General features: G+C 60.5%; 65 protein-coding genes and 1 pseudogene (1 of these 66 only partly in view). 46 read left to right on the top strand and 20 right to left on the bottom strand.

Translation table 11 applies throughout. The features are described 5' to 3' along the window. From rplB to rplQ, 23 genes are all read left to right on the top strand, one after another. Window positions 1–767 carry the 3' portion of a 50S ribosomal protein L2 gene (rplB, locus tag RTCK_RS06130; RefSeq protein WP_142520907.1) on the top strand. The gene continues 70 nt to the left of window position 1, outside the view, so the window shows 767 of its 837 coding nt (coding positions 71–837); its start codon lies off the left edge, out of view; its stop codon occupies window positions 765–767. Window positions 768–782: 15 nt separating this feature from the next. After that, window positions 783–1061, top strand: coding sequence for a 30S ribosomal protein S19 (gene rpsS, locus RTCK_RS06125; RefSeq protein ID WP_028735901.1), 279 nt, complete (start codon window positions 783–785; stop codon window positions 1059–1061). Window positions 1062–1063: 2 nt separating this feature from the next. Beyond that, on the top strand, window positions 1064–1453 hold the full coding sequence (gene rplV / locus RTCK_RS06120; RefSeq protein WP_037151099.1) for a 50S ribosomal protein L22: 390 nt from the start codon (window positions 1064–1066) through the stop codon (window positions 1451–1453). Next, window positions 1453–2190 carry a 30S ribosomal protein S3 gene (rpsC, locus tag RTCK_RS06115; protein WP_142520906.1) on the top strand — a complete coding sequence of 246 codons (738 nt, stop codon included), beginning with the start codon at window positions 1453–1455 and terminating at the stop codon, window positions 2188–2190. The genes rplV and rpsC overlap by 1 nt, the downstream gene beginning before the upstream one ends. Window positions 2191–2228: 38 nt before the next feature. Beyond that, a complete protein-coding gene (rplP, locus tag RTCK_RS06110) occupies window positions 2229–2642 on the top strand; it encodes a 50S ribosomal protein L16 (RefSeq protein WP_142520905.1) in 414 nt (137 codons plus the stop codon). A gap of 12 nt (window positions 2643–2654) precedes the next feature. Next, window positions 2655–2855: a 50S ribosomal protein L29 gene (gene rpmC, locus RTCK_RS06105; RefSeq protein ID WP_142592157.1), complete on the top strand. Its 201-nt coding sequence runs from the start codon at window positions 2655–2657 to the stop codon at window positions 2853–2855. A 12-nt stretch (window positions 2856–2867) separates the two neighbouring features. Continuing rightward, complete coding sequence (gene rpsQ / locus RTCK_RS06100; protein WP_142520903.1) at window positions 2868–3104, top strand: 30S ribosomal protein S17; 237 nt, start codon at window positions 2868–2870, stop codon at window positions 3102–3104. 233 nt (window positions 3105–3337) lie between these two features. Further along, entirely contained in the window at window positions 3338–3706 is a 369-nt protein-coding gene (rplN, locus tag RTCK_RS06095) for a 50S ribosomal protein L14 (protein WP_052638136.1), read from the top strand. A gap of 12 nt (window positions 3707–3718) precedes the next feature. Then, on the top strand, window positions 3719–4027 hold the full coding sequence (gene rplX / locus RTCK_RS06090) for a 50S ribosomal protein L24 (RefSeq protein ID WP_142520902.1): 309 nt from the start codon (window positions 3719–3721) through the stop codon (window positions 4025–4027). Continuing rightward, window positions 4020–4577: a 50S ribosomal protein L5 gene (gene rplE / locus RTCK_RS06085; protein WP_142592156.1), complete on the top strand. Its 558-nt coding sequence runs from the start codon at window positions 4020–4022 to the stop codon at window positions 4575–4577. The genes rplX and rplE overlap by 8 nt, the downstream gene beginning before the upstream one ends. A gap of 33 nt (window positions 4578–4610) precedes the next feature. Further along, complete coding sequence (rpsN, locus tag RTCK_RS06080; protein ID WP_142520900.1) at window positions 4611–4916, top strand: 30S ribosomal protein S14; 306 nt, start codon at window positions 4611–4613, stop codon at window positions 4914–4916. 12 nt (window positions 4917–4928) lie between these two features. Then, on the top strand, window positions 4929–5327 hold the full coding sequence (rpsH, locus tag RTCK_RS06075; protein WP_142520899.1) for a 30S ribosomal protein S8: 399 nt from the start codon (window positions 4929–4931) through the stop codon (window positions 5325–5327). A gap of 42 nt (window positions 5328–5369) precedes the next feature. After that, window positions 5370–5903, top strand: coding sequence for a 50S ribosomal protein L6 (rplF, locus tag RTCK_RS06070; protein WP_142520898.1), 534 nt, complete (start codon window positions 5370–5372; stop codon window positions 5901–5903). Window positions 5904–5915: 12 nt separating this feature from the next. After that, window positions 5916–6278: a 50S ribosomal protein L18 gene (rplR, locus tag RTCK_RS06065; protein WP_142520897.1), complete on the top strand. Its 363-nt coding sequence runs from the start codon at window positions 5916–5918 to the stop codon at window positions 6276–6278. A gap of 123 nt (window positions 6279–6401) precedes the next feature. Next, window positions 6402–6971, top strand: a complete 570-nt coding sequence (gene rpsE / locus RTCK_RS06060) for a 30S ribosomal protein S5 (protein WP_142520896.1) — start codon at window positions 6402–6404, stop codon at window positions 6969–6971. A gap of 11 nt (window positions 6972–6982) precedes the next feature. Further along, window positions 6983–7195: a 50S ribosomal protein L30 gene (gene rpmD, locus RTCK_RS06055; protein WP_142520895.1), complete on the top strand. Its 213-nt coding sequence runs from the start codon at window positions 6983–6985 to the stop codon at window positions 7193–7195. 16 nt (window positions 7196–7211) lie between these two features. After that, complete coding sequence (rplO, locus tag RTCK_RS06050; protein WP_142592155.1) at window positions 7212–7685, top strand: 50S ribosomal protein L15; 474 nt, start codon at window positions 7212–7214, stop codon at window positions 7683–7685. 229 nt (window positions 7686–7914) lie between these two features. Further along, the gene (secY, locus tag RTCK_RS06045; RefSeq protein ID WP_142520893.1) at window positions 7915–9255 is read left to right on the top strand and encodes a preprotein translocase subunit SecY; all 1341 of its coding nucleotides are present in this window, start codon (window positions 7915–7917) and stop codon (window positions 9253–9255) included. After that, window positions 9252–9902: an adenylate kinase gene (locus RTCK_RS06040; protein WP_142592154.1), complete on the top strand. Its 651-nt coding sequence runs from the start codon at window positions 9252–9254 to the stop codon at window positions 9900–9902. Before secY ends, RTCK_RS06040 begins: the two co-directional genes overlap by 4 nt. 239 nt (window positions 9903–10141) lie before the next feature. Beyond that, window positions 10142–10510, top strand: coding sequence for a 30S ribosomal protein S13 (gene rpsM / locus RTCK_RS06035; protein ID WP_052638152.1), 369 nt, complete (start codon window positions 10142–10144; stop codon window positions 10508–10510). A 133-nt stretch (window positions 10511–10643) separates the two neighbouring features. Beyond that, a complete protein-coding gene (gene rpsK / locus RTCK_RS06030; RefSeq protein ID WP_007766864.1) occupies window positions 10644–11033 on the top strand; it encodes a 30S ribosomal protein S11 in 390 nt (129 codons plus the stop codon). Between the two features lie 172 nt (window positions 11034–11205). Further along, entirely contained in the window at window positions 11206–12216 is a 1011-nt protein-coding gene (locus RTCK_RS06025) for a DNA-directed RNA polymerase subunit alpha (RefSeq protein WP_142520891.1), read from the top strand. A gap of 45 nt (window positions 12217–12261) precedes the next feature. Next, window positions 12262–12687: a 50S ribosomal protein L17 gene (gene rplQ / locus RTCK_RS06020; protein ID WP_052638154.1), complete on the top strand. Its 426-nt coding sequence runs from the start codon at window positions 12262–12264 to the stop codon at window positions 12685–12687. Between the two features lie 59 nt (window positions 12688–12746). On the opposite strand, the gene msrQ is transcribed toward rplQ, so the two are convergent. Together msrQ and msrP are read right to left on the bottom strand one after the other, a co-directional pair. Continuing rightward, window positions 12747–13388 carry a protein-methionine-sulfoxide reductase heme-binding subunit MsrQ gene (gene msrQ / locus RTCK_RS06015; protein WP_142592153.1) on the bottom strand — a complete coding sequence of 214 codons (642 nt, stop codon included), beginning with the start codon at window positions 13386–13388 and terminating at the stop codon, window positions 12747–12749. Beyond that, window positions 13388–14329: a protein-methionine-sulfoxide reductase catalytic subunit MsrP gene (gene msrP / locus RTCK_RS06010; RefSeq protein ID WP_142592152.1), complete on the bottom strand. Its 942-nt coding sequence runs from the start codon at window positions 14327–14329 to the stop codon at window positions 13388–13390. The genes msrQ and msrP overlap by 1 nt, the downstream gene beginning before the upstream one ends. A gap of 229 nt (window positions 14330–14558) precedes the next feature. Here msrP and ilvD point away from each other — a divergent pair, with 229 nt between their 5' ends. From ilvD to RTCK_RS05985, 5 genes are all read left to right on the top strand, one after another. Next, entirely contained in the window at window positions 14559–16394 is a 1836-nt protein-coding gene (gene ilvD / locus RTCK_RS06005) for a dihydroxy-acid dehydratase (RefSeq protein ID WP_142520888.1), read from the top strand. Between the two features lie 60 nt (window positions 16395–16454). Further along, window positions 16455–16676 (top strand): type II toxin-antitoxin system PrlF family antitoxin, encoded by a 222-nt coding sequence (locus tag RTCK_RS06000; RefSeq protein ID WP_142592151.1) that lies wholly within the window; start codon window positions 16455–16457, stop codon window positions 16674–16676. Next, entirely contained in the window at window positions 16663–17004 is a 342-nt protein-coding gene (locus tag RTCK_RS05995; RefSeq protein ID WP_142520886.1) for a type II toxin-antitoxin system PemK/MazF family toxin, read from the top strand. Before RTCK_RS06000 ends, RTCK_RS05995 begins: the two co-directional genes overlap by 14 nt. A 108-nt stretch (window positions 17005–17112) precedes the next feature. After that, window positions 17113–18513, top strand: a complete 1401-nt coding sequence (locus RTCK_RS05990) for a DegQ family serine endoprotease (RefSeq protein ID WP_142592150.1) — start codon at window positions 17113–17115, stop codon at window positions 18511–18513. Beyond that, a complete protein-coding gene (locus RTCK_RS05985; RefSeq protein ID WP_142592149.1) occupies window positions 18510–19826 on the top strand; it encodes a replication-associated recombination protein A in 1317 nt (438 codons plus the stop codon). The genes RTCK_RS05990 and RTCK_RS05985 overlap by 4 nt, the downstream gene beginning before the upstream one ends. Here the strand turns inward: RTCK_RS05985 and RTCK_RS05980 are convergent. Then, a complete protein-coding gene (locus RTCK_RS05980; protein ID WP_142592148.1) occupies window positions 19823–20131 on the bottom strand; it encodes a DUF1883 domain-containing protein in 309 nt (102 codons plus the stop codon). The two genes, RTCK_RS05985 and RTCK_RS05980, sit on opposite strands and share 4 nt — an antisense overlap. 117 nt (window positions 20132–20248) lie before the next feature. Between RTCK_RS05980 and RTCK_RS05975 the strand changes: the two genes are divergently transcribed. From RTCK_RS05975 to RTCK_RS05940, 8 genes are all read left to right on the top strand, one after another. Next, entirely contained in the window at window positions 20249–20497 is a 249-nt protein-coding gene (locus RTCK_RS05975) for a hypothetical protein (protein ID WP_185927932.1), read from the top strand. Between the two features lie 274 nt (window positions 20498–20771). Continuing rightward, a complete protein-coding gene (gene ftsZ, locus RTCK_RS05970) occupies window positions 20772–21809 on the top strand; it encodes a cell division protein FtsZ (RefSeq protein WP_142520882.1) in 1038 nt (345 codons plus the stop codon). 244 nt (window positions 21810–22053) lie between these two features. Beyond that, window positions 22054–22683, top strand: coding sequence for an outer membrane protein (locus tag RTCK_RS05965; protein WP_142592147.1), 630 nt, complete (start codon window positions 22054–22056; stop codon window positions 22681–22683). Between the two features lie 253 nt (window positions 22684–22936). After that, the gene (locus RTCK_RS05960; protein ID WP_142592146.1) at window positions 22937–23269 is read left to right on the top strand and encodes a four-helix bundle copper-binding protein; all 333 of its coding nucleotides are present in this window, start codon (window positions 22937–22939) and stop codon (window positions 23267–23269) included. A 99-nt stretch (window positions 23270–23368) separates the two neighbouring features. After that, window positions 23369–24379, top strand: a complete 1011-nt coding sequence (locus tag RTCK_RS05955) for an SDR family oxidoreductase (protein ID WP_142592145.1) — start codon at window positions 23369–23371, stop codon at window positions 24377–24379. A gap of 101 nt (window positions 24380–24480) precedes the next feature. Then, window positions 24481–24816, top strand: coding sequence for a hypothetical protein (locus RTCK_RS05950; RefSeq protein ID WP_142592144.1), 336 nt, complete (start codon window positions 24481–24483; stop codon window positions 24814–24816). A gap of 398 nt (window positions 24817–25214) precedes the next feature. Continuing rightward, window positions 25215–25688: a hypothetical protein gene (locus RTCK_RS05945; protein WP_142592143.1), complete on the top strand. Its 474-nt coding sequence runs from the start codon at window positions 25215–25217 to the stop codon at window positions 25686–25688. Between the two features lie 438 nt (window positions 25689–26126). After that, entirely contained in the window at window positions 26127–27539 is a 1413-nt protein-coding gene (locus RTCK_RS05940; RefSeq protein ID WP_142592142.1) for a phospholipase D-like domain-containing protein, read from the top strand. A 243-nt stretch (window positions 27540–27782) separates the two neighbouring features. Here RTCK_RS05940 and RTCK_RS05935 read toward each other — a convergent pair whose 3' ends face one another. After that, the gene (locus tag RTCK_RS05935) at window positions 27783–28718 is read right to left on the bottom strand and encodes an SDR family oxidoreductase (protein ID WP_142592141.1); all 936 of its coding nucleotides are present in this window, start codon (window positions 28716–28718) and stop codon (window positions 27783–27785) included. A 485-nt stretch (window positions 28719–29203) separates the two neighbouring features. Here RTCK_RS05935 and RTCK_RS05930 point away from each other — a divergent pair, with 485 nt between their 5' ends. Continuing rightward, window positions 29204–30400 carry an IS256 family transposase gene (locus RTCK_RS05930; RefSeq protein ID WP_092938864.1) on the top strand — a complete coding sequence of 399 codons (1197 nt, stop codon included), beginning with the start codon at window positions 29204–29206 and terminating at the stop codon, window positions 30398–30400. Between the two features lie 98 nt (window positions 30401–30498). Here RTCK_RS05930 and RTCK_RS05925 read toward each other — a convergent pair whose 3' ends face one another. From RTCK_RS05925 to RTCK_RS05900, 6 genes are read right to left on the bottom strand one after another with little or no spacing between them, the layout of a single operon-like run. Next, window positions 30499–31302 (bottom strand): IclR family transcriptional regulator, encoded by an 804-nt coding sequence (locus tag RTCK_RS05925; RefSeq protein WP_142592140.1) that lies wholly within the window; start codon window positions 31300–31302, stop codon window positions 30499–30501. A gap of 53 nt (window positions 31303–31355) precedes the next feature. Further along, window positions 31356–31745, bottom strand: coding sequence for a RidA family protein (locus tag RTCK_RS05920; RefSeq protein WP_142592139.1), 390 nt, complete (start codon window positions 31743–31745; stop codon window positions 31356–31358). 16 nt (window positions 31746–31761) lie between these two features. Continuing rightward, window positions 31762–32532 (bottom strand): amino acid ABC transporter ATP-binding protein, encoded by a 771-nt coding sequence (locus tag RTCK_RS05915; RefSeq protein ID WP_142592138.1) that lies wholly within the window; start codon window positions 32530–32532, stop codon window positions 31762–31764. A 14-nt stretch (window positions 32533–32546) separates the two neighbouring features. Next, window positions 32547–33209: an amino acid ABC transporter permease gene (locus RTCK_RS05910; RefSeq protein WP_142592416.1), complete on the bottom strand. Its 663-nt coding sequence runs from the start codon at window positions 33207–33209 to the stop codon at window positions 32547–32549. A gap of 7 nt (window positions 33210–33216) precedes the next feature. After that, window positions 33217–33879, bottom strand: a complete 663-nt coding sequence (locus RTCK_RS05905; RefSeq protein WP_142592137.1) for an amino acid ABC transporter permease — start codon at window positions 33877–33879, stop codon at window positions 33217–33219. Between the two features lie 58 nt (window positions 33880–33937). Beyond that, complete coding sequence (locus RTCK_RS05900) at window positions 33938–34783, bottom strand: transporter substrate-binding domain-containing protein (RefSeq protein WP_142592136.1); 846 nt, start codon at window positions 34781–34783, stop codon at window positions 33938–33940. A gap of 259 nt (window positions 34784–35042) precedes the next feature. Here RTCK_RS05900 and RTCK_RS05895 point away from each other — a divergent pair, with 259 nt between their 5' ends. Then, on the top strand, window positions 35043–36044 hold the full coding sequence (locus RTCK_RS05895) for an alanine racemase (RefSeq protein WP_142592135.1): 1002 nt from the start codon (window positions 35043–35045) through the stop codon (window positions 36042–36044). Between the two features lie 299 nt (window positions 36045–36343). On the opposite strand, the gene RTCK_RS05890 is transcribed toward RTCK_RS05895, so the two are convergent. From RTCK_RS05890 to RTCK_RS05860, 7 genes are all read right to left on the bottom strand, one after another. Further along, window positions 36344–36838, bottom strand: coding sequence for a GNAT family N-acetyltransferase (locus RTCK_RS05890; RefSeq protein ID WP_211181439.1), 495 nt, complete (start codon window positions 36836–36838; stop codon window positions 36344–36346). After that, window positions 36838–37134 (bottom strand): type II toxin-antitoxin system TacA family antitoxin, encoded by a 297-nt coding sequence (locus RTCK_RS05885; RefSeq protein WP_142523071.1) that lies wholly within the window; start codon window positions 37132–37134, stop codon window positions 36838–36840. The genes RTCK_RS05890 and RTCK_RS05885 overlap by 1 nt, the downstream gene beginning before the upstream one ends. Window positions 37135–37534: 400 nt before the next feature. Beyond that, window positions 37535–38461, bottom strand: a complete 927-nt coding sequence (locus RTCK_RS05880) for a 2-hydroxyacid dehydrogenase (protein WP_142523070.1) — start codon at window positions 38459–38461, stop codon at window positions 37535–37537. A 7-nt stretch (window positions 38462–38468) separates the two neighbouring features. Then, entirely contained in the window at window positions 38469–39344 is an 876-nt protein-coding gene (locus RTCK_RS05875) for an ABC transporter permease (RefSeq protein ID WP_142523069.1), read from the bottom strand. A gap of 35 nt (window positions 39345–39379) precedes the next feature. Next, entirely contained in the window at window positions 39380–40330 is a 951-nt protein-coding gene (locus RTCK_RS05870) for an ABC transporter permease (RefSeq protein WP_142523068.1), read from the bottom strand. Window positions 40331–40404: 74 nt separating this feature from the next. Further along, on the bottom strand, window positions 40405–42072 hold the full coding sequence (locus tag RTCK_RS05865; RefSeq protein ID WP_142523067.1) for a peptide ABC transporter substrate-binding protein: 1668 nt from the start codon (window positions 42070–42072) through the stop codon (window positions 40405–40407). 53 nt (window positions 42073–42125) lie between these two features. Continuing rightward, entirely contained in the window at window positions 42126–43763 is a 1638-nt protein-coding gene (locus tag RTCK_RS05860; protein ID WP_142523066.1) for an ABC transporter ATP-binding protein, read from the bottom strand. A 281-nt stretch (window positions 43764–44044) separates the two neighbouring features. Here RTCK_RS05860 and RTCK_RS05855 point away from each other — a divergent pair, with 281 nt between their 5' ends. The 5 genes from RTCK_RS05855 (at window position 44045) to RTCK_RS05835 (ending at window position 48654) form a co-directional block, all read left to right on the top strand. Then, window positions 44045–44608 (top strand): helix-turn-helix domain-containing protein, encoded by a 564-nt coding sequence (locus RTCK_RS05855; RefSeq protein ID WP_211181435.1) that lies wholly within the window; start codon window positions 44045–44047, stop codon window positions 44606–44608. 35 nt (window positions 44609–44643) lie between these two features. Beyond that, window positions 44644–45960 (top strand): NAD(P)/FAD-dependent oxidoreductase, encoded by a 1317-nt coding sequence (locus RTCK_RS05850; protein WP_142592133.1) that lies wholly within the window; start codon window positions 44644–44646, stop codon window positions 45958–45960. 67 nt (window positions 45961–46027) lie between these two features. Continuing rightward, window positions 46028–47158 (top strand): DSD1 family PLP-dependent enzyme, encoded by a 1131-nt coding sequence (locus RTCK_RS05845; RefSeq protein ID WP_142592132.1) that lies wholly within the window; start codon window positions 46028–46030, stop codon window positions 47156–47158. A gap of 742 nt (window positions 47159–47900) precedes the next feature. After that, a complete protein-coding gene (locus RTCK_RS05840) occupies window positions 47901–48143 on the top strand; it encodes a hypothetical protein (RefSeq protein ID WP_142592131.1) in 243 nt (80 codons plus the stop codon). Next, the gene (locus tag RTCK_RS05835) at window positions 48136–48654 is read left to right on the top strand and encodes a PRC-barrel domain-containing protein (RefSeq protein WP_142592130.1); all 519 of its coding nucleotides are present in this window, start codon (window positions 48136–48138) and stop codon (window positions 48652–48654) included. Before RTCK_RS05840 ends, RTCK_RS05835 begins: the two co-directional genes overlap by 8 nt. A 382-nt stretch (window positions 48655–49036) precedes the next feature. Here RTCK_RS05835 and RTCK_RS05830 read toward each other — a convergent pair whose 3' ends face one another. Next, window positions 49037–49801, bottom strand: coding sequence for a TetR/AcrR family transcriptional regulator (locus tag RTCK_RS05830; RefSeq protein WP_235988599.1), 765 nt, complete (start codon window positions 49799–49801; stop codon window positions 49037–49039). Here RTCK_RS05830 and RTCK_RS05825 point away from each other — a divergent pair. Beyond that, on the top strand, window positions 49800–51014 hold the full coding sequence (locus tag RTCK_RS05825) for an MFS transporter (RefSeq protein ID WP_142592129.1): 1215 nt from the start codon (window positions 49800–49802) through the stop codon (window positions 51012–51014). The genes RTCK_RS05830 and RTCK_RS05825 overlap by 2 nt on opposite strands. Window positions 51015–51178: 164 nt before the next feature. Here the strand turns inward: RTCK_RS05825 and RTCK_RS05820 are convergent, their stop codons facing one another. Both RTCK_RS05820 and RTCK_RS05815 read right to left on the bottom strand, forming a co-directional pair. Next, window positions 51179–51598: a dihydroxy-acid dehydratase domain-containing protein gene (locus RTCK_RS05820; protein WP_235988598.1), complete on the bottom strand. Its 420-nt coding sequence runs from the start codon at window positions 51596–51598 to the stop codon at window positions 51179–51181. 44 nt (window positions 51599–51642) lie between these two features. Then, window positions 51643–52398, bottom strand: a pseudogene (locus tag RTCK_RS05815) (Glu/Leu/Phe/Val dehydrogenase dimerization domain-containing protein); the annotation flags it as partial. Between the two features lie 140 nt (window positions 52399–52538). Between RTCK_RS05815 and RTCK_RS20775 the strand changes: the two are divergent. Together RTCK_RS20775 and RTCK_RS05805 are read left to right on the top strand one after the other, a co-directional pair. Further along, window positions 52539–52823 carry a DUF6522 family protein gene (locus RTCK_RS20775; RefSeq protein ID WP_235988597.1) on the top strand — a complete coding sequence of 95 codons (285 nt, stop codon included), beginning with the start codon at window positions 52539–52541 and terminating at the stop codon, window positions 52821–52823. 31 nt (window positions 52824–52854) lie between these two features. Beyond that, window positions 52855–53322: a hemerythrin domain-containing protein gene (locus tag RTCK_RS05805; protein WP_185927930.1), complete on the top strand. Its 468-nt coding sequence runs from the start codon at window positions 52855–52857 to the stop codon at window positions 53320–53322. Window positions 53323–53433 lie beyond the last annotated feature (111 nt).

The raw sequence follows: 53433 nt of genomic DNA, 5'->3' as shown, positions 1-53433 counted from the left end.
TTCACAAGGGCAAGCCGGTCAAGGCGCTGACGGAAGGTCTTTCCAAGAGCGGTGGCCGTAACAACCTCGGCCGCATTACCGCCCGCTTCATCGGCGGCGGTCACAAGCGTACCTATCGCCTGGTCGACTTCAAGCGTCGCAAGTTCGACGTCGAAGGCACGGTCGAGCGTCTGGAATACGACCCCAACCGCACCGCGTTCATCGCTCTCGTCAAGTACGAGGACGGCGAACTGGCCTACATCCTCGCTCCGCAGCGCCTTGCTGCCGGCGACAAGGTCATTGCTTCCGACAAGGCTGTGGACGTAAAGCCCGGCAACACCATGCCGCTCCAGTACATCCCGGTCGGCTCGATCGTTCACAACGTCGAGATGAAGCCGGGCAAGGGCGGCCAGATTGCTCGCTCCGCCGGCACCTACGTACAGCTCGTCGGCCGCGACCAGGGCATGGCTATCCTGCGCCTGAACTCCGGCGAACAGCGCCTCGTTCCGGGATCCTGCCTCGCCACCGTTGGCGCCGTATCCAACCCGGACCACGGCAACATCAACGACGGCAAGGCCGGTCGTACCCGCTGGCGCGGCAAGACCCCGCATAACCGCGGTGTCGTCATGAACCCGGTCGACCACCCGCACGGTGGTGGTGAAGGCCGCACCTCCGGTGGTCGCCACCCGGTGACCCCGTGGGGCAAGCCCACCAAGGGCAAGCGTACGCGCTCGAACAAGTCGACCGACAAGTTCATCATGCGTTCGCGCCATCAGCGCAAGAAGTAAGAGAGGTAGTCAGGAATGGCTCGTTCAGTATGGAAAGGCCCGTTTGTTGACGGCTATCTTCTCAAGAAGGCTGAGAAGGTTCGTGAAGGCGGCCGCAGTGAAGTAATCAAGATCTGGAGCCGTCGCTCCACGATCCTGCCCCAGTTCGTCGGTCTGACGTTCGGCGTCTACAACGGCAGCAAGCACGTGCCCGTTAGCGTCAACGAAGACATGGTTGGTCACAAGTTCGGGGAATTCTCCCCGACGCGGACCTACTACGGTCATGGCGCAGACAAGAAGGCGAAGAGGAAGTAACGATGGCGAAGGCAAAGACCGAACGCCGGCTGAAGGACAACGAGGCGCAAGCCGTTGCCCGTACGCTTCGCGTCAGCCCACAGAAGCTGAACCTCGTTGCCGCCATGATCCGCGGCAAGAAGGTCGACCGCGCGCTTGCTGAGCTGGAATTTTCCCGCAAGCGCATCGCAGGCACGGTGAAGAAGACCCTCGAGTCCGCAATCGCCAATGCCGAGAACAACCATGACCTCGACGTCGACAGCCTGATCGTATCGGAAGCATACGTCGGCAAGTCGATCGTCATGAAGCGTTTCCACGCTCGCGGTCGCGGCCGCGCTTCCCGTATCGAGAAGCCCTTCGCGCACCTGACGATCGTGGTTCGTGAAGTCGAGGAAAAAGGGGAGGCCGCATAATGGGCCAGAAAATCAATCCGATCGGCTTCCGCCTCGGCATTAACCGCACCTGGGATAGCCGCTGGTTCGCGGACAATGCCGAGTACGGCCAGCTGCTGCACGAGGATCTGAAGATCCGTGCGTACCTGATGTCCGAACTGAAGCAGGCAGGCATTGCCAAGGTGGTCATCGAACGTCCGCACAAGAAGTGCCGCGTCACGATTCACTCGGCACGTCCGGGCCTGATCATCGGCAAGAAGGGCGCCGACATCGAGAAGCTCCGCAAGAAGCTTTCCGAGATGACCTCTTCGGAAACGCACCTCAACATCGTTGAAGTGCGCAAGCCGGAAGTTGACGCGACGCTGGTTGCCCAGTCGATCGCTCAGCAGCTCGAGCGCCGCGTGGCGTTTCGTCGTGCCATGAAGCGTGCCGTTCAGTCGGCCATGCGTCTTGGCGCCGAAGGCATCAGGATCACCTGCGCCGGCCGTCTCGGCGGGGCGGAAATCGCTCGTACCGAGTGGTACCGCGAAGGCCGCGTGCCGCTTCATACGCTCCGCGCCGACATCGACTACGGGACGGCTGAAGCCGAGACCGCATTCGGCATCTGCGGGATCAAGGTCTGGATCTTCAAGGGTGAAATCCTTGAGCACGATCCGATGGCATCCGAACGCCGCGCCCTGGAAGGCGACGCCCAGGGTCCGGCAAGCCGTGAACGTGGCGATCGTGGCGACCGTCGCCGCGAACGCGAAAACGCTTGATTAGCGCTGGCGAAAGATAAGCTCGGAGAAGTAAGAAAATGTTGCAGCCAAAGCGTACCAAGTACCGCAAGCAGTTCAAGGGCCGCATCAAGGGTGTGGCCAAGGGCGGCTACGACCTGGCATTCGGCGAATTCGGCCTGAAGGCTCAGGAACCGAACCGCGTGAACGCTCGCGAGATCGAAGCGGCTCGCCGCGCGATCACCCGTTACATGAAGCGCGCGGGTCGCGTATGGATCCGCGTCTTCCCTGACGTCCCGGTTACTGCAAAGCCCACAGAAGTTCGTATGGGTAAGGGTAAGGGTTCGGTCGAATACTGGGCTTGCAAGGTCAAGCCTGGTCGTATCATGTTCGAGATCGACGGCGTTTCGGAAGAAATCGCACGCGAGGCTCTTCGCCTCGGTTCTGCCAAGCTCTCGGTCACGACGCGCTTCGTTCAGCGCATCGCAGAGTAAGGAGAAGGCACGATGAAAGCCGAAGACGTACGCGGCCTCAGCGCCGACCAGCTCAAGGACAAGCTCGCCGAGCTCAAGAAGGAGCAGTTCAACCTGCGCTTCCAGAAGGCTACCGGCCAGCTCGAGAAGTCCTCGCGCATCAACGAAGTCCGCAAGGACATCGCCCGCGTGAAAACCATTGCCCGCCAGAAGGCGGCAGAAGCCAAGGCCTAAAGGAAGAATAATATGCCGAAACGCATTCTGCAGGGCGTAGTCGTTTCCGACAAGAACGAGAAGACCGTTGTTGTCCGTGTCGAGCGCCGATTCGCGCACCCGCTGCTTCAGAAGACGGTCCGCCGTTCCAAGAAGTACAAGGCGCATGACGAAAACAACCAGTACAAGGTAGGTGACGTCGTTTCCATCCAGGAATGCGCGCCGATCTCCAAGGATAAGCGCTGGACGGTGGTTGCCGCCCAGGCTTGATTGCAGAGAATTGCGCCGGGGCCTTGCTTCTGGCGCAGATTCCTGTATGAAGCACGCCATCGGCGCAGGACGCTCGGCAACGAGCGTTCTTTTGCTTTGAGCGCAGGGAAGGTCCCTTTCAGGGAAACCACCTTGGCAAGATCCATCCCGCGCACAATGAAATTCTGTCCATAAGCCGGATCGGGGCGTTCTCGCGCCCGGTCGGTCCGGTCATTAGAAAAAGGCGACCTGACATGATTCAGATGCAAACAAACCTCGACGTGGCGGATAATTCCGGCGCACGTCGTGTCATGTGCATCAAGGTGCTGGGCGGCTCCAAGCGCAAGTATGCTTCGATCGGCGACGTGATCGTCGTTTCGATCAAGGAAGCCATCCCGCGCGGCCGCGTGAAGAAGGGCGACGTGATGAAGGCGGTTGTTGTGCGTACCGCCAAGGACATCCGCCGCGCCGACGGCAGCGTCATCCGCTTCGACAACAACGCGGCGGTCCTCATCGACAACAAGAAAGAGCCGATCGGCACCCGTATCTTCGGACCGGTTCCGCGCGAACTTCGCGCCAAGAACCACATGAAGATCATCTCGCTGGCTCCAGAAGTACTGTAAGGAGCGGGATCCATGCAGAAGATCAAGAAGGGCGACAACGTCGTCGTACTCACTGGCAAGGACAAGGGCCGTACCGGTGAAGTTCTCCAGGTTCTGCCGAAGGAAGACCGTGCGGTCGTTCGCGGCGTCAACATGGTGAAGCGCCACCAGCGTCAGACTCAGACGCAGGAGGCCGGCATCATCAACAAGGAAGCATCCATCCACCTGTCGAACATCGCGATCGTCGCGAAGGACGGCAAGCCGACCCGCGTCGGCTTCTCCGTCGTCGATGGAAAGAAGGTGCGAGTCGCCAAGCGTACGGGAGATGTGATCGATGGCTGAGGCAAAGTACGAGCCGCGGCTCAAGCAGGAATACGTTTCCCGTATCCGCGCGGCTCTCAAGGAGCAGTTCTCCTATTCCAACGAGATGATGATCCCGAAGATCGACAAGATCGTCATCAACATGGGTGTCGGCGAAGCGACGGCTGATTCGAAGAAGCCGACGGTTGCTGCCGCCGACCTCGCTGCGATCGCCGGCCAGAAGCCGGTCATCACCCGCGCCCGTAACTCCATCGCCGGCTTCAAGGTCCGCGAAGGCATGCCGATCGGTGCGAAGGTGACCCTGCGCGGCGCCCGCATGTATGAATTCCTCGACCGCCTGATCAACATCGCGCTTCCGCGCGTTCGCGACTTCCGCGGCCTGAACCCGAAGAGCTTTGACGGCCGTGGCAACTTCGCCATGGGCATCAAGGAACACATCGTGTTCCCTGAGATCAACTACGACAAGGTTGATCAGATGTGGGGCATGGACATCATCGTTTGCACGACGGCCAAGACCGACGACGAAGCCCGGGCTCTTCTGAAAGAGTTCAACTTCCCGTTCCGTCAGTAACCGTAACGACGAGCGTAGAAAAGGAACTCCGATATGGCGAAGACCAGCGCAGTTGAAAAGAACAAGCGCCGCCGCAAGACCGTTGCCAACCAGGCTGCCAAGCGCGCAGCTCTAAAGGCGACCATCATGAACCAGGAACTGCCGATCGAAGAGCGGTTCCAGGCAACCCTGAAGCTCGCCGCGCTGCCGCGCGATGGATCGAAGACGCGTATCCGCAACCGTTGCGAAGTCACCGGCCGCCCGCGCGCTTTCTACCGTAAGCTCAAGATGTCGCGTATCGCGCTTCGCGAGTTGGGCAACCTCGGCAAGGTGCCGGGCGTCGTCAAGTCGAGCTGGTAAGGAGACGGTTAGATGACCATGACTGATCCGTTGGGCGATATGCTCACCCGCATCCGCAATGGTGCCGCTCGCCGCAAGTCGACCGTGACCACGCCCGCTTCCAAGCTGCGTGCGCGCGTTCTCGACGTTCTGCAGGCCGAAGGCTACATTCGCGGCTATTCCCAGACCGATTACGGTAACGGCAAGTCCGAGATCGAGATCGAGCTGAAGTACTACGAAGGCGCATCCGTTATCCGGGAAATCGGCCGCGTGTCGAAGCCTGGCCGCCGGGTATATGTCTCCGTGAAGTCGATTCCGCAGGTCGCGAACGGCCTCGGCATCACCATCCTTTCGACTCCGAAGGGCGTGATGGCCGATCACCAGGCTCGCGAACAGAACGTTGGTGGCGAGGTTCTCTGCTCGGTCTTCTAAGACAGGGCAGGGATCTCCAGAACGAACAGACAGGATAAAACAATGTCTCGTATCGGTAAAAGGCCCGTTCAGGTTCCTGCAGGTGTTACGGCTAGCGTTGATGGCCAGAAGGTAACTGCCAAGGGCCCGAAGGGCGAGCTCTTCTTCGTCGCCAATGACGAAGTGAAGCTGGAAATGAACGACAACGCGGTTTCGGTGACCCCGATCAACGACAGCAAGGACGCCCGCTCCAAGTGGGGCATGTCGCGCACGATGATCGAGAACATCTTCCGCGGCGTCAAGGACGGCTACGAGCGCAAGCTCGAGATCAACGGCGTCGGCTACCGTGCCGCCATGCAGGGCAAGAACCTGCAGCTGCAGCTCGGTTTCAGCCACGATGTGGTCTATGAGCCGCCGCAGGGCATCACCATTGCCGTTCCGAAGCCGACGGAAATCGTCGTGACCGGCATCAACAAGCAGCAGGTCGGTCAGGTTGCCGCGGAAATCCGCGAATACCGTGGTCCCGAGCCCTACAAGGGCAAAGGCGTCAAGTACGCCGAGGAACGGATCGTCCGCAAGGAAGGCAAGAAGAAGTAAGGACGAGCGATCATGGCTACCAGAAAAGAAGCACTCAGCAAGCGTGCGAGCCGTGTTCGCCGCCAGGTCAAGAAGGTCGCAAACGGCCGTCCGCGTCTGTCGGTTCACCGCTCCTCCAAGAACATCTACGTCCAGGTTATCGACGACGTGGCCGGCCGCACGCTTGCTGCCGCCTCCACGCTCGACGCCGACCTGCGCAAGTCGCTCAAGACTGGCGCCGACACTGCGGCAGCTGCCGCCGTCGGCAAGCTGGTTGCCGAGCGTGCGACGAAGGCCGGTGTGAAGGAAGTCGTGTTCGATCGCGGCGCCTTCATCTACCACGGCCGTATCAAGGCCTTGGCCGAAGCTGCCCGCGAAGGCGGTCTGAGCTTCTAAGGAATTTTCGCCCGGTACCGTTCGCGGAGCCGGGCGAAATGCGGTTCTGCCGCACCCCGGATCCATCTTCGGATCACGTTGTAATCTGCCGATTGCACCCGGAAAAGAAAAAGGAAAAGGACAATGGCACAGGAAAGAAGAGGTTCTCGCGAAGACCGCCAGAACCGCGAAGAGCGCGATAGCGAGTTCGTCGACAAGCTGGTCGCGATCAACCGCGTCGCGAAGGTCGTCAAGGGTGGCCGTCGCTTCGGCTTCGCTGCTCTCGTCGTCGTCGGCGACCAGAAGGGCCGCGTAGGCTTCGGCCACGGCAAGGCACGCGAAGTGCCGGAAGCCATCCGCAAGGCAACCGAATCCGCCAAGCGCGACCTGATTTTCGTACCGCTGCGCGACGGTCGTACGCTGCATCACGACGTCAATGGCCGCCACGGCGCCGGCAAGGTTCTGCTGCGCTCGGCCAAGGCCGGTACCGGTATCATCGCCGGCGGTCCTATGCGCGCCGTCTTCGAAACGCTCGGCGTCCATGACGTCGTTGCGAAGTCGACCGGCTCGTCGAACCCCTACAACATGGTTCGCGCCACCTTCGACGCCCTGAAGCATCAGGTGCATCCGAAGGACGTCGCAGCCCAGCGCGGCCTCAAGTACGCAACGCTGCAGGCTCGCCGCGCCGCTTCCGGCAATGCATCGGAAGAATAAGGAGAGCGATCATGGCCAAGAAAGCCACCCAGGCAGACGCCAAGAAGACGGTTACGGTCGAGCAGATCGGTAGCCCCATCCGCCGCCCGGCTGTGCAGCGCCAGACGCTGATCGGTCTCGGCCTCAACAAGATGCATCGGGTTCGCACCCTGGAGGATACTCCGGCGGTTCGCGGCATGATCCGTGCTGTCCAGCATCTCGTTCGCGTCGTCGACGAGAAGTGAGACGGGGGAAATCATCATGAAACTGAACGAAATCAGAGATAACGAAGGCGCCGTAAAGGATCGCAAGCGCGTTGGTCGCGGTATCGGTTCCGGCAAGGGCAAGACCGGCGGGCGCGGCGTCAAGGGCCAGAAGGCTCGTTCGGGCGTCGCCATCAACGGCTTCGAGGGCGGCCAGATGCCGATCTATCGTCGCCTGCCGAAGCGCGGCTTCAACAACATCTTCGCGTCGGAGTATGTGACCGTTTCGCTCGGCCGCATCCAGACCGCGATTGATGCCAAGAAGCTCGACCCCAAGGCTACGATCGATGCAGCGGCGCTCAAGGCTGCCGGTGTCATCCGTCGCCCGAAGGATGGCATCCGGATCCTGTCCGACGGCGAACTGAAGGCCAAGGTTACGATCGAAGCGGCTGGCGCCTCCAAGGCTGCTGTCGAGAAGATCGAGAAGGCCGGCGGCTCCATCAAGCTTCCGGAAGTCGCCTCGGCGGAATAAACCGTTTAAGATCGCCCGGAGTGCTTCACACCGGGCGATTTTGCTCCCATATGTGAGCCTCACGATTCCGGGGCCGATCACCACGGTCGCGCTTTCCGGAACCATACGGAAAACTGGGTGAGGCACCGATTGCATCCGCGATCCCCGCCCGTTTTTTGAAACTGAATTTGGACTGCTTTCCGGGCCCGGCATCACCTCCGCCGGCGGAATTGGTCAGGCGGAGAAATGCATGGCGTCTGCAGCGGAACAACTTGCCTCCAATCTCAATTTTTCGACTTTTGCGAAGGCGGAAGACCTCAAGAAGCGGCTGTGGTTCACGCTTGCAGCGCTTCTCGTCTATCGGCTTGGCACCCATATCCCGCTCCCGGGCCTCAATCCGGAGGCCTATGCGCAGGCCTTCCGCGGCCAGGCCGGCGGCATTCTTGGCCTTTTCAACATGTTTGCGGGCGGCGCCGTCGAGCGGATGGCGATCTTCGCGCTCGGCATCATGCCCTATATCTCCGCGTCGATCATCGTGCAGCTGATGACCTCCGTGGTCCCGTCGCTCGAAGCCCTCAAGAAGGAAGGCGAGCAGGGCCGCAAGGTCATCAACCAGTACACGCGCTACGGCACCGTTCTTCTCGGCACGCTGCAGGCCTATGGCATCGCGGTGGGTCTCGAAAGCGGCAATGGCCTCGTGGTCGATCCGGGCTGGTTCTTCCGCATCTCCACCGTCGTGACGCTGCTCGGTGGCACGATGTTCCTGATGTGGCTCGGCGAGCAGATCACCGCGCGCGGCATCGGTAACGGGATTTCCCTGATCATCTTCGCCGGCATCGTGGCTGCGCTTCCGTCTGCCCTGGCCGGTACCCTGGAACTCGGTCGTACGGGCGCATTGTCGACGGCGCTCATCCTCACGGTCATTGTCGTGGCCATCGCGGTCATCATGCTGATCGTCTTCGTGGAACGGGCCCAGCGGCGGCTGCTCATCCAGTATCCGAAGCGTCAGGTCGGCAACCGGATGTTCCAGGGCGATACCTCGCACCTGCCGTTGAAGCTCAACACCTCCGGCGTCATTCCTGCGATTTTCGCGTCTTCGCTTCTCCTTCTGCCGGCGACGGCTGCAGGTTTCGCGGGGAATTCGGAGATGCCTGGCTGGGCCACCACCATCATCTCGGCGCTCGGTCACGGCCAGCCCGCCTTCATGGTGCTCTATGGCCTGCTGATCGCCTTCTTCGCCTTCTTCTATACGGCCATCGTCTTCAATCCGAAGGACACGGCCGATAACCTGAAGAAACATGGCGGTTTCATCCCGGGTATCCGTCCCGGCGAGCGGACCGCCGAGTATATCGACTATGTCCTCACGCGCATCACCGTTGTCGGCGCAGCATATCTGGTCTTCGTCTGCGTTCTGCCGGAGCTGCTGATCGCCCGCACGGGCGTTCCATTGGCCCTTGGTGGTACTTCGCTTTTGATCGTGGTCAGTGTAACCCTCGATACGGTTGCCCAGATCCAGGGTCATCTTATTGCCCAGCAATATGAGGGCCTGATCAAGAAGTCGAAATTGCGTGGAGGAAAGAGGGGACGATGAGACTGATTCTTTTGGGACCGCCGGGCGCGGGGAAGGGGACCCAGGCCCAGCGGATCGTGGAGAAGTACGGGATCCCGCAGCTCTCCACCGGCGACATGCTGCGTGCGGCCGTCGCCGCTCAGACGGATGTCGGCAGGCGCGCCAAGGAAGTCATGGATGCCGGCAAGCTGGTATCCGACGACATCGTCATCGCGATCGTCTCCGAACGGATCGATCAGCCCGACTGTGCCAGCGGTTTCATCCTCGATGGCTTTCCCCGCACGCTCGTGCAGGCGGATGCGACGGAGAAGATGCTGCGGGACAAGGGTCTGGCACTTTCCGCCGTCATCGAGCTCAAGGTCGATGACAAGGAACTGGTCCGACGCGTGTCGGGCCGCTATTCCTGCGCCCAGTGCGGCACTGTCTACCATGACACCGACAAGACACCTTCGAAGGAAGGCGTCTGCGACAAGTGCGGTTCGACTCACTTCAAGCGCCGTCCGGATGATAATGCCGAGACCATGACCCAGCGCCTCGAGGTCTACTACAAGGAAACCTCGCCGCTGATCGGCTACTACTATGCCAAGGGCAGGTTGGAGACGGTTGATGGCATGGCAGAGATGGATACCGTGACGGCGGATATCGAGAAGATCCTGTCGGCGCTTTGAGCGGATGGCGATCTGTTAAAGAATCTTGGCGGGGCCGGTTGCATTTTTTTACCGATTCCGCTAAACACCGCGCCAACTCGCGACAGCATATGCGATCGGCGCGGATAGCCCGTAAGGGTTTCCGGATCCGATCGCTTTGACCTGTTCCGGATGGATTTGAACTGGCGGCCTTAGATCGGCTGCTCTCATGGAAGAAGTACCACTTGCCGGACGGCAACTGGAACGCAAGGAGAATAGGCGTGGCACGTATCGCTGGCGTCAACATCCCGACTGCGAAGCGCGTCGTTATCGCGTTGACGTATATTCACGGGATCGGCCCGAAATTCGCACAGGAAATTGTCGAGAAGGTTGGTATCCCGGCCGATCGTCGCGTCCATCAGCTGACGGATGCAGAAGTCCTGCAGATCCGCGAAACCATCGACCGTGACTATCAGGTCGAGGGTGATCTTCGTCGTGAAACCTCGATGAACATCAAGCGTCTGATGGACCTCGGCTGCTACCGTGGCCTGCGCCATCGTCGTGGCCTTCCGGTTCGCGGTCAGCGCACGCACACCAATGCCCGCACCCGCAAGGGTCCTGCGAAGGCGATCGCCGGCAAGAAGAAGTAATCTCCCGGTTCTCCGGGTGAGGGAGGCTGGCGTTCGGTCGCTGGCCTCTTTTTGAGTTTGGAGCAGGATTTCAGTTCTGTTCCGGTGGAGCCGCTGGAACTACGGCGGTGACGAGATCAACGAAAGGAAGACCATGGCCAAGGAAGCCACCCGCGTCCGCCGTCGCGAACGCAAGAACATCACGTCGGGCGTTGCCCACGTAAACTCGACCTTCAACAACACGATGATCACCATCACCGACGCGCAGGGCAACGCGATTGCCTGGTCGTCTGCTGGTGCAAAGGGCTTCAAGGGTTCGCGCAAGTCGACCCCGTTCGCTGCTCAGATTGCTGCCGAAGACTGCGCCAAGAAGGCTCAGGAGCACGGCATGAAGTCGCTGGAAGTGGAAGTCTGCGGTCCGGGTTCGGGTCGTGAGTCCGCTCTGCGCGCCCTCCAGGCTGCGGGCTTCATGATCACCTCGATCCGTGACGTGACGCCGATCCCGCACAACGGCTGCCGTCCGCGCAAGAAGCGCCGCGTCTAAGTCGGATGCGGTGGCCTCTTGGCCGATCGCATTGAACTTGCGTAATGCCGCCTTACTTCGCTCGTCGAAGTCTGGCGGTTTTGCCGTACCGCCGAATGGCAATGCCTCACTCGGTGCTTCTCATGCTCGGTTGCCACGATTGGATGGTGGCAACGAACGGAAGGTTTAAAACATGATCCAGAAGAACTGGCAGGAACTGATCAAGCCGAACAAGGTGGAGTTCACCTCGTCCGGCCGTACCAAGGCAACGCTGGTTGCGGAGCCGCTTGAGCGGGGCTTCGGCCTGACGCTCGGCAACGCCCTGCGCCGCGTGCTTCTGTCTTCGCTGCGCGGTGCTGCTGTTACCGCCGTTCAGATCGACGGCGTTCTGCACGAGTTCTCCTCCATCCCCGGCGTTCGGGAAGATGTGACGGACATCGTGCTCAACATCAAGGAAATCGCCATCAAGATGGATGGCGACGATGCCAAGCGCATGGTTGTGCGCAAGCAGGGGCCTGGTTCGGTCACCGCCGGCGACATCCAGACGGTTGGCGACATCGAGATCCTCAATCCGGACCACGTCATCTGCACCCTCGACGAGGGCGCCGAGATCCGCATGGAATTCACGGTCAACAACGGCAAGGGCTATGTCCCGGCCGAGCGTAACCGTGCAGAAGATGCGCCGATCGGCCTCATCCCCGTCGACAGCCTCTATTCGCCGGTCAAGAAGGTGTCCTACAAGGTGGAAAACACCCGTGAAGGACAGGTTCTCGACTACGATAAGCTGACCATGACGATCGAGACCGATGGTTCGGTCACCGGTGAAGATGCAGTGGCCTTTGCGGCTCGCATCCTCCAGGACCAGCTCGGCGTATTCGTCAACTTCGATGAGCCGCAGAAGGATGTCGAGGAAGAGGCCGTCACCGAACTGGCGTTCAACCCGGCGCTCCTCAAGAAGGTCGACGAACTGGAGCTTTCCGTCCGTTCGGCCAACTGCCTGAAGAACGACAACATCGTCTATATCGGCGATCTCATCCAGAAGACCGAGGCGGAAATGCTGCGCACTCCGAATTTCGGTCGCAAGTCGCTGAACGAGATCAAGGAAGTTCTGGCATCCATGGGCCTCCATCTCGGCATGGAAGTTCCCGCCTGGCCGCCGGAGAACATCGAAGACCTCGCCAAGCGTTACGAAGACCAATACTAACAAGTCAGACTGCAGGCGAATGCCTGCAAGTGAAGGAGACCAGACATGCGCCACGCAAAAGCAGGCCGCAAGCTCAACCGCACCGCAAGCCACCGCAAGGCGATGTTCGCCAACATGGCGGCTTCGCTCATCACCCATGAGCAGATCGTCACCACCTTGCCGAAGGCAAAGGAAATCCGTCCGATCGTCGAGAAGCTCGTCACGCTCGGTAAGCGCGGCGACCTGCACGCTCGCCGCCAGGCGATCTCGCAGATCCAGGACCAGGACGCCGTCCGCAAGCTGTTCGACGCGATCGCCTCGCGTTACGCAACCCGCAATGGCGGCTACCTGCGCATCATGAAGGCCGGCTTCCGTCAGGGCGACAACGCTCCGCTCGCCGTCATCGAGTTCGTTGAGCGCGATGTCGATGCCAAGGGCAAGGCCGACAAGGCTCGCGTTGCCGCTGAAGCTGAAGCAGCAGAAGCTGCATAATCAGCAGTTTCGTATCGCGGATAGTTCGAAGGCCGGGCAGAAGTGCCCGGCCTTTTTCGTCATCTGCTGGCGCGCGCCAGGCGCGGACCGCCTCGCTTCCAGTTCAGGAACGGCTTGCGCAGCGGTCGATAGAGAAGCAGTAGGGCAACGAGGGCAATGTGAACGAAGGGTGTCAGCGTCACGGATTTGACCGCCAGGAAGTAGTGCAGCGCACCACCCAGTGCGACCGGGTAGATCAGCCGGTGCAGTCCGTTCCACCTCTGCCCCAACTTTCGTATCGACCAGTTGTTGGAGGTCAGTGCCAATGGCAGGAGGCAGGCCACGCAGACCATGCCGATCGTGATGTAGGGGCGCTTCGCGATGTCCGCGCCGATCGAGCCGAAGTCGAGGCCGCGGTCAAGGATGAGCCAGACGCTGAAGTGCATAAGGACATAGTAGAAGGCAAGCAGCCCCAGCGCGCGTCTGTAGCGAAGCCAGTTGATGCCGACGATGTCCCGCAGGGGTGTGATCGCGAGCGTGGCGATGAGGAAGCGTAGGGCCCAGATGCCTAGCAGGTGTTCGAACGTCTTGACCGGATTGACGCCCAGTCCACCGGTTGCGCCGAGATAGAAATTCCAGGCGGCCGGGACGAGGCCCACGGCATAGAGCGCCCAGATGCTGGGCCCGTGCAGGCGGCGGGGCAGGGCGGGAATGCCCACCATCAGTAATTCGCCTTGAGGTCCATCCCCTCGTAGAGGCTGGCGACCTCCTCGCCATAGCCGTTGAACATGAGGGTGGGACGGATGGCGACCTTGAAGAAGCCACCTTCGCCGATCCGCTGCTCAGTCGCCTGGCTCCAGCGCGGGTGATCGACCTCCGGGTTCACGTTCGAGTAAAAGCCGTATTCGCGCGCGTTGGAGTTCTTCCAGGTGGTCTCTGGCTGCTCCTCGACAAGCGAGAGCCTGACGATCGACTTGATGCTCTTGAAGCCGTACTTCCATGGCACGACCAGCCGGATCGGAGCGCCATTCTGGTTGGGCAGCGTCTCTCCGTAGAGGCCGACAGCGAGGATGGTCAGCGGGTGGCGGGCCTCGTCGAGCCTCAGCCCTTCGACATATGGCCATTCAAGCGGCTGGAAGAGGCCGGTCTGTCCCGGCATTTCCTCCGGCCGCACGAGTGTCTCGAAGGAGACGTACTTGGCGCTGCCGAGCGGCTCCACCTGGTCGAGGAGCGCCGAAAGCGGGAAGCCGATCCATGGTATCACCATCGACCAGCCTTCGACGCAGCGCAGGCGATAGACGCGCTCCTCGAGTTGCATCTTCATCAACTCCTCGATGCCGAATTCCTTCGGCTTGCCGACCATGCCGTCGACCTTCACCGACCACGGCAGCGGCTTGAAATGCTGCGACTTCTCGGATGGGTCGCCCTTGCCGGTGCCGAACTCATAGAAGTTGTTGTAGGTGGTGACCGCTTCCTTCGGCGTGAGCTTTTCGTCGGTGGAGAATTGACTTGGTGATGCCGCCAAGGGGGCCGCGATTGCCGATCCGGCCCCGAACATTGCTACACCGGCCGCGGCGGTGCCGATGAACTTCCGGCGCGACATGTAGATCTCGCGGGGCGTGATCTCCGAGGCGCTGAAGCGGGGCGGGCGATAGGCAGGCATGACGGTCTCCCTGGGAGCTATTTTCTTCTTATACGTAGCGCGCCGACGATTGGTTTCACAGCGTCCGTCAACAGAACGAGAGGCACATTCGCGTGAGGCGTACCGCAGAGTACCGTTTTCCGCTCCCCTGATAGTGACACTATACGGGTGTTGGAGTAGGAAACTGGCAAAGCTGCCGGGTGCTGCCCGTGCCAGATGCGCTCCACGAACAAGTCCGAGGAAGAAACCCATGCCCGCCTACCGTTCCAGAACCACGACCCACGGCCGCAACATGGCTGGTGCGCGCGGCCTGTGGCGCGCGACCGGCATGAAGGACGGTGATTTCGGCAAGCCGATCATCGCGGTGGTCAACTCGTTCACCCAGTTCGTGCCGGGCCACGTCCACCTCAAGGATCTCGGCCAACTCGTTGCCCGCGAGATCGAGGCGGCCGGTGGGGTTGCCAAGGAGTTCAACACGATCGCCGTCGATGACGGCATCGCCATGGGCCATGACGGGATGCTGTATTCGCTGCCATCGCGCGAGATCATCGCCGACTCCGTCGAGTACATGGTCAACGCCCACTGCGCGGATGCCATGGTCTGCATCTCCAACTGCGACAAGATCACGCCTGGCATGCTGAACGCTGCCATGCGCCTCAATATTCCTGCCGTCTTCGTGTCAGGCGGACCGATGGAGGCGGGCAAGGTCGTTCTGCAGGGCAAGACGGTTGCGCTCGATCTCGTGGACGCAATGGTCGCCGCTGCCGACGACGCGATCTCCGATGCCGATGTCCAGGCCATCGAGCAGGCCGCCTGTCCGACCTGCGGCTCGTGCTCGGGCATGTTCACCGCCAACTCGATGAACTGCCTGACGGAAGCGCTCGGCCTGTCGCTGCCCGGCAACGGCTCGACGCTCGCCACCCATTCGGACCGCAGGCGCCTGTTCGTCGAGGCCGGCCACCTGATCGTCGATCTCGCCCGTCGCTATTATGAGCAGGAGGACGAAAGCGTCCTGCCGCGCTCGATTGCGACCAAGCAGGCCTTCGAAAACGCCATGGCTCTCGATATCGCGATGGGCGGCTCCACCAATACGGTGCTGCATATTCTCGCGGCCGCCCACGAAGGTGGTGTCGACTTCACCATGGACGACATCGATCGCTTGTCGCGGAAGGTTCCCTGCCTTTCCAAGGTGGCGCCGGCCAAGAGCGATGTTCACATGGAGGATGTCCACCGCGCCGGCGGCATCATGCGTATCCTCGGGGAGCTTGATCGCGGCAGCCTCATCAATCGCGAGTGCTACACCGTCCATGAAACGACGCTCGGCGATGCCATTGATCGCTGGGACATCACGCGCACCAACAGCGAGACCGTCCGCACCTTCTTCAAGGCGGCTCCCGGCGGCGTGCCGACACAGGTTGCCTTTTCACAGTCGTCGCGTTGGGATGAACTCGATACCGACAGCGACAACGGCGTCATCCGCTCGGTCAAGAACCCGTTCTCCAAGGATGGTGGGCTGGCGGTGCTCTACGGCAACATCGCTCTGAACGGCTGCATCGTGAAGACGGCAGGCGTGGATGAGTCCATTCTGAAATTCACCGGCCCGGCCCGTGTTTTCGAAAGCCAGGACGCTTCCGTCAAGGCGATCCTCAACAACGAAGTTGTTGCCGGCGACGTCGTCGTCATCCGCTACGAAGGCCCGAAGGGCGGCCCCGGCATGCAGGAAATGCTCTATCCGACGAGCTACCTCAAGTCGAAAGGCCTCGGCAAGGCCTGCGCCCTCGTCACCGATGGTCGCTTTTCGGGTGGCACGTCCGGTCTGTCCATCGGCCATTGCTCGCCCGAGGCAGCCCAGGGCGGAGCGATCGGCCTCGTGCGCGAAGGCGACATGATCGAGATCGACATTCCTGGCCGCACCATCAACTTGCTGGTCTCGGACGCCGAGCTGGCGCATCGGCGGGCGGAGCAGGATAAGGCGGGCTGGAAGCCGGTCGCGCCCCGCAAGCGCAACGTCACCACGGCGCTCAAGGCGTATGCCGCCTTCGCCGCAAGTGCCGACAAGGGCGCCGTGCGGATCCTGCCCGAGTAGACGGAGTTCCTCTTGTCCAATGTAAGGAACTTCCTTACATTGGAGGCGAGAGGAAATCCTATGATCACGAGCAAGATCACCAGCAAGGCCCAGACGACCATTCCGCAGCCGGTGCGCCACGCGCTCAGCCTGCAGGAAGGCGATCAGATCCGCTATATGATCGAACCCGATGGCCGTGTAGTGATCTCCAGGGTTCCGACGGCAGAACTCGCCGACGATCCGTTTGCCACCTTCGGGGAGTGGGACGGTGACGCCGATAGGAAAGCTTATGCTCGGCTTTAGGCGCGGCGACGTCATTCGGGTTCCGTTCCCATACACGGATCGCGATACGCGCCAGCGCCGACCGGCTCTTGTGGTTTCCGACGGAGGACTAGGAGAGGGTGGAAACCTGCTTTGGGTGGTCATGATCACCTCGGCCGAGAACCGACCTTGGGCGGCTGATGTTGCCGTTCCGAATCGCGCTGAAGTAGGCCTGCCGGCTCCGTCCGTAGTGAGGCCGGTAAAGATCGCAACTGTCGAAGGTCGCCACGTTGAACGCATCGGAAGCCTTCCTGAGACAGTTCTTCGTGAGGTGATGAAGCGCGTTGAGGCCATCGTCGGTATGGCTTAGAGAAGCTGACGCAGGTTCTAGAGCCTTTCCAGAATACTTGTTCAGCCACCTTACCTTTCCAGCCTGCCGCGCTACAAAACGGATCGCCGTTTTAGGATGAGGATAAACATGTCGAGCATTCGCAGCCGCCTGATGATTGGGTTTGTCGCCCTTGCCTTCTTCGTCCCGTCGCCGCTTCTGGCGCAGGCCGAAAAGTCGGTGCCGCAGAGCCAGGCGGAGATCCAGCTCTCCTTCGCCCCGCTGGTGAAGCAGACGGCGGGCGCTGTCGTCAACGTCTATGCAGAGCGCGTCGTGCAGCGGTTGAACCCGTTCGCAGGCGACCCCTTCTTCGAGCAGTTCTTCGGCCAGCGCATGCCGAACCGGACGGAGAAGCAGTCTTCGCTGGGCTCCGGCGTGATCGTGTCCGCCGGTGGTCTGGTCGTCACCAACAACCACGTCATCCAGGGGGCGGACGACATAAGGATCGCGCTTGCCGATGGCCGGGAATTCGCGTCCGAGGTGCTGCTGAAGGACGAGAGCCTCGATCTTGCCGTGCTGAAGGTGGCGGCAGATGAGAGCTTCCCCCTCTTGCCGATCGGAAATTCCGATGCGGTCGAAGTGGGAGATCTGGTACTGGCGGTCGGCAACCCCTTCGGAGTGGGGCAAACGGTGACGAGCGGCATCGTGTCCGGCCTTGCCCGCAACCAGGTAACGCCCGGAGATTTCGGCTTCTTCATCCAAACCGACGCCTCCATCAACCCCGGCAATTCTGGCGGGGCGCTGATGAACATGGACGGCGAGCTGATCGGCATCAACACGGCAATCTTCTCCCGCGGCGGCGGGTCGAACGGCATCGGCTTTGCGATTCCCGCCAACTTGGTGAAGGTCTTCCTGGCCGCCGCCGAAAAGGGTGAGGAGACGTTCGAGCGGCCTTATATCGGTGCGAGCTTCGAGCCGGTGACCTCCGATGTCGCCGAGGCACTTGGGCTGAAGGCGGCAAGGGGAGCGCTCGTCGTCCGCGTCGTTGAAGGCGGGCCTGCCGACAAGGCCGGACTGAAGCCGGGTGAGGTCATTGCAGCCGTCAATGGCATCGAGGTGGAACATCCCGACGCCCTCGGTTACCGTTTGACGACGGCCGGCCTCGGTAAGGAGGCGGCACTGACGGTACAGTCGAACGGCACGCGCGAAATCACCATAGCCCTCAACACGGCTCCTGAGACGCCGGCTCGGGATGAGCGCCTGCTGGAGGGACGCAATCCATTCGCGGGCCTACGCATTGCGAACCTTTCGCCAAGGCTCGCCCAGGAGCTTCGCATGCCGGCGGACAAGGCGGGCGTCGTGGTAGTCGATGTCGCCCGAGGCTCGCCTGGAAGCCGCCTCGGCTTTCAGCCCAAGGATCTGGTGATCTCGCTGAACGGCGTGGCCGTGGCTTCTACGCGTGCGATGGAAGACATGCTGGACGAGGATCCGGGTTTCTGGCGCGTCGAGATCGAGCGCGATGGCCAACGGATACGGCAATTCTTCCGATGAGCGGCGATCTCTTTGCGCCGAAGGTTCCGGAGGAGATCGCCAATCGTCGGCCGCTCGCCGATCGTCTTCGTCCGAAGACGCTGGCAGAGGTTGCGGGGCAAGAGCATCTGACGGGCGAGGACGGCGTGCTGCGACGGATGATCGCCTCCGGCTCGCTTGGGTCGATGATCTTCTGGGGACCGCCCGGTACCGGCAAGACAACGGTAGCACGGCTGCTGTCCGGTGAGGCGGGGCTGGCCTTCGAGCAGATTTCGGCCATCTTTTCCGGCGTCGCCGATCTGAAGAAGGTCTTCGAGGCGGCGCGCATGCGCCGGATGGAAGGCCGTCAGACATTGCTCTTTGTCGACGAGATCCACCGCTTCAACCGCGCCCAGCAGGACAGCTTCCTGCCCGTTATGGAGGATGGAACGGTCATTCTCGTCGGTGCCACGACGGAAAACCCGAGCTTCGAACTGAATGCGGCTCTTCTGTCTCGCGCCCGGGTCCTGACCTTCCGGCCGCATGACGAGGAGAGTCTGGAGGAGCTTCTGAAACGGGCGGAACAGGCGGAGGAAAGACCGCTGCCGCTCGATGCCGGGGCGCGTGCCAGCCTGGTCCGCATGGCCGATGGCGATGGGCGGGCCGTGCTGACGCTGGCGGAGGAGGTCTGGCGGGCGGCGCGGGTAGGGGAAGCCTTCGATATCGAGGGCCTGGCGCTGATCGTCCAGCGCCGCGCGCCGGTCTACGACAAGGGGCAGGACGGCCACTACAACCTGATCTCCGCCCTTCACAAGTCTATCCGAGGCTCCGATCCCGACGCCGCACTTTACTACCTGGCGCGCATGTTCGATGCCGGGGAAGACCCGCTCTATCTCGGGCGGAGATTGGTGCGCATGGCGGTGGAAGATATCGGGCTTGCCGATCCGCAGGCGCTCGTCGTCTGCAATGCCGCCAAGGATGCCTATGACTATCTGGGTTCCCCGGAGGGGGAGCTGGCTCTGGCAGAGGCCTGTGTCTACCTCGCGACGGCTCCCAAATCCAATGCCGTCTATACGGCCTTCAAGGCTGCGATGCGCGCGGCGAAGGAAAACGGCTCGCTGCTGCCGCCTAAGCATATCCTCAACGCGCCGACCAAGCTGATGAAGGGCGAAGGTTACGGCCAAGGCTACCGCTACGACCACGATGAGCCGGATGCTTTTTCCGGCCAGAACTATTTCCCGGAGAAGATGGGCCGGCAGGTGTATTACGATCCGCCGGAACGGGGCTTCGAGCGCGAGGTCCGCAAGCGGCTCGACTGGTGGGCGAGGCTGCGCAAGGAGCGCGGAGAGCCTTAGCCAGCCTTTCGCTGTGCGGCGGCAGCCGGCGGCGTCACCTTGACCGAGCAGTCGGCAAGTCCGCGATGGCCTTCCATGTCGACGACAAGGTGCCAATGCCCGTCTTCCGGGATCACCAGCCGGATCGGCGACTTCTTGGCGACACCCCCGACATATTTGAAGTCCAGCAGTTCCTTGAAGCGCTGAAAGTTACCAGCCGTCATCAGCCGCACATTGTTGATGGCGTTGAGGGTGATCTCGACGGCGGTGCCGGCCCGCTGGCCCTTGAGGTCGAAATGTTTGAAACGGAAGGACGGTGCTGCCACGTCTGCCTCGCATATGCGATGCGTTTTGTCCAGTATGAGTGGTCGAGCGTTAAGGAACGGTGGAACCGGATCGCTTTTCGAGGGTTTTCCGATCGTAAGAATTGAAAAGGCCCGGCCATGGAACCGATCAGGACAAACACCTATCTCACCGTCATAGCGTCGATGATGGTCAACGCGGTGGTCTTCGGCTTCGGAGCGATTGCCATCCTCTCGATACCGGCACTGGCGGGATATGCGAAGTTCCTGCTGCCTGCATGGATCGTCCTTTCGTTCGTCGTGGCGCCGTTCATTGCAAGAAGGATCGCGCCGCGGATGCGGCTGCGTTACTGGCGCCGGCGCGAGGAGCGGAACGCTCACGGTCTCTGAGTTACAACGAGGCGGCGTTCTCCCCTGTCGCCGCCGACAACAACCTGAATGACCTCCAGTCGACTTGCCCTGCCTTTCCCCGGAGGCAGGGCTTTTTCTCGTCTGCCGCTTCCGCGGCAGGTGCCCGGGACGACGTGGGCTCTGAATGCAGCAAATGCGGCCGTACCTTGTCCTTTTGCCGCGCCTCTGCCTTGTTGGCGGCCTAATCTCGCAATCGATTCGCCGGTGCCCGTTGCTGGGCTGGCCGCGGAATATTGGCGCAAAGGACTAAGCGATGTCGGACGACAAGAAGCACATGATCACGGAAATGCGGCCCAAGATCACCGTGATCGGTGTGGGCGGTGGCGGCGGCAACGCCATCAACAACATGATTGCAGAGAACTTGGAGGGCGTGGAATTCATTGCCGCCAATACCGACGCACAGGTGCTGGCGACTTCGAAAGCCTCACGTCGCATCCAGCTCGGCACGGCCGTGACGGAGGGCCTGGGAGCGGGATCCCTTCCGGAAATCGGCCGGGCCGCGGCTGAGGAATCCATCGACGAGATCATGGACCATCTCTCCGGCTGCCACATGTGCTTCGTGACGGCCGGCATGGGCGGCGGGACCGGCACCGGAGCCGCGCCGGTTATCGCCCAGGCCGCGCGCAATGCCGGTATCCTCACGGTCGGCGTGGTGACCAAGCCATTCACCTTCGAGGGCAACCGCCGCATGAAGACGGCGGAAGCCGGCATTGAGGAACTGCGTCGGGCCGCTGACACCGTGATTGTCATCCCCAACCAGAACCTTTTCCGCATCGCTGACGCCAAGACGACCTTTGCCGATGCCTTTATGACGGCCGACAAGGTCTTGTTCTCCGGCGTCGGTTGCATCACCGATCTGATCGTCAAGGAGGGCTTGATCAATCTCGACTTCGCCGACGTCAAATCGGTGATGAAGGGCATGGGGCGGGCGATGATGGGCACTGGTGAGGCGTCGGGCGACGGCCGCGCCCTCGTCGCTGCGGAGGCAGCGATTGCCAATCCGCTGTTGGACGAGATTTCCATGAAGGGCGCCAAGGGCGTGCTGATCTCGATTTCCGGCGGCTCCGACATGACGCTGTTTGAGGTGGACGAGGCTGCGAGCCGAATCCGTGACGAGGTCATGGACGATGCCGACATCGTCGTTGGCGCGATCTTCGACCGTGAGCTGGACGGCAAGTTCCGCGTCTCGGTCGTCGCCACGGGGCTGGATGGAGGGCAGGGCAGTGTCGCCGAGCCTCTCAATGGCGTTGCTGTCGATGCTGCGGCGCCGGTGCCGCGTTTCCTGCAGTAAGCGGGCCTCCGGGATGCGGCGTCTCCCCGGCGGCATCGCCTCCCGGTCTTGTTACACTTGTTGATCGGCGCGTTGGGCGGGCCGGTACGAACGTTAAGAGACCGTTTATGAATTCGTGAAATTCAGAACGGACTTGCCGGTGGTCGGCCTGACGGGGCTCTATGGAGGTCGCGACCGCCGCAGGATGTGTAACTGAGTAAAGCCCGTATCTCTCTCGGCATACGGGCGCTGTACGGAGTAGACCATGACCAACAAGCCCTATGTTCTGGCGATCGTCGCCGCATTCGCCGCAAGCCCCGCCTGGGCAGCGGATCTCACCTATTCGGAACCTGCGCCCGCTTACGAGGAGCCCACCGCTTCGACGGGCGGCTGGAGCGGCGCCTATGTCGGTCTCCATGCCGGCACGAGCTCGGACCACGGCATGCCGCTGTCCGGCGAGAGCGAGTTCATGGGCGGCATCCAGGGCGGCTATAATGTCGAGATGGGCGGCGCTGTCGTCGGCGGCGAGCTGGAGCTGTCCCATATGGGCGACACGGAGGTCGATGTTCCCGGCGGCGAACTGAAGGAGCGTTACCGGGTCGCCGCGAAGGCGAAGGTGGGCGCGCCGCTCGGCGATACCCTCGTCTACGGAACGGCCGGAGCCACAATGACCAGCCTGCGCGATACGTCCACGGCCGAAGGCCCGGATGGCTGGAAGCCCGGCTGGCTTCTCGGCGCTGGCGTGGAGCAGAAGTTCAACGACCAGATCTCCGGCCGCGTCGAATACAACTACACCCGCACCGGCGACGTGCGCAGCTTCCCGGCGGCCGGTGGCACGACGGAGAGCAATGTCAGCGACCACACGATCAAGGCCGGCCTGAACTACAGGTTCTAAGGCCGCGATCCACCCTGAGTTATGCGAGCCGGCATCGGACATCCCGATGCCGGCTCGTCTGCTTTTGTGTTGCCTCGCATTCACCGCTGCGGTGTTCCCGCTCCGACAGCAGATCGGAACTAATCTCAGGGCGCACCCCAGGATGGAACCTTGACCCTCTCCCCGTGTTCCCTTGCAGCGGACCAACCGAACCCCGCTTCCACTCGCGAAGTTCAAGCGGGTGCCGCGGTTCCTGGAACAGGAGGGAGACCCCATGCATCACGTCTCGCCGGAGATGAAGGCCTGTATCGACAACTGCCTTGCCTGCTATGCCGAGTGCCTTTCCGTGGCCATGGGCCACTGCCTGGAAATGGGGGGCAAGCATACAGAGCCCGCCCATTTCAAGCTGATGATGGCCTGCGCGGAAATCTGCCGCACCTCCGCACATTTCATGCTGATCGGCACCGAGCATCACAAGCATACCTGTCGGGAATGCGCCGAGATCTGCCGGCAATGCGCCGACGACTGCGAGCGGATCGGAGACATGCAGGCCTGCGTGGACGCGTGCCGCAGGTGCGCGGAAAGCTGCGAGAAGATGGCTGCCTGACCGCCCGGTCGTGGAACATGCCCAGTCTGTTCTCGCTGCGGGTGAACAACTGGAGCCTGCGAACGTTCTATCCATCGGTTAGAGGAATGGAGGCTGACGATGCGGCGATCTGCTGAATTGCGAACGGTCGTGATCACCGGAGGTTCGGCAGGCGTGGGACGCGCCGTGGCCCTCGCCTTTGCCCGGCGCGGCTGGCGGATCGCACTCCTCGCTCGCGGCCGCAAGCGGCTGGACGCCGTGATGGCGGAGGTCAATGCGGCGGGAGGGCAGGCGATCGCCGTTCCGGTGGATGTCGCAGATGCCGGGGCGGTGCGCCGGGCAGCGGATCAGGTTGTCTCCACCTGGGGACAGATCGATGTCTGGATCAACAACGCCATGGTGACCGTGTTCGGTCCGGTCGATAAGGTCGAGCCCGACGAGTTTCGGCGGGTGACGGAGGTGACCTATCTGGGTCAGGTTCACGGAACCCTGGCGGCGCTCGGCCACATGAAGCGGGCAGGCCGCGGCACGATCGTCTGCATCGGCTCGGCGCTCGCCTATCGCTCCATCCCGCTGCAGGCGGCCTATTGCGGTGCCAAGGCGGCAACCCGAGGCTTCGTGGATTCGCTCCGCAGCGAGCTCATCCACGACAAGTCGCCGATCCGGCTGACCATGGTTCACCTGCCGGCGGTCGACACGCCGCAATTCGGCTGGGCCCGCTGCAAGATGGATCACGAGCCGCGACCCGTGGCGCCAGTCTTCGCTCCGGAGGCGGTCGCCGAGGAAATCTACCGCGCCGCCATCACTGCGCCGCGCGAGCTGTGGGTCGGCATGCCGACCGCCAAGACGATCATCGGCGGACTGACGCTTCCGGGCCTCACCGACTGGATGGCCGCAAGCCAGGCCTATGAGGGGCAACTGGACCAACGGCCGGCCTCCGCCTCGCGTCGCGACAACCTCTTCGAGCCGGTCGACATCGATGAAGGCTTCAGGGAGGGCCGCTTCGCTGACGAAGCGTCCGGCTCGGTCGGTGCGATCAGCGCGGCCGGGGCGAAACTCATGCTTGCCGGCGCAGGTCTCGCGCTTCTCGCCGCAACGCACCTCCTGCCGCGGCGAAGGATCGGCCGATAGCCGGATCTCTCATTTTCATGTCACCGGCAGGAGACGTGGCGGATCCGGATGTGAACACTCTCTTTCCCGGCCCAACGGACGTAGCAGCAATGGAGGTTCCCGTGAGATTTGTGCCGTCTCTCGCCCATGGAGTGGCTGACTATCTCGTCGGCTGGGGGATGATCGTGCTCGCCTTCGCCTCTGGGGCGGAGGGGGCGGGATTCATCGCCTACCTCCTGCTCGGCCTGTTCGCCATCGTCTATGCGCTCCTGACCGATTATGAACTCGGCTGGAAGCCGGTCCTGACCCTGCCCGCCCATCTGGCTCTCGACGCCGCCTTCGCCGTCGCCATGCTGCTTCTGCCGCTCCTCTTCACGCTGCCGGTGATGCTCCTGTGGACGAGCGTGGCGATTGCATTCATGGCCGGCGTCCTGGTGGCGACGACGAAGATGCCGTGAGACGCCTTTTCCCTCCGATCGGGCGTTTCGACCTCAGAGCTATTTCTTGCAGGTGCCGGCTGCGTCCTTGCCCTTGCATTCGTTGCAGAGGTCGCCGCCGGCCGGCTTCGTTGGCCGCTCGTCATAGTTCGTGGTCGGCCAATTGCTGCAATTGCTGCACCAATGCCAGGTGTCGCTGCCATTCCGCCTACGATATGCCATTCGGTCCTCCCATAGTTGTGCGCGGAGACGCTATGCCAATTCAGGATGGTATTCTACAAACTCGACGCAACCATGGAGATGCATTGTCATGAATGGCGGTTGTGGATGTCTAGAGCCACGGACCCACACGTTGCATTGTCGGGCGCAGGGCCTATCTTAGTGCTCATGGATCTTCGTCCGAATCCGGAGGTAGCGTGATGGCCTGGGCCGCTGCCGCCGCTATCGCAGTCGTTCTCCTCCTCTATCGGCTCAACCGACGTGCAGCATTTGCCGTTCTGGCCGCGGCGCTCGTCGTCGGCGGCGTGCTGTGGCTGGTGACCGAGCGCGAGGAACGCCAAAGGAGTGCGCTGAAGGAGGCGATCACGGCGCGGGCCGCCGCCGACGCCTCGGCCTGCCCGGATCCCGGGCGACCGATGATGGTAAAGTTCCACAACGGCAACGATCGGCCGGTGGCGCGCATGTCCTTCGGCCTGACGGCGCGGCTGAAGGGCCATTCTACGATCAGCTACCGCGCTTTCCTGCGCAGTGACAGGGTCATCGAGCCGGGAGGGACGGCGGTCCTCTGCTACGGCATCCTGCCCCACGGCTTCGTCCCGCCGCGACCGGCGGTAATCGACCTCAGCGCCTATGAGTGGAGCGTGCAGATCTCACTCGTGGGTTTCGGGGATTAGCGGGGCGCCGGAGCATCCGGTGCCTTGGAGAACGGACGCCTCCCTTCTCATCGGATCGCGCTTTGCTTGCCGAGGATGGCGAGGAGACACACTACTCCTATGGTAATCTTGGAGTTCATTTTCAGCGGGGCGCTGACACCGATGAAGGAGAGGTCACCAGCGCCAGCACCGCTGATTTCTCTTACCTAGATGGCCTGGTTCCACGCCGTTATGGTAGGGTCCCTTCGGTGCTCCCCACGGATGTCTGACAGGGCCGGGCTTGCCAATCCGTCGGAATTGCCATCTGATCTCTGCAGGAGCGCCCATGAAGCTGCACTCGGCCCTGTATCTTGGGGGCGATCGGCAACTGGCCGAAGGGGCGTACCTGAGTGCCTTGCGGCGTAGGTGTGATTTCTCCAACAACCGGGCGTGCGTCATCCATCGCCGAGACTTGCGAGCATGTTGACCAGGATCCTGTTTCTCGCGATCGCGGCAATGATTGTCGCTCTTGCCATCGCCCATTTTGTCTTTCGCCCGCCTTCGCTCGATGGACGAACCGTCACGCAGGCGGTGCAGGCCAGTAATGCGACGCCCCTCGGGAAGCTCGCACTCTCCCGTGCCGGGGAGCAGGATGACCGGAGCGGGGTTCTTCCCTTGCTCGATGGACCAGATGCGTTCGTTGCAAGGATTGCACTGATTCGTGCAGCGCAAGTCGCGGTCGACGTACAGTATTATATCTGGCAGCGAGACGCGACGGGGCTCATTCTGCTTGACGAGTTGAGGGAGGCCGCCGAGCGCGGAGTGCGCATCCGGCTTCTGCTCGATGACAACGGCATCGCCGGCCTGGATGCCGATCTTGCGGCTCTCGACACCATGCCGGGCGTGGAGATCCGGCTCTTCAACCCGTTCATCCTCGGGACGTTCAAGCCATTGGGCTATGCTTTCGATTTCGTTCGGCTGAACCGGAGGATGCACAACAAGTCCCTTACCGCCGACGGAGCGGTAAGCATTCTGGGCGGGCGTAACATCGGCGACGTTTATTTCGGCTTCGGAACTGGCGTGCAGTTCATCGACACCGAGGTGATGGTGACGGGTGCCGTGGCGGACGCTATCGGAGCCGATTTCGACCGCTATTGGCATAGCCGCTCGGCCCATCCGCTCGATCGGCTGGTGGAAGAGGGCTCCCCCGCCTCAAGGCGTGACCTGGAGCAAGAGGCGGAGGCGGCGATGAAATCGGAGGAGGGGAGGCTCTATGCAGAGCGGCTGAGGGATTCCAGCCTTGTGAGGCAACTGGCTGCCGGTCGGTTGGAGTTCGAGTGGACAAGGGTCTCGCTCGTCAGCGACGATCCGGCCAAGGGGCTGGGGGAGGCCGAGGAAAGGAACCTCCTGTTCCCGCAGTTGATGACGCTGCTCTCGCGGCCCACCCGTTCCGTCGACCTCGTTTCCGCCTATTTTGTTCCCGGACGCCAGTTCACGACCCGGCTCGAGGAATTGTCGCGAAGCGGCATTCGTGTCCGGGTCCTCACCAATTCGCAGGCGGCTACGGATGTCACTGTGGTGCACAGCGCCTATGTAAAGTATCGCGTCGGGCTCCTGCAGGCCGGGGTGGAACTCTACGAACTGAAGCCCGCTTTCGGAACGCCGCAAGAGCCGGACACCGTCAGTCCCTCCGGATCGTCGCGTTCATCCCTGCACTCGAAGACCCTTGCGGTGGATGAGAGCCGCATCTTCGTCGGCTCGTTCAACTTCGACCCGCGCTCCCTGCTGCTCAACACGGAGATGGGGGTGGTGGTCGACAGCCCAATCCTCGCAGGCTTTGTTTCGCAAGCCTTCTCGGAACGTCTACCGGCGGCGAGTATCGTCCCGTCTTGAACGGTGAGGGCAAAATGGTTTGGCAGGAGATTGCTGCAGACGGCTCTGTCATCCGCCACGAAGAAGAGCCGGGAACAAGTTTGGTGTCGCGGACTGCCGTCTGGATTATGGGCTTGCTGCCGATCGAATGGCTGCTCTAGTTCGCAGGCTGTTTGCCTGTATTTTCGGAAATTCCACCTGCAGAAGGCAACCGATAGAACCGGCGCCTGCGGAATGACCCGCCAATGCGGAGGTCGGCCGCGGCTACATCCTGAGAAGGCCGGCCTTGCTTCGCCAGTAATTGCGCCAACCTCCGCCTACCGTATTTGGTCCTGCAGGCTGATACAGATTGCCATCATGTTCGTCCTCCGAACCTTCATCGAACTGCAAGCGCGGTGCAAGCCGTGCGATGAGCCGTTCTGTAAGCCGCGGGAACAGCTTCAGAGCGATGTTCAGAAGGTGCCCGTAACTTCCGACGATGACCTCGGCGCGCGGCTGCTCCGAGACACGAACGATTGCCTTCGCAACGCGTTGGACGGCGTAGACCGCCGGCAGGCACCGCGCGGGTTTTCCCATGTGGTTCGCCGCTTTCTGGTAGATCGGAGTGTCGATCGCGACGGGAAGGATGGTGCAGACTTGGATGTGCTGGAAGTCGCGCATCTCCTGGCGCACACACGTGGTGAACCCGATGATCGCAGCCTTGCTTGCCACGTACGCGCCAAGGAACGGCTCCCCTGATTTCCCGAGCATTGAGGCCCCGTTGATCAGGACGCCTCCACCTTCCTGTCTCTGGAAATGTTGTAGGGCGGTTCGTGTGCCGTTGACGTAGCCGAACAAGTTGACGTCGATCACACGGCGAAAGGGCTCCAGAGATTCATCCAAGACCGGCCCAAACATCAGCACAGCTGCGCAGTTGAGCCAGACGTCAATCCTGCCGAAGGCAGCCACAGCGGCATCCCCCAGCTTGGAAACCTGGTCTGAGATGGAGACATCGGCCGGAAGGGTAAGAACAAGGGCCCCGAGCTTTCGACACTCCTCCGCCACGAGCTCAAGCTGTTCTCTATTCCTGGCAGACAGCACGAGGGCCACATTGGCCCGTGAAAACTCAAGAGCAGTTGCGCGGCCAATGCCGCTGGACGCTCCCGTGATGACGACGACCCGCCCGGCCACCGGCGCAGGTGCCGCCGACTCTTCAACCATTCCCGCCGATCCTTTCTATTCCGAAGCGGACATGGACCGGCATGCAAGACCGTCGTGTCGGCTCGTCTCTCATGGGCGGCGTCCTTTTTTTCCGAGAGGGCCCTTTCCACGAAGGGCCAGTCCCATAAGGCGTTGCTGTCTCGTTGGTGGCCGGCGGTTCATTCTGCTCCTTTGGAACCCGGAGCTTCCGGATTGGTTGCAATGGCCGCATCCGGAGGAGCGGTTCTGCGCGAATGCGACTTGTGGGGACCGCGACGAAGGCCCCCATCAACGGGCATAGAGACGGCCGCCCTTGGTGATGGTGGGGCGGCACGCTTCCCATCTTGGCTCAAACGAACCAGGGGGCCGCACTCGCCAATCGGGGCGCGCCTCTGAATAGTTCCCGCGCGGATCGTGTCCCATGGAGTGGTGTAGCTGGATTTCATAGCCATCGGTGATTTCCGGTAGGGTCGGGTTGCTTATGACCAACCTGAGGGACACCACCGATGACCGACGACATGATGAACCTGCGCTCACTCGTTGAGAAGAGCGCCGACGCCGATTTGCTGCGCGAGATGATCGGCTTCGCTGCCGAGAAGCTGATGGCGCTGGAGGTCGGCACAAAGACGGGCGCGGGTTATGGCGAGAAGAATGGCTTCCGACTTGCCCAGCGCAACGGCTATCGCGACCGGGACTGGGAGACACGGGCGGGCACCGTCGAGCTGCGCATTCCAAAGCTTCGCACAGGCAGCTATTTCCCGAGCTTTCTCGAACCACGCCGCATGGCAGAGAAGGCCCTGACGGCGGTGATCCAAGAGGCCTATATCCAAGGCGTCTCGACCCGATCCGTCGATGACCTCGTTAAGGCCATGGGCATGTCGGGCATCTCCAAGAGCCAGGTATCCCGGCTCTGCGAGGAGATCGACGAGAAGGTGAAGGCCTTTCTCGACAGGCCCATCGAAGGGGAATGGCCCTACCTTTGGATCGATGCGACCTACCTCAAGGTCCGGCGCGGCGGGCGCATCGTCTCCGTTGCCGTCATCATCGCCGTCGGCGTCAACACCGACGGTCGACGCGAGGTGCTCGGTATGGAGATCGGCACATCCGAGGCCGAGGCGATCTGGACCGAGTTTCTTCGAAAGCTGACCAGGCGGGGTCTGCGTGGCGTCAAGCTCGTCGTCTCCGATGCCCATGAGGGCATCAAAGCCGCCGTCTCCAAGGTTCTCTCGGCCACCTGGCAGCGCTGCAGGGTTCACTTCATGCGCAATGCGCTCGCCCATGCCGGAAAGAGCGGACGCCGTGTTGTCTCCGCCTTCATCGCCACGGCCTTTGCCCAGGACACGTCAGAGGCTGCAAGTACCCAATGGCGTAACGTCGCCGACCAGATCAGGCCGAAGGTGCCCAAACTCGCCAGTCTCATGGACAGTGCCGAGCAAGACGTGCTCGCTTACATGACCTTTCCCAAGCAGCATTGGGCCAAGCTTCACAGCACCAATCCAATCGAACGCCTCAACGGCGAGATCAAGCGGCGCACCGAGGTCGTCGGCATCTTCCCCAACGACGACGCAATAGTCAGACTGGTCGGTGCCTTGCTCCTGGAGCAGAATGACGAATGGGCCGTCCAGCGGTCCCGCTACATGACACTGGAAACCATCGCAACAATGAGCGATGATCCGCTTATCAGCCTGCCAGCAGCAAGCTGACACTCATCCGGCCCTCGGGAATGAGCCGTGGTCGTCTAAGCTACACCACGTCCTGGGACACGATCGGCATCAACAAATGAAATGGAAACCAGCTTGTCTTATCGAGAAGAGCTGGCGGCTCCTCGCGGTTCATTAAAACCGAGCTTCTCCGAGATCTCGCGTGACGCACGAGTAAGACTCGCGAGGTAGACGTCACGATTACGAAGGCCGTCCTCGCGTGGCGCAACAAGGCAAAGCGTTGCGATACACATGCCGTCAGCCCGGTAGATCGGAGCTGCGAAACAGTGGGTGAAGTTTTCCACAACACTGTTGAATGTGAAATAACCGTCTCGGCTTGCCTTTCGTACCTGAGCAATAAACTCGTGAGGATCGAGCCGCTGATCGTTCGGCAGCAAGAAGTCTTCATGAGGAATGAAATCAATGATTTCCTGATCTGTTAGATGCGCAAGCAGTAGCCGTCCCGACGCTGTCCAAGGAATTGAAACCAGCTCTCCAACGTTGGCGGAAATCCGGAAAGGGCGCAGCCCTTCCCGCATCATTGCCACGGTGTATTTGTTCCCTTCAAGGAGACACATCTGCGCAGTCTCCCGAGTTTCCTCGGCAAGCCGCACCAACATGCGGTCGCACTCACGCATCAGATCAAACTGTTCCGCATAGACGCTTCCAAGGAAGTACAACTTTCGGCCAAGGAATACCCGCCCGTCACCGCCTTCGTATTCCAACATCCCGTGACGTAGCAGCAAGTTAACGAGTTCATAGATTGAGGAGCGCGGCGCGCCGATGCTGGAGGCAATCTCGTTCGGGCGCATGGGTCGGCGCGTTTGACGCAGGAACTCAAGAATTTCGAACGCCCGATCCAAGCCGCGGGTTCGCTTTGCTGTGATGTCTACGGCTTCAGGCATAGGCTTCCTTCAACAACCAAGGGAGTCGCGGCCGCTTTCGCCGCGACCCACAATCAGCCGCGGTCCGCGCGATAGGCAACGCAATCGACTTCCACCTTGCAATCGACCATCATGCGCGACTGAACACAAGCACGTGCCGGTGGGTTCTCTCCGAAGTACTCTGCATAAACCCCGTTGAAGCTCCAGAAGTCGCGCGGGTCGTCAAGCCAAACGCCGACGCGAACCACGTCCTCAAGGCCGTAACCAGCTTCCTTCAGAATTGCGATCATGTTCTCGATCGCCTTTCTGCTTTCAGCCACGACGCCGCCCCCGACGATCTCGCCCTTCTCCATTGCAACTTGCCCGGAGACATAGAGCCAGCCGTTTGCCTCGACTGCCCGTGCAAACGGCAAGGGTTGTCCACCGGCTCCGGTTTCGCCGGCGCCGTAACGTTTGATAGTCATGGTGACCTCACTTCTTCTAGTTGAAACTGGATGTTTTCAGGAACTCCGCCAAGCGCTCTGTTTTTGGCTGGACAAACATTTCCTTCGGGTCACCCTCCTCGCAGATCACGCCTTGATTCATGAAGATGACACGCTTTGATACTTCGAAGGCAAATCGCATTTCATGGGTGACGAGCAGCATGGTCATGCCATCTGCCGCCAAACCCTTGATCACCTGAAGAACCTCCCCGACAAGTTCCGGATCGAGTGCTGAAGTTACCTCATCAAACAGCATGAGGCGTGGATTCATCGCAATGGCACGGGCGATTGCTACGCGCTGCTGCTGCCCACCCGAAAGCTGCCCAGGAAAGTGGTCTGCGCGAGCGCCGAGCCCAACGCGCTCTAGCCATTTCTCTGCGACGGCTCGTGCTTCCGCACGAGACATCTTCTTGACTTTGATGAGACCGAGCATGACGTTGTTGGCGGCTGACATATGCGGGAAAAGATTAAATTGCTGAAACGCCATCCCTGTCAGCGCACGCTGCCGTGCAATGTCTCTCTCGCTCCTGCGGCGACGCTGGGTGGCCGTGGTGTTGTAGCCAATCTCCTCGCCATCAAGCCTGATCGTGCCGCCCTGGAATTCTTCCAGCATGTTGATGCACCGTAGCATCGTGGTCTTGCCAGAGCCGGACGACCCGATGATGGAGATCACCTCTCCCTCTTTCACCGTGGTGTCTACGCCCTTCAGCACTTCAACGGCACCATAGGCTTTACGCAGTCCGGAGATCTCAAGAATTGTCTTTGCCATTCGGTACGAATTCCTCAAGTCGGCACGGCCGTCTTGCGCTCGACATATTTGCCGAAGCGCTCGATGGCGAAATTGACGACGAAATAGAGCAGACCAGCAAAGAAATAGAACTGGAGGCTCATGAAGTTGCGGGAGATGATTTCCTGGGTACGCAGCAGCAATTCCGCCACTCCAATCACCGAGAGCAGGGTTGAGGCCTTCACCATCTCTGCAGCGGTATTGACCCAAGTCGGGAGAAACTGACGCAATGCCTGAGGCCAAAGCACACTCGTGAACGTCTGGCTAAAGGTGAGGCCGATTGCCATTGCCGCTTCCGTCTGCCCCTTTGGGATGGCCTGAAGTCCGCCACGAACAATCTCTCCCACATGTGACGAGCAGAAGATGGCGAGCGCCAACACTCCGGCTGAGAACGGTCCTAGATCGAGTCCCACGGCTGACGAGACGTAGTAGCTTGCTAGAACCAGCACGAGGACGGGCGTTCCCCGAACGATGTCCGTGTAGCCCCGAACTAGAAGGCGCACCAGAAGTGGCCCGTATGTCAGGGCGAGGCCCACAAAGACCCCGGCCAGTGACCCGAAGATGATGGCCAGGAGAGAGATCGATACTGTTGCACCGAGGCCGCTCAGGATGACGAACCGGGCGATCCATAGCTGATCGAGGAAAGCAAGGAAGTCCATCATGTTCTCACTTCGGAACGGCTAGGCGGCGCTCGGCCATGCGCATAAGTGCAGCAAGCGCAGTACATGTGACCACGTAGAGACCGGATGCAACGAGCCAGGTTTCAATGACGCGGAAGCTCTCGACGTTGATCTTTCGGGCCTCAAAGGTCAGCTCGGGCACTGCGATCGCAGCTGCAAGCGAAGTGTCCTTGAACAACGAGATGATCGTCGACGAAAGCGAGGGCAAGACGTTGCGAAACATCAGCGGCATGATGATCGAAGTGCGGATCTGCATTGGCGTCAAGCCAATTGCGAGCCCGGCTTCGGCAAGGCCCTTGGGGATCGAGAGGAGCCCAGCACGGAACACTTCGGCGAGATAAGCACCGGAATATACTGCCAGAACTGCGACAAAACTCTCGATCTTACCAAGTCGTACGCCCATCTGCGGCAACGCGAAGTAAGCGAACAGCACAAGCACAAGGATCGGCAGATTCCGAATGATGGTGACATAGCCGATGGCTGGCCATTTGGCAGCACGATAGGTGGATGTCAGCGCGAACGCCGCAACGAGCCCAATTATAACGCCGATAAAAATCGAGACGAAGGCAAGGCCCAGGCTCAACGCGAGGCCAGCCAAGAGCTGGTCGAAGTTGCGCCAAACCACGGCGAAGTTAAGTGTGTAACCCATAGGAGCTCGTCATCCGGAGAATATGGAGCGGGACTAAAGTTCCCGCTCCATTCATCAGCTACTTGTACTCGACAGGGAAGCCGATCTGCGGCGGGGTGAGGTCCTTACCGAACCACTTCTTGTAGGACTCGGCATAGAAGTCGAACTCGACGCCCGTCATAGCTTCGTGAAGCGCCGTATTGACGAAGTTCAGCCAGTCCTGGTCACCGCGCTTCACGCCACACGCGTAGGTCTGCGGGTTCCAGCCGTAGCCTGCGTCTTTGTAACGGCCGGGGTTCTGGGTCATGTACCAGGCGAGCGAAGACTGGTCCGTCGCCGCGGCATCGGCACGACCCGACTCCAGGGCCTGATAAATCAGGTCGACAGAATCATATTGATCGACATTGGCCTCCGGCAGCGCCGCGTGAATCATATCCTCAGCATAAACGTTCTGAAGGACGGAGATCGTAACTGACGAACCAGCGGCCTTAAGAGCCTCATAGTCAGCATACTGGCCGCCTTCCTTCAGCATCAGGCCAACGCCTTCCCGGTAGTAGGGGATGGTGAAAGCTACCTGCTGCGCACGCTCTCCTGTGACCGTCATGAACTGGCAGGTCAGGTCGACCTTGTCGGTGGTGATGTTCGGGATGCGAGCATCAGACGACTGGTTTACATATTCGATCTTGTCGGGGTCGCCGAAGAGAGCCTTGGCAACGATGCGGCCCATATCGACGTCAAAGCCCTGTAACTTGTCGTCGTCGCTTTTGAAATGCCACGGAGCATTTGTGGAGCCGGTGCCGAGGACGAGATGCCCACGAGCAAGAACTTCATCCAGTTTGCTCGCCTGTTGTGCAATGGCCGGCGCACCCGCCAGGAAGGTTGCAGCAGCGAGCATCAGCGCGGCGGTTTTTAACGAATTAGTCATCGCGTTCCCCTTTGTAAGTAATCAGGCGTGTCCAGTATAACGGACGCATGTCTGATTTACTGGATTGACCTATTCAGCCGCAGGCGCCATAGCTTGTCAAGGCGCTACACCGCGTCATTTTGCGGAACCCAATGTCGACGGAACACCCGCAGTAGTCTCAACCCACCTCCTCCGAGGCAGTCATGTTGCTTGCTGACAATTCTCTTACAGAAATAGACACTCGGCCGTCCTCGTAGACCTCGCAGTCGCGAAGGCGAATATTCTGCGCTTCCAGCAGTATGCGGATGTACACGGCATCAAGGTTCGGCCGCACATCAAGACGCACAAGCTTCCTTTGGTAGCGGAGATGCAGCTTGAGGCTGGGGCGGTCGGCATAACATGTCAGAAGGTCTCGGAAGCCGAGGCAATGATCGCTGGTAGTTCTGCTATCCGAGATATTTTGATCACCTACAACGTTGTCGGACAGCAGAAGCTTCAGCGGCTACGACTGCTCGCGGACAAGGTAACACTGTCGGTTGTAGCCGACAGTGCGGAAGTCATCGACGGACTTTCGGAAGCATTCGCCCAAGCTGAAAAGCCCCTGACGGTACTGGTAGAGTGTAATACCGGCGCCGATCGGTGTGGTGTATCTACACCGAAGGATGCGGAAGCGTTAGCAGCCAAGATCGTAGCGGCACCTGGTCTGGTGTTTGGCGGGCTGATGACCTACCCACCCGCCGGAGGCGAAGCCGCGGTCGAGCGTTTCATGACAGAGGCAAAGTCATTGATCAATGCGCGTGGCGTAGCCGTGCCTGTGATCACCTCCGGTGGAACACCAACCATGATGCATGCGGCGGAGGCTCCTGTGGCGACAGAGTATCGGCCTGGAACCTACGTCTACAACGATCGCTCACTCGTCGCTCGCGGATCGTGCGGATGGGATGATTGCGCCCTCACAGTCGTTGCTACGGTTGTCTCAGTCCCGGCAGAGAACCGCGCGATCATCGATGCCGGTTCCAAGATCCTGACATCAGATCTGCTTGGTTTGACTGGCTGTGGCCATGTCTTGAGCCGGAACGACATCCTGATTGATCAGTTATCGGAGGAACACGGTCGCTTTGTCAGCGATGGCCCCATCAACTTGAGGGTGGGGGAGAAAGTTCGCATCGTGCCGAACCACGCATGTGTTGTTACAAATATGGTCGATAGCCTGTTCATTGCGCGTGACGGCAACATTTCGCCGAAACCACTGCCAGTCCTGGCACGCGGAAAGCTGGTTTGACGCTAGCATTTTGTCTGTGGGACTTCGCAGGCCGGTCGCGGCTTGGCAACTTTAGGAACACGAACCACTGCTGCATTCTGCGATTTGGGCAGTTGATGAGATATGAACCTGTGACCTGCTATTGGAATTCATAAGCCGGCGCTTCATTAGATTTTCACTGACGCAAGACAGTCGCGGCGACCTTTGGATCAAACGTCGCCACTGCGACGCATCGGCTGTTCACCGGGCTTTCAGCACATGTCGGCTCTTTGCGCTATCGACCTGCTTCTTCTCACTTGGACGACGCTCAACGATAGCGTCTACGCGTTCAGTGCGTTGCTGAGATCTTTCAATCCAATCATCAGCATCATCGGATCGGACGGAGAAGGCAGAAATCCAACAGCTTCATAGAAGGCACGCGCATCATCCGAAATCGCATGCACCAGTACGCCTCGGATACCGAGTATCTCGGCGGCATTAAGCAGGCGCAGGCCTGCATCACGGACCAAAGCCCGACCTAGACCTCGGCCCTGGTAAGATCGATCAATAGCCAGTCGACCAAGTACTGCGACTGGGATCGGGTCCGGCATGTTTCGCCTGAAACGGCCTGGTGCTTCTGGCGGCTTCACTGCGCCGGAGGCGAGCGCGTAGTAGGCAACAACGCGATTTCCCTCGCAGGCCACAAACGTACGAGATGCCCCACCTGCCTGATTGGCGCGGGCTCGTTGACGCAACCAATCGTCCAGTTGTGGAACGCCGGAATCAAACTCGTCCAGTTCATGATAATCGGCTAAAGGAGCAGGCGCAGTTAGTATCACGCCTCGTCCCACGGCGCTTTAGTCGACATTGTACGCTTCAACCGCTTATTCGACTGGGCGGGCGCATCGAGGCGAGCAAGGTATTCGGTATAGACCTCGGGGCTTACTGTGAAGACGGTGCGGTCTAGCAGCACTTCCTCAGCTCGCCGTTCCGAGGCCTCCAACATGAAGTCCGTGCGCGTCTTGCCGAGCAACTCAGCCGCGCGGTCAATAAGGTTGCGAGTCGCGGGCTTGATACGGATATTCAATGGAACACTTGCATTCACATTCTTGCTAGTGTGTGACGTCGGCATGGGCAACTCCTATGTCCTAACGCTATGTAGCGTAACGACACCATCGTTACAAGAGCCGTTACGATGGTGTCGTTACGGATGTGTTTGTCGGCCCATCAAACCTAGTCTTTCTCGCTCTTGATGGGTTACGAACCTGGAACCCGCTTTCCTTCGAATGGGCAGCGGCGGACAAACTGGGCAAATCAAGCAGGTAGTGCATTCCAATGTCCCAAAAAGGGGCCGCAAGCTGCCATTCTGGTTGTGCCAGATGCTCCGCCGAATGTCATTGGAGCTCGTCCTCTCTCATATTCGTCGTCAGCGGTCCTGATGAGGTTCGAAAAATACTGCCGCTCCTGCTGCAAGTATGCGCGGCCGCACCGCGCCAACCCAAAGTCGGTCAGGATGAAGCACCGAGCCGTCGTTAGTACCCGCGCTCCACGGCCACGACACCTGCCATCGGCTTTCCCGCTCCGTGACGGTCCAAATTGCCCGCGATCGCCGTTGCCAGCATCTCGACGCGCGTCATGCAGGCAACGTGCGGTGTCAGTATGATCTTGGGATGCCGCCAGAACCGGTGCGTGTCGGGCAGAGGTTCCGGATCGACCACATCGAGGAAAGCGGAGCGGAGTTGCCCGGCCTCCAGGGCCGACAGAAGATCATCGTGCTGTAGATGCTGGCCGCGCCCGGCGTGGACGAGCGAGGCTCCGGTGGGCAGCCGATCGAACAGGTCCTTGTTCAGAATGCCGCGGGTTTCGTTGGTGAGTGGCAGGAGGCAGACCAGGATATCCACCGACGGCAGGAAGTGCTGCAAGCCGTTGGCGCCGTGGAAGCAGTCGACGCCTGCGATCTGGTGCGGGCTGCGGGCCCAACCGGAGAGCTGGAAACCGAAGTTTGCGAGGGCAGCGAGCGCTCCCTTGCCGAGCTCGCCGAGCCCCATCACCCCGACCCGGCGCTCGCTGGCCGGCGGCGGGAGGGAGACCTGTCTCCAGACGGACTGCTCCTGCTGGGCGACATAGGCCGGCAGATCGCGATGAAGGCTTAAAACGGCCATCGTCACATATTCCTGCATCATCGCCGTGAGCCCCGGATCAATCAGCCGCACCAGCGTCACGCCTTCCGGAACGCCTGTGCCCACGAACTGATCGACGCCCGCGCCCACCGAGAAGATGATCTCGAGATTGATGAAGTCGGCCAGGTCCTCGGGGATCTTCCAGGTGAGGAGATAGCGGATGTCCTTCTTCTCGAAACCGTCGTCCGGCAGGACGAGGACCTGGTCCGGAGCAACCTCGTTGAAGCGCTGCTTCAGCCGCTGACCACGCTCGGCGTCGATATTGGCAAGGAGAACCATGGGCGTCTCACATGTGGTCGCTGCGGACATCGAGCGCATCGCGCAGGCCGTCGCCGATGAAGTTGAAGCTCGTCACGGCGATCGTGATGGTGATGCCCGGGATGATCGCGAGCCACGGCGCCGTCGACAGATACTGCTGCGCGCCGTTCAGCATGTTGCCCCAGCTCGGCAGCGGCGGCTGGATGCCGTAGCCGAGGAAGCTGACGTAGGCCTCCAGGAGGATCGCGCGGGCCACCGTCAGGGTTGCGGCCACGATGATCGGTCCGATGGCATTGGGCAGGATTTCCCGAAACATGATGTGCGCGCTGCTCAGGCCCATCATCCGGCTTGCCTGCACGAAATCGCGTTCACGCAACGAGCGCACTTCCGCCTCGACGATCCGCGCGACCTCCATCCAGCTGGTGAGTGCGATGATGATGGTGATCATGATCGGGGTGGGCTGCAGAAGGGCCGCCAGCGCCAGCAGCAGGAAGATCGACGGGAACGACAGGAAGGCGTCAACGATACGCATGAGTGTCGCGCCGACGGCACCGCGATAATACCCCGAGACGACGCCGATCAACGTTCCGATCATCGTCGACAACAGCATGGCGAAGAAGCCGACAAGCAGCGATATGCGCCCCGCCTCCAGAAGACGCGCGGCAACATCACGTCCCAGCGGATCGGTGCCGAGGAAATGGTAGCCGGTCAGCGGCGGCGCAAAACGGGCGCGCAGATCGATGTAGAGCGAGTCGTAAGGAAGAAGATAAGGTCCGACGATGCAAGCTAACGTCAGCAAGGTGATCATCACGAGGCCGATGATGGCCAGGCGGTGGCGTGCAAACCGACGGACGCCACGGCTACGCCACCAGGGCGTTTGGGCGGGGATGGCGAGAGCGCTCATGGGTATTTTTCCTGCTTCTGGCAAATCGATCGACATCAGCTGACCCTGATGCGCGGGTCGACGAGGGCCACGAGAAGATCGGCGATGAGGCTGCCGAGCAGTACGAGAATGGCCGAGACCATGAGCAGTCCCATCACCACCGGATAGTCGCTGTAACCGAGGCTGTCGAGAAAGAGGCGCCCCATTCCCGGCCAGGTGAAGACGGTTTCGGTGACGAGCGCTCCGCCCAGAATGCTTGGCAACTGCATGCCGGCCAGCGTGATCATCGGCACCATGGCGTTGCCGACAACATGCTTCATCAGCACCCGGCGTTCCGTCAGCCCCTTGGCGCGTGCCGTCTTGACGAACTCCTGGTTGATCACGTCGAGCGTCGCCGTACGCATGTAACGGCTCCAGACCGCGACGTTGACCAGCGACAGAACCAGGCTCGGCATGATGAGGTGGTGTAGGTAATTCAAGACCGACCCATCCCCGATCGTGTACATATTGCCAGCCGGCAGCCATCCGAGCTCCAGGGTAAAGATGTAGATGCCGACGAGCCCGAACCAGAAGGTCGGAATCGACAGCGCCACCATGGCGCCGATCGTCACCGTATAGTCGAAGATCGAATAGGGTCGCGTCGCGCCGTGGATACCGATCCAGGTTCCGATCGCGATGGAAAAGGCGGTCGATGTTCCCATCAGAAGAAGCGTCGCGGTGATGTGACGACCGATGACGTCCAGCACCGGCTGACCGTCCCGGTAGGACGTTCCCCAATCACCCTGCAGGAGGCGCCAGCCCCAGTCGAGATACTGCACCGGCAGAGGCCGGTTCAGACCCATCTGCTCGGCGATGCGGTCCATTGCTTCCTGCGTCATGCCAGGGGTCAGGGCGAACTGGGACAATGGGCCGCCCGGGGTGAGGTTAAGCACGGCAAAACCGATGATCGAGACGATCACCAGAAGAACGATGCTCTGCCACAGGCGATTGAGAAGATATCCCGCCATGGTCTGCTTCCTGCTTGTGTTGAGACATTCAAGGTGGCGGCAGTGTTTTACGCCCGCCGCCACCGATCACCGGTTTAGCTCGCCCAGTAGTAGGAGCCGGTATTCCAGGTATCGATGCGGGTATTGATATTGGGTTCTACGCCTTCGATACGTGCGTCACGCCCGCGCACCGTCATGTTCTGGAACAGCGGCAGGAACGGAAGGTCGGCGCGGATCTTCGCCTGCACCTCGCGGTATATCGCCTTGCGCTTCTCCTGGTCGAAGGTCTTTCCACCCTCTTCCAGAAGCGCATCCACCTCCGGATTCTTGTACTGCCCGGTGTTGGCACCGCGTCCGCCCTGCGCCGGGATGGCCTCGGAGTGGAAGCGATAGGTGACGTCCGGATCGGCGCCGATCATGAAGATCACGCCGACCATGGCGGTGTCGAACTGCGACTGCGTCCAGAATTCGCCCCACATGACAGCGGGCGGCAGGTTCGAGATCTTCATCTCGATTCCGACCTCGGCAAGCGACTGCTGAATGAACTGCTGGGCCTGCTCACGCAGATGGTTGCCCGAAGTCGTGGAGTTGGTGAAGGAGAGCCGCACGCCATCCTTCTCGCGAATGCCGCCAGCGCCCGCAACCCAGCCGGCCTCGTCCAGCAACTGCTTGGCCTTCTCGACATCGTAGCTCTGCTTCGGCAGGTCCGGATTGAAGTAGGCGGACTCCTGCGGCATGTAGGTCTCGGTGGGCGTCGGCAGGCCGTAGTAGAGCGCATCGATGATGGTCTGCTTGTCGATCGCGGCATAGATCGCCTGACGAACCGCAAGATCCTTAAACTGCGGGCGCTCCATGTTGAGGTAGATGGATTCCACCGTTGCAGTGGAAACGGTGTTAATCACCTTGCCGTCAAGGCTCTTCGCCTCTTCGTAGTTGTCCGGCGTAATGTACTGCGAGCCGATGATGTCGATGTCGCCGCTCTTGAACTGCGTGTAGAGCACGGTGAGATCGGGAATATACTTGTAGATCAGGCGGTCGACATAGGGGCCTTCGCCAAAATAGTCCGTATTGGCGACAAGCTCGACATGGTCACCTGCGGTGCGGCTGCCCCACTTGAACGGACCGGTGCCAACCGGCGCATTGTTGAAGGGTGCGGTATTGGGATCCTCCGCGGCGCCCAGAATATGCTCCGGCACGATGAAGGTGTCGGCCAGGAACGAGAGGTAGGGTGCAAACGCGCTCTCCATTTTCCAGGTGATCTCCGTGGGAGAGACAACCTTGATGTCGCGAACGAGCGTGTGACCCGTGGTCCGCCAGCTGCGGAAGTTCGGGTTGACGATGAGCTCCAGCGTATACTTCACGTCCTCGGCGGTAAAGGCTTCGCCGTCATGCCATTTGACGTCGTCGCGCAGCTTGACGCGCCATTCCAGGCCGTCCTCGGAAATACCGCCATTCTCGATGGATGGAACTTCCGTGGCGAGGCCGGGCGTGAACGAGCCGTCCGGAGCAATGCGGAACAGCGTGTCGAAAAGCGAGAAGTGAACGCCGTCATCCACCTCGATGCGCGGCATCAGCGGGTTGAAGACCGTGGGCTCCTGCGAGAAGCCGACCACGATGCGGCCGGTCGGAGTTTCGGGAGGCGTTGCGCCGAAGGCCGGCCTGCCGAGAAGGTTCGGCATGAACACGCCTGCGGCGGTGGTGATGCCCAGCATCTTGAGGGCTTGGCGACGTGTCGCGGCGAATTTCTGTTTCTGATCGGTCATGCGCATGTTCCCCTGCTTGTTGAAGTTATGAACCGTCGATTGTGGAGGTGTTGCTAGGCCGCGACCTTCTCTCCCGGAATCGCGGCAACCAATTCGCGTGTGTAGTCGGACTGCGGATTGCGGAATATCTGCGAGGGCGGGCCATGCTCCACGATCACCCCGCGCTGCATGACGAGGATCTCGTCGCAGATCTGGCTCGCGACACGCAGGTCATGGGTGATGAAGATCATCGCCACACCCGTTTCGCGCTGGATGTCGTTGAGGAGTTCCAGAATCTGCGCCTGGATCGAGACGTCGAGCGCAGAGACGGCCTCGTCGGCCACGAGAAGCTTCGGCTTGAACATCAGAGCGCGCGCAATCCCGATGCGCTGGCGCTGGCCGCCGGAGAACTCGTGCGGATACCGGTCGAAAGCACCGCCGTCGAGGCCGACATGCTCGAGCAGCGCCCTTGCCTCCTGGCTCGCCTTCGCCGGTGCCATGCCATGCGCGACCGGTCCGGCAGTCAGAATGCGACCGATCGTCGACCTGGGGTTGAGCGAGGCAAAGGGATCCTGGAAAATCATCTGGATCTTGGGGCGGAGCGCGCGGAACTGGGCTTCCTTCATCGGTGCGATGTCCTGGCCGTCAAAGAGGATCCGTCCGCCATCGCTGTCCATGAGCTTCACCAGAAGCCGTCCGAGCGAGGACTTGCCGGAGCCGCTTTCCCCGACGATCCCGAGGGTCCGTCCGGGCTGGAGCGCGAAGGAGGCCCCCTGCACTGCCTTCACCACCCGCTCCTTGCCGAAGAAGATGCTACCGCTGCGGTATTCCTTGCGAAGATCGTCGACCTCGATGACCGGCGCGCTGCCCGTCACCTCTTCATGCGTGCGATCATTATCGGAAAGATGCGGAACGGCGGCGATCAGGCGCTTCGTATAGGGATGCTGGGCGTTGCGGAGCACCTGCTCGGCACTCCCCTGCTCCACGATGACCCCCTGCTCCATCACGATGACGCTGTCGGCGATCTCGGCCACGACGCCGAAGTCATGGGTGATGAACATCACGCTCATGCCCTTGCGGCGCTGAATATCGCGGATGAGGTCGAGGATCTGTGCCTGGGTGGTGACGTCTAGAGCGGTCGTCGGTTCGTCGGCAATGAGAATGGCGGGCTCGAGGGCAAGCGCCATGGCAATCATCACCCGTTGCCGCTGCCCCCCCGACAACCGGAATGGATACTGGTGGTACATCAGCACTGGATCTGGCAGGCCCACCTCCGCCAGCAATGCGAGCGACCTTGCGCGCCGCTCGTCCCGCGTGCCCTCGCCATGCGCAAACATCACCTCGTCGATCTGGTCGCCGACCGTCATCAGCGGATTGAGCGCCGAAAGCGGGTCCTGGAAGATCATCGAGACGACGCGCCCGCGGATGTCGCGGAGAGCCTGCGGCGATGCATCCGTGAGTTCGACATCACCACATCGGATGCTGCCGGCAGAAATGCTAATGGCACTTGGGAGCAGACCCATGACGGCATTGGCGGTGACCGATTTACCAGAACCGGATTCACCAATGATGCAGAGGATTTGACCGGCCTTCAGATCGAAGGAAATTCCGCTCACTGCGTGCTTTCGCTCCATGCCCTTCGGCAAGTCGATCGTCAAGTTGCGAACTGTAAGCGCACTCACAGGCGCAGCTATAGGATCATGATTGGCCATGGCCGAACTCCAACCCTTCTTGTTCTCATTTTCATCGATGATAGGCTTATAATGAAAATTTTGACAAGGGTCGACCGAAGGGCATTCGCACCAGGAAATCTTTGAAAGAATATCATTTGCATTAAATATCTGATTCTATGAAATTATTTTGCAAAGCTACTTTTTTCCCGGATTTTCATCCGCATACTGCTGAACAAACATATTGAAAATCTACTCGAGATATTTCAATTTTCTGCAGGGTGGCTAGAGGGGTGTTACGGATGTCCAGGGGAACACAATCGTTGATTGGGGCGACCGTCAGGCAATTGCGCAACGCCAAGGGCATGTCCCTTCAGCAGCTGGCGGACAGCTCGGGCGTGTCGGTCGGCATGATCAGCCAGATTGAGCGGGATCTCGCCAATCCGTCGATGCGCGTGCTGACCGCGATCCGACGGGCACTGAATGTGTCCATTCAGGAAATGTTTGGCGAGCAGCCGGACGAGGCGCCGGAACAGGGAGATCCGCCCTTCGTGCGCCGCCTGAAGGATCGCCCCCAGATCGACCTCGGACTGCTCAAAAAGGAGCTGCTGACCGCGAGCGGCCATCATCACTTGCAGATCATGATCCTGCGGGTCGAGCCCGGTGGCGTCTCCGGCAACACGGCCTTGAGCTATCCGGCGGAAAAAGGTGGCCTGGTTCTTTCCGGTGAGCTCACGCTGACGGTCGGTGAGCAGACAAGCACTCTGCGCACCGGCGACAGTTTCGTCTTCGACAGCGCGCTGCCACACAGTTTCAAGAACGTTTCGCAATCCACTGCGGAGATCCTCTGGATCATCGGCGCGGTGCAGTTCGACCGTCATCTCTAACAAGCTCAAGACACTAAGGGAGCATTGAGACCGACATGCCCGAGAACAATCCAGCGCCGGCACACAAGACCACCCCCTTCTGGTGGGAGGCAGCACCGGTTCGCCCGCTGCCGGAAAAATCGCTTCCGGCCACCGTCGATGTCGCGATCATCGGCGCGGGTTACGCGGGCCTTACCGCCGCATTGCATCTCTCCCGTGCGGGCCGCTCGGTCGTCTGCCTCGACAAGATGAACCCCGGAGAGGGTGCCTCCTCGCGTAACGGCGGCATCACCAGCGGCAACATCCGTCTCGACCATGCAACGCTGGTTCGCCGCTTCGGAGAGCCCCGCGCTATGGCGATCGAGGCGGAGGGCAAAAAGGCGCGCGAATTCCTCTATCACCTCCTGGCGACGGAGAACATCGACTGCGACTTCAGCCTCTCTGGCCGTTTCAGCGGCGCGCTAGGCCCGTACGACTACGACAAGCTCGCCCGCACGGCGGAAAAGCTCGAGAAGAAGCTGGGCATCGAGGCCTATGCGGTGCCGCAGTCCGAGCAACGCAATTATCTCGGGACGGATTTCTATCGGGGCGGGTCCGTGCGCATGGACATCGGCGGCCTGCAGCCCGCAAAATTCCATGCCGAACTGCTGCGTGTCGCGCTCGAAGCTGGCGTGGAGGTTCGTTCGGGCGTCGCCGTGACGGCGGTCGAGAAAACTGGCAGCGGTTTCCAGGTCACCACGGAGGCCGGTCGGATCTTCGCACGGCAGGTCCTCGCCTGCACCAATGGCTACACCGACAATTCCGACCGCTGGCTGCGCCGGCGCATGGTGCCGATCCGCAGCCGTATCATTGCGACGGAGGAACTGCCGGAAGGCCTTATGGCAACATTGATGCCTAAGCTGATGATGTGCAGCGAGACCCGCAACCTCGGCTTCTACTACCGCCCGTCACCGGACAACAAGCGCATCCTGTTCGGCGGACGCGACGGCTCCACATCCGGCGAGCCGATCGAGCCCACGCTGCATCTCAAGCGCAACCTCATCGAGATTTTCCCTGAACTGAAGGACGTCACCCTTACCCACAGCTGGTTCGGCCACGTCGCCATGCACCGCGACATGATCCCGCGCATCTTCGAACGGGACGGCGTCGTCTACGCCACAGGCTTCTGTGGCTCCGGTGTTGTCTGGGCTCCCTGGATCGGAACGCAGGCTGCAAGAAAACTGATGTGCGACAAAGACGTGGAGCCATCGGCCTTCGACTTTCGTCCGCCCTCGGCCGTGCCATTCTACACCGGCAAGCCGTGGTTCATGCCGGGCGTTATGGCGTGGTACCGCCATCTGGATCGCAAGCTCATGCGACGCGCCGGTCGCTGAGACCTCTGCGGCATGCAGGGTGACTTGCGTGCCGCTCGTCTTCACCTGCTAAGGGAAACGCCGTGCCATGACCGTTCCAACCTTCGCGCACTACAACCTGGATGCACCCGGCTCACGGTATGCGCTCAACACGCCCGCACTTGTTCTCGATCTTGATGCCTTCGAACGGAACGTCGAGACGATGGCGGACATCATGCGAGCCCACGGCAAGAACCTGCGGCCACATGCGAAGTCCCACAAGTCGCCGACGATCGCCAAAGCCCAGATCGCGGCCGGTGCGGTCGGCTGCTGCTGTGCGACGCTGGATGAGGCCGAGGTCATGGCGGCAGCCGGAATAGCGGGCATTCTCATCACCTCGCCGGTGACGACCGCGCTCAAGATCGACCGGCTGATCGCGCTGGCCGGCAGAACTCCCGATACGATGGTTGTGGTCGACAATCCGGCCAATGTTGAGGCGCTTGCGGCAAGGGCCGCTGCCGCCGGCATCAGGTTGAACGTGATCATTGACGTGGAGCTGGGTTTCGGACGGACAGGCGTCACCTCGCCGGAGGCCGCCGTTTCGTTGGGTGAGACGATGAAGACGCTGCCCTCCCTCGCGTATCGGGGCCTCCAGGCCTATGGCGGGCACATCCAGCACACCATCGATCCTGACGAGCGCTTGGCGCTGTGCAGGCAGGCGCACCTCAAGATCGACGCGGTGATCTCGGCGCTGGCGGCAATCGACATGAAGCCGGACATCGTCACCGGCGGGGGCACCGGAAGTCACGCAATCGATGCAAGGGAAGGCCCCTTCACCGAAATCCAGGCCGGCTCGTATATCTTAATGGACGCCGAATATGAGACGGTGATTTATCGAAGTGGCACGGCTTGGCCCTTCGAAAATGCGCTATTCGTCCAGACGGCGGTGATCAGCACGAACGTCGCGGGCTCCGTGACTACTGACGCGGGGACGAAAGCATTCGCGCTCAATGGCCCCCCTCCGCGAGTGGTAAGCCCCGGATTGGAAGCCGCCACCTACAGCTACGCCGGCGATGAGCATGGGCGCCTGCACCTGCACGATGCTGCACACCCATCCATCGGCGAGGTCATCGAATGTGTGGTCCCCCACAATGACCCCACCGTGACATTGTATGGTCAGTATCACTGTGTCCGAGGGGACAAGCTGGTGGCCCTCTGGCCGGTGCTCGCCCGCAGGTGAACGACCATGCCTCCTCAACAACGACGACCACGAAGGCCTGATGCCGACAACAGTCGGTCACATTTTTTTAGTGATAGTTGGGAAAGTCTCAAATCCTTTGGACGGCAAAATATTGACTTCCTCGGGTATTGTGACAATTCCTCTTGGCCGACAGTCGTCGCGAAGTCTGCTAAGCAGAAAGACCAACGGAATGCAACGTATCCCGCTGGAGGACGATAAGCCGGCCACACTACCATCACTCGGCTGCTTGTTCTGCTTGCGACAAGCCGGTCTCGGCGACTCGGCCTGTTCGGATACGGACCGTACGATCCTGTACTACTGCTCACAGCTAGCCAACCACCGGCGTCCGCACTCTCTATGGCAGCTTTTAATCCGCCGCCTAGCTTGGGCGGCAGGCTTTCCCGTCGGCGTTTCTGCCACCAATGCTCCTTCCGGTCAGCAAACCTTCCATGACATGTGCAACATTGGTCTTCATACTTAGGTTCTCTCGCTTGTCGAAGATGAGAGTGCATTCAAGTCCAATGTCTCGGCCTGGGAAACAGGAGCTGAGGTGTGGGATATCAGCAAGCGCCAAGCCGAAGGTGTCTCCCCGACACGCAGGGCGACGCGCTGAACCGGCCGCCAATGCTCGAGCTTCTTCAATGGCAGTAGCAACTGGTTGATATATTTATTTATTTTGGAACATTCTGCCGATCGGGAGGGTTCTTGAAGCCTGTTCAACATCAACGAAAGGACTGTCGTCGTGAACAAGAGAACCCTATCCCTACTGCTTTTGAGTGCCGCATTTCCGCTGGCCGCCTCTGCCCAAACGACAGCTCCCGCGGCTGGCGCAAACGACGCAGGCGTGAACCAGACGCAGCAACTGGACGCCAACCAGAACAATGCTCATGGAGGACTGAATGATGCGCGTCCTCTGACACAGGGTGCTGATGCCGGGATGTCTTCTCAAGGGCTTTTCGTGACAATACCGCAGGCGCGTGAGTGACCTGGACGGCAAGGCGGTCTTCGGCGCAGATGGCGAAAACATTGGATCGATCAGCGATGTACTCGTCAGCCAAGATGGAAGCGTCAACGCTGTAATCGTTGGCGTCGGCGGGTTTCTCGGGCTCGGTCAGAAAGACGTAGCCGTTGATATCGGTGCGCTTGAACTGGGACCAGGTGCGACACAGAAAGAGGCAGACGCAGCTTCGATGGCAAATCTTGGCATCTCGGGCGAAACCACCGCATCGACTGCGCCTGATCCGACTGTGACGCAGGAGCCTGGCCCCTATGGAACAACGACCGGCGCCCAGAACACGACTGACATGGGCGGCGCCCAAGGAACCAGTTCGACTAGCACTGGCATGCCAGCCGAGAACACCCCGCTCGCCGCCAACAATACCAATCCTGCTCGCATCGGCGAGGACGGCCTGCCTGACCGGATCATCCTGAATGTGACCCGCGATCAGCTTGAGGACGCTCCGGAGTTCGGAGGCGCTCGAGCAGAGCAGCCCTGATAGCCAGCTTCGTCAAGAAACGGTCTCCGCAGGTGTACTGCGGAGACCGGTCCCAACGACATATCATGCCGGACGGGAGCACCGCCTGCCAAAACGTTCTACCCAACCAGAGCCGTCATGCGAATCCTGCCCTCCCTAGCGGCTTCGCGGCAAAGTAATCGCTCCGTGAATACCGGCAGAAAACAGAAAAGTGCCTTTGCGACAGTGAGTCGGCGATGGTATCGGCCGCCAAGGCAGCATTGGTCCCGACTGCCGTCATGGCCCTAATCTGCCGCAAGGGATCACGATCTGCGCCAAAGCAACATGCGGTTTGCTGACAGTTACCGCTAATGCCTTTAGTAGAGCAACTAGGCTCCTGTCATTCCTGCGGCTATTACGATACCTAAAGGTGTCTTTCTGCTTTGGTGGTCGCCATGACCGGAATCGTGCGATGTTCGAGTTCAATCTGGTTTGTGGACGAGACAAGTGCGCTCATCGCCAGTTCGACCAGGGCCCTGAGCTGCTCGCGATTAGCCCCATCGCGCGCCTGGAACGATATTGCCTGCATGATCCCGTTATAGAAGTCCGCAAGGCGCTCAACTTCCGTGTCAGCCGGAAGGTCCCCCTCATGCACTCCGCGCTCAAGGCGTTTTCGCAACATCACCACCGTCTTGTGGCGAGCGGCAAGAAGATGGGCTCTTGCGGCTTGGTTTTCGGGCAGGCAGTTGACGAGGCCGAGGATGAGAAAGCACCCGCCCGACTTCGATGAAAGCGCGACGTTGACGCTTTCCTCCAATGAGGCGCGAATTCCTTGTCTTGCCGTTTCCGATTGTTCCAGCACGCGCCTCGGTCCGGCGCCCACCGTCGCCAAGTAGAGGTCGACTGCTTCATGGAAAGCCGCTTCCTTGGAGCCGAAGGCCGCATAGAAACTGGGGGGAGTGATGCCGATCGCGGCCACGAGATCATTGAGGTGCGCGCCTTCGTACCCTTTTGTCCAGAAAACTTCCATCACGCGGGCAAGCGCGTCATTGCGATCAAAGCTGCGCGGCCGACCTCTGGTGGTCATAAGCATCCTTTCTGTAGTTAGCGTTATATAATTCGCTTGACCGGCTAGAACAAGGCCGCTAGCTATTTCTGTAGTCATACTTACAGAAATGATAGATGCCATGGCCAGTGCCGAACCGCTCCACGATTCCATCTCATCCGCAGACGTTAGTCATATCCGCTCCTCGCGGATCCCCCCGGCGATCTATCTCCTAGGTGCGGCTGTGTTTGCCGTAACGACATCGGAGTTCATGGTTGCCGGCATCATGCCGTCCCTTTCATCAGCCTTGGGCGTCTCCGTCGGTGAGATCGGCTATCTGATTTCCTATTTTGCACTCGGCATGACAATCGGGGGTCCATTGGCAACCGCACTCCTCCTCGCTCTCAGGGTGCGGAACAAGGCAGCGTTTCTCTGGCTGCTTGGCCTTTTCGTCCTCGGCAGCATCGTGACCGCTATCGCGCCCAACTATGGCGTCATGGCGCTTGGCCGCATCATTCAGGGCATATCCAGCGGCGGGTGCTTCGGGATCGCTCTAACAATCTGCGCCAGCCTTGTGTCTTCGAACCGTCGTGGCCGAGCGGTCTCAGTAGTGCTTGCTGGACTGATGCTCTCACCTGTTGTCGGTGTGCCTGCCACAGCGATGATCGAACAGTCTTTCGGTTGGCGAGCCAGCTTCTGGAGCGTCGTTGTTCTGGCGGCACTTGCAATGACAGTTGTCGCGATCGGTGTTCCTTCGGCGAAACACGATGGATCTGCAGACCTGCGAAGCAGTCTCGCAGCTCTCAGAAACGGGCGGCTTTGGACAGCCTATCTGACCAGCAGCCTTATCATCGGTGCCACGTTTGCCGCCTTCAGCTATTTCTCACCCATCTTCACGCAAATCGCGGGCTTGCCCGAGGGAGTAATTCCAATACTGCTCGCTATCTATGGGTTGGCTAATGTCTTGGGCAACCTTGTGATTGGCCGCTTCGCCGACCGCTTCACAATTCCCATCTTGATCGGCGGGCTGACGATCCTCGCGTTCGCTCTAGCCACCTTCGCCCTCTTCGCCACCATCCCCGCGATCGCGATTGCGGCCTTCATCACGATCGGCCTCTTTGGGGTAACGATGAACCCGGCCATGGCTGCGCGAGTGATGCGTGCTGCTCACCCCGATCCGATGGTGAACGCAGTCCACTCGTCGGTCATTACGACCGGACTTGCAGTCGGCACCTGGGCGGGAGGATTAGGCATCGACGCCGGATATGGTCTCACTGCGCCGCTCTGGGTGGGGTTTGCTTTGGCTCTCGCTGGGCTCCTGAGCCTGGCTCCTAGAAGAGCAAGGCGGCTATCGTAAGCCAAAAGCCGCTACGATGATAAACATCAAGCCCATCCGCCTGTAGGGCTCGTAAGCGGACGCGTTCTCGTTTACGAGCTCTTCTCCCGACGAACCAACAACACCGTTCCCGCAGGATCTGAAGTCCGCGACCTAAGAATCTCATCCAGATTGTCGCCCGCGTCTCATCCTGATTGCCGCGCTATATTCAGGTCACAGAGTACCGGAATCTTGCGCCGTACACGTTCGCAGTCATCCAACGTCCAATCGATGTCCGCTGCATGGGCGATCGCAAGATAGTGGAGCACGGCGTTCGTCGATCCACCTGTCGCCATGACCAGCGCAACAGCGTTCTCGATGGACTTTCTGGTCAGGATGTCACGAGGCTTGAGACCGTTCTTAACTGCATCCACCAGGACTGTGGCAGATTGGGCAGCACTTTGCAGTTTCTCCTCGTCGGGGTTTGCCATGTTGGCAGATCCGAGGAGAGACATTCCCAATGCCTCGAACGAATAGCTCATGGTGTTGGCCGTGTACATGCCAGCACAAGATCCGGTGCTCGGACAGGCATTACGTTCGATGCCTTCAAAATCTTCGGCTGCCATCGTCCCTGCCATAAACGATCCCACGGCTTCGAAAGCCGACACTGTACCTTCTCGACGGTGTAGACCGCGACGTTGCCCGAGCCGGACACGACGACGTTCCTTCCATCGAAACTCTGGCCCTTCGTGGCGAGCATTGACTGAACAAAATAGGTGTTGCCATAACCGGTCGCTTCCGTCCTTGCGCGGGAGCCCCCGTAGAAGAGGGCCTTGCCGGTAAGTACGCCTGCTTCGTAGCGGTTCGTCAGACGCTTGTACTGCCCGAACATGTAGCCGATCTCGCGTCCACCGACGCCGATATCGCCTGCCGGCACGTCCGTATATTCACCGATATGGCGGTGAAGCTCGGTCATGAAGGATTGGCAGAAGCGCATGATCTCGCCATCCGATCGACCGCGCGGGTTGAAGTCGGAGCCCCCCTTGCCGCCACCGATCGGCATGCCGGTCAAAGCATTCTTGACGGTTTGTTCGAAGCCGAGAAACTTGATGATGCCGACATTCACGGATGGATGGAAGCGGATGCCGCCCTTGTAAGGGCCCAGCGCCGAATTGAACTGGACCCGAAAGCCGCGGTTGATCTGAACTTGGCCCTCATCGTCGACCCAGGGCACGCGGAAGATGATCTGTCGTTCCGGCTCGCAGATGCGCTCGATCAGCGCATTCTCCAGGTAGCGCGGGTGCTTTGCGATCACCCGTCCAAGGCTCTCCAGGACTTCCCTTACGGCCTGATGGAACTCTACTTCGCCTGCGTTGCGCCGCAGGACCTCCTGAAGGACCGGCTCAAGCTTCTCGTCATTCGTCACCAATTCGGGCAGACTCCAGTCATACAGCTTCGGCATACGTTTGTTGATGTGAGTTTATGAACTCCCAAGCTTCCAATTTGCATTTCCGCAAACTGTTAGGCGCCCAACCCGCTAGAATTGATTAGTTTCCCCAACCGAGGATGTTCGGAGTGAGGATCGAGTACATCGAATCCGGTGACATCGGCCTTGATCCCGATGAGCTAGCGCGCGAATTCCAACTCTCGGCCGACACCCTCCGGCGCTATCTCCGCATGGGTCTCGTCGCGAGCACGGTCGAACGCGGTGAAGACTGTGACCTTGGCAAGACGCGCGTTACAGTCCGGGTCGGCAACCGCATCTGGCAGGCGGTGGTAGAGCATGGAGATATCGTTCACCAGGAAAGGCGCGTCCTTCGAGCAGTCACTCCGCTCCGGTCGACGCCATAAACTTGCAGCGAACAATCAAAGGACCAGAAAAATGGCAATCCTGCAGCCCCTCTCTGCTCGTTACCTGGCGACCCTGGAGATGAACCACCAAGCCCTCCTTGATCTCTGCTTGAAGCTGGAGGAACTGTCCGCCTCAAGCTCAGAGGAGATCGAAGCCGCTACGTGTGATAGGCTCGAAGCAGACCTTCTTCCTCTCCTGCGGCAGACGCAGCAGCTCGAAGAGCAAGCCCTTTTTGAACAATTTGCGGCCGCGACAGAGTCAACTTTCGGTACGCATTTCACGCAGGAACTAAAGGCGGAACACCGTTGTGATCTGGCCGCCGCCGCCGATGCCTTAGCGGTGCTGAGATCGATTAGAAACGATACTGCCGCGATCGAACCGGCCCGCCACCTTCTGAGGGGATTCGCGGAGTCGCTGCGTCGTCATATCAATTCCGAAAAACTAGTTATCGAGGCGCTTTTATCGTCGGAAGCAGAAAAGCGCCCTATCTTCTCCTAGCGATCCATCTTCAAAAACTGCGCAGGCCAATATTAGGGTCGAAACCCATTGATCATGTTGATTTGCTGCGGCAAATCGGATTCAAGGTTCCCAATCAATGGATTGGAGGCT

It is taken from the genome of Pseudorhizobium endolithicum (assembly GCF_902153245.2).
In the GTDB taxonomy this organism is placed as follows: domain Bacteria; phylum Pseudomonadota; class Alphaproteobacteria; order Rhizobiales; family Rhizobiaceae; genus Neorhizobium; species Neorhizobium endolithicum.
This window is presented reverse-complemented; position numbering and strand designations above follow the sequence as displayed.

Bases quoted from the DNA above. Each gene is read 5' to 3' on its own strand.
- RTCK_RS05955 (WP_142592145.1), top strand. From the start codon at position 23,369: ATGCGGCGATCTGCTGAATTGCGAACGGTCGTGATCACCGGAGGTTCG.
- rpsE (WP_142520896.1), top strand. From the start codon at position 6,402: ATGGCACAGGAAAGAAGAGGTTCTCGCGAAGACCGCCAGAACCGCGAA.
- RTCK_RS05825 (WP_142592129.1), top strand. From the start codon at position 49,800: ATGGCCAGTGCCGAACCGCTCCACGATTCCATCTCATCCGCAGACGTT.
- RTCK_RS06040 (WP_142592154.1), top strand. From the start codon at position 9,252: ATGAGACTGATTCTTTTGGGACCGCCGGGCGCGGGGAAGGGGACCCAG.
- ilvD (WP_142520888.1), top strand. From the start codon at position 14,559: ATGCCCGCCTACCGTTCCAGAACCACGACCCACGGCCGCAACATGGCT.
- RTCK_RS05805 (WP_185927930.1), top strand. From the start codon at position 52,855: ATGGCAATCCTGCAGCCCCTCTCTGCTCGTTACCTGGCGACCCTGGAG.
- RTCK_RS05965 (WP_142592147.1), top strand. From the start codon at position 22,054: ATGACCAACAAGCCCTATGTTCTGGCGATCGTCGCCGCATTCGCCGCA.
- rplV (WP_037151099.1), top strand. From the start codon at position 1,064: ATGGCGAAGGCAAAGACCGAACGCCGGCTGAAGGACAACGAGGCGCAA.
- rplF (WP_142520898.1), top strand. From the start codon at position 5,370: ATGTCTCGTATCGGTAAAAGGCCCGTTCAGGTTCCTGCAGGTGTTACG.
- RTCK_RS05910 (WP_142592416.1), bottom strand. From the start codon at position 33,209: ATGGACTTCCTTGCTTTCCTCGATCAGCTATGGATCGCCCGGTTCGTC.
- RTCK_RS05900 (WP_142592136.1), bottom strand. From the start codon at position 34,783: ATGACTAATTCGTTAAAAACCGCCGCGCTGATGCTCGCTGCTGCAACC.
- rplQ (WP_052638154.1), top strand. From the start codon at position 12,262: ATGCGCCACGCAAAAGCAGGCCGCAAGCTCAACCGCACCGCAAGCCAC.
- RTCK_RS05975 (WP_185927932.1), top strand. From the start codon at position 20,249: ATGGAACCGATCAGGACAAACACCTATCTCACCGTCATAGCGTCGATG.
- RTCK_RS05920 (WP_142592139.1), bottom strand. From the start codon at position 31,745: ATGACTATCAAACGTTACGGCGCCGGCGAAACCGGAGCCGGTGGACAA.
- msrP (WP_142592152.1), bottom strand. From the start codon at position 14,329: ATGCCTGCCTATCGCCCGCCCCGCTTCAGCGCCTCGGAGATCACGCCC.
- RTCK_RS05880 (WP_142523070.1), bottom strand. From the start codon at position 38,461: ATGGTTCTCCTTGCCAATATCGACGCCGAGCGTGGTCAGCGGCTGAAG.
- RTCK_RS20775 (WP_235988597.1), top strand. From the start codon at position 52,539: ATGTTCGGAGTGAGGATCGAGTACATCGAATCCGGTGACATCGGCCTT.
- RTCK_RS05870 (WP_142523068.1), bottom strand. From the start codon at position 40,330: ATGGCGGGATATCTTCTCAATCGCCTGTGGCAGAGCATCGTTCTTCTG.
- RTCK_RS05830 (WP_235988599.1), bottom strand. From the start codon at position 49,801: ATGGCATCTATCATTTCTGTAAGTATGACTACAGAAATAGCTAGCGGC.
- rplN (WP_052638136.1), top strand. From the start codon at position 3,338: ATGATTCAGATGCAAACAAACCTCGACGTGGCGGATAATTCCGGCGCA.
- RTCK_RS05985 (WP_142592149.1), top strand. From the start codon at position 18,510: ATGAGCGGCGATCTCTTTGCGCCGAAGGTTCCGGAGGAGATCGCCAAT.
- rpsS (WP_028735901.1), top strand. From the start codon at position 783: ATGGCTCGTTCAGTATGGAAAGGCCCGTTTGTTGACGGCTATCTTCTC.
- RTCK_RS05820 (WP_235988598.1), bottom strand. From the start codon at position 51,598: ATGGCAGCCGAAGATTTTGAAGGCATCGAACGTAATGCCTGTCCGAGC.
- RTCK_RS05960 (WP_142592146.1), top strand. From the start codon at position 22,937: ATGCATCACGTCTCGCCGGAGATGAAGGCCTGTATCGACAACTGCCTT.
- rpsH (WP_142520899.1), top strand. From the start codon at position 4,929: ATGACCATGACTGATCCGTTGGGCGATATGCTCACCCGCATCCGCAAT.
- ftsZ (WP_142520882.1), top strand. From the start codon at position 20,772: ATGTCGGACGACAAGAAGCACATGATCACGGAAATGCGGCCCAAGATC.
- RTCK_RS05860 (WP_142523066.1), bottom strand. From the start codon at position 43,763: ATGGCCAATCATGATCCTATAGCTGCGCCTGTGAGTGCGCTTACAGTT.
- RTCK_RS06025 (WP_142520891.1), top strand. From the start codon at position 11,206: ATGATCCAGAAGAACTGGCAGGAACTGATCAAGCCGAACAAGGTGGAG.
- rpsQ (WP_142520903.1), top strand. From the start codon at position 2,868: ATGCCGAAACGCATTCTGCAGGGCGTAGTCGTTTCCGACAAGAACGAG.
- RTCK_RS05930 (WP_092938864.1), top strand. From the start codon at position 29,204: ATGACCGACGACATGATGAACCTGCGCTCACTCGTTGAGAAGAGCGCC.
- RTCK_RS05945 (WP_142592143.1), top strand. From the start codon at position 25,215: ATGGCCTGGGCCGCTGCCGCCGCTATCGCAGTCGTTCTCCTCCTCTAT.
- RTCK_RS05905 (WP_142592137.1), bottom strand. From the start codon at position 33,879: ATGGGTTACACACTTAACTTCGCCGTGGTTTGGCGCAACTTCGACCAG.
- RTCK_RS05875 (WP_142523069.1), bottom strand. From the start codon at position 39,344: ATGAGCGCTCTCGCCATCCCCGCCCAAACGCCCTGGTGGCGTAGCCGT.
- msrQ (WP_142592153.1), bottom strand. From the start codon at position 13,388: ATGGTGGGCATTCCCGCCCTGCCCCGCCGCCTGCACGGGCCCAGCATC.
- RTCK_RS05865 (WP_142523067.1), bottom strand. From the start codon at position 42,072: ATGACCGATCAGAAACAGAAATTCGCCGCGACACGTCGCCAAGCCCTC.
- rplP (WP_142520905.1), top strand. From the start codon at position 2,229: ATGTTGCAGCCAAAGCGTACCAAGTACCGCAAGCAGTTCAAGGGCCGC.
- rpsK (WP_007766864.1), top strand. From the start codon at position 10,644: ATGGCCAAGGAAGCCACCCGCGTCCGCCGTCGCGAACGCAAGAACATC.
- rpsC (WP_142520906.1), top strand. From the start codon at position 1,453: ATGGGCCAGAAAATCAATCCGATCGGCTTCCGCCTCGGCATTAACCGC.
- RTCK_RS05940 (WP_142592142.1), top strand. From the start codon at position 26,127: ATGTTGACCAGGATCCTGTTTCTCGCGATCGCGGCAATGATTGTCGCT.
- rplR (WP_142520897.1), top strand. From the start codon at position 5,916: ATGGCTACCAGAAAAGAAGCACTCAGCAAGCGTGCGAGCCGTGTTCGC.
- RTCK_RS05990 (WP_142592150.1), top strand. From the start codon at position 17,113: ATGTCGAGCATTCGCAGCCGCCTGATGATTGGGTTTGTCGCCCTTGCC.
- rplX (WP_142520902.1), top strand. From the start codon at position 3,719: ATGCAGAAGATCAAGAAGGGCGACAACGTCGTCGTACTCACTGGCAAG.
- RTCK_RS05915 (WP_142592138.1), bottom strand. From the start codon at position 32,532: ATGGCAAAGACAATTCTTGAGATCTCCGGACTGCGTAAAGCCTATGGT.
- rplE (WP_142592156.1), top strand. From the start codon at position 4,020: ATGGCTGAGGCAAAGTACGAGCCGCGGCTCAAGCAGGAATACGTTTCC.
- rpmD (WP_142520895.1), top strand. From the start codon at position 6,983: ATGGCCAAGAAAGCCACCCAGGCAGACGCCAAGAAGACGGTTACGGTC.
- rplO (WP_142592155.1), top strand. From the start codon at position 7,212: ATGAAACTGAACGAAATCAGAGATAACGAAGGCGCCGTAAAGGATCGC.
- rpmC (WP_142592157.1), top strand. From the start codon at position 2,655: ATGAAAGCCGAAGACGTACGCGGCCTCAGCGCCGACCAGCTCAAGGAC.
- RTCK_RS05845 (WP_142592132.1), top strand. From the start codon at position 46,028: ATGACCGTTCCAACCTTCGCGCACTACAACCTGGATGCACCCGGCTCA.
- RTCK_RS05995 (WP_142520886.1), top strand. From the start codon at position 16,663: ATGCTCGGCTTTAGGCGCGGCGACGTCATTCGGGTTCCGTTCCCATAC.
- secY (WP_142520893.1), top strand. From the start codon at position 7,915: ATGGCGTCTGCAGCGGAACAACTTGCCTCCAATCTCAATTTTTCGACT.
- RTCK_RS05850 (WP_142592133.1), top strand. From the start codon at position 44,644: ATGCCCGAGAACAATCCAGCGCCGGCACACAAGACCACCCCCTTCTGG.
- rpsN (WP_142520900.1), top strand. From the start codon at position 4,611: ATGGCGAAGACCAGCGCAGTTGAAAAGAACAAGCGCCGCCGCAAGACC.
- RTCK_RS05925 (WP_142592140.1), bottom strand. From the start codon at position 31,302: ATGCCTGAAGCCGTAGACATCACAGCAAAGCGAACCCGCGGCTTGGAT.
- RTCK_RS06000 (WP_142592151.1), top strand. From the start codon at position 16,455: ATGATCACGAGCAAGATCACCAGCAAGGCCCAGACGACCATTCCGCAG.
- RTCK_RS05885 (WP_142523071.1), bottom strand. From the start codon at position 37,134: ATGCCGACGTCACACACTAGCAAGAATGTGAATGCAAGTGTTCCATTG.
- RTCK_RS05935 (WP_142592141.1), bottom strand. From the start codon at position 28,718: ATGGTTGAAGAGTCGGCGGCACCTGCGCCGGTGGCCGGGCGGGTCGTC.